The sequence below is a fragment of the cyanobacterium endosymbiont of Rhopalodia gibberula genome, from assembly GCF_003574135.1.
In the GTDB taxonomy this organism is placed as follows: Bacteria; Cyanobacteriota; Cyanobacteriia; order Cyanobacteriales; family Microcystaceae; genus Rippkaea.
Map to the genome: position 1 here is coordinate 519,045 of NZ_AP018341.1, position 57,671 is coordinate 576,715.

Annotated in this window: 35 protein-coding genes and 1 tRNA gene (2 of these 36 cut by a window edge); 18 read left to right on the forward strand and 18 right to left on the reverse strand. The window is 36.0% G+C overall.

Going from position 1 to position 57,671, the window contains the following annotated elements; translation table 11 throughout:
* Positions 1–15, reverse strand: partial view of a leucine--tRNA ligase gene (gene leuS, locus RGRSB_RS01600; RefSeq protein ID WP_119259546.1) — the start only. It extends 2,550 nt beyond the left edge of the window; 15 of the gene's 2,565 nt are visible here — the first part of the coding sequence; the start codon lies at positions 13–15; its stop codon lies off the left edge, out of view.
* Between the two features lie 1,082 nt (positions 16–1,097).
* Here leuS and rpmI point away from each other — a divergent pair.
* The 3 genes from rpmI (at position 1,098) to RGRSB_RS01615 (ending at position 3,180) form a co-directional block, all read left to right on the forward strand.
* On the forward strand, positions 1,098–1,301 hold the full coding sequence (gene rpmI / locus RGRSB_RS01605) for a 50S ribosomal protein L35 (RefSeq protein ID WP_119259547.1): 204 nt from the start codon (positions 1,098–1,100) through the stop codon (positions 1,299–1,301).
* A gap of 77 nt (positions 1,302–1,378) precedes the next feature.
* On the forward strand, positions 1,379–1,732 hold the full coding sequence (gene rplT / locus RGRSB_RS01610; RefSeq protein WP_119259548.1) for a 50S ribosomal protein L20: 354 nt from the start codon (positions 1,379–1,381) through the stop codon (positions 1,730–1,732).
* A 134-nt stretch (positions 1,733–1,866) separates the two neighbouring features.
* Positions 1,867–3,180 (forward strand): four-carbon acid sugar kinase family protein, encoded by a 1,314-nt coding sequence (locus tag RGRSB_RS01615; protein WP_119259549.1) that lies wholly within the window; start codon positions 1,867–1,869, stop codon positions 3,178–3,180.
* A gap of 466 nt (positions 3,181–3,646) precedes the next feature.
* Here the strand turns inward: RGRSB_RS01615 and RGRSB_RS01620 are convergent, their stop codons facing one another.
* The 5 genes from RGRSB_RS01620 to RGRSB_RS01640 all read right to left on the reverse strand — a co-directional run bounded on the left by RGRSB_RS01620 (position 3,647) and on the right by RGRSB_RS01640 (position 14,040).
* Positions 3,647–6,232, reverse strand: coding sequence for a TIGR03960 family B12-binding radical SAM protein (locus RGRSB_RS01620; protein WP_119259550.1), 2,586 nt, complete (start codon positions 6,230–6,232; stop codon positions 3,647–3,649).
* Between the two features lie 88 nt (positions 6,233–6,320).
* Complete coding sequence (locus RGRSB_RS01625) at positions 6,321–6,674, reverse strand: STAS domain-containing protein (protein ID WP_119260909.1); 354 nt, start codon at positions 6,672–6,674, stop codon at positions 6,321–6,323.
* A gap of 2,365 nt (positions 6,675–9,039) precedes the next feature.
* Positions 9,040–10,020, reverse strand: coding sequence for an NAD-dependent epimerase (locus tag RGRSB_RS01630; RefSeq protein WP_119259551.1), 981 nt, complete (start codon positions 10,018–10,020; stop codon positions 9,040–9,042).
* 1,725 nt (positions 10,021–11,745) lie between these two features.
* The gene (locus RGRSB_RS01635; RefSeq protein WP_119259552.1) at positions 11,746–12,663 is read right to left on the reverse strand and encodes a succinate--CoA ligase subunit alpha; all 918 of its coding nucleotides are present in this window, start codon (positions 12,661–12,663) and stop codon (positions 11,746–11,748) included.
* Between the two features lie 105 nt (positions 12,664–12,768).
* Positions 12,769–14,040, reverse strand: a complete 1,272-nt coding sequence (locus RGRSB_RS01640; RefSeq protein ID WP_119259553.1) for an ATP-grasp domain-containing protein — start codon at positions 14,038–14,040, stop codon at positions 12,769–12,771.
* Between the two features lie 869 nt (positions 14,041–14,909).
* On the opposite strand from RGRSB_RS01640, the gene RGRSB_RS01645 reads away from it, so the two are divergent.
* The 3 genes from RGRSB_RS01645 to RGRSB_RS01655 all read left to right on the forward strand — a co-directional run bounded on the left by RGRSB_RS01645 (position 14,910) and on the right by RGRSB_RS01655 (position 18,151).
* Positions 14,910–16,124 (forward strand): HhoA/HhoB/HtrA family serine endopeptidase, encoded by a 1,215-nt coding sequence (locus tag RGRSB_RS01645; protein ID WP_119259554.1) that lies wholly within the window; start codon positions 14,910–14,912, stop codon positions 16,122–16,124.
* Positions 16,125–16,499: 375 nt separating this feature from the next.
* On the forward strand, positions 16,500–17,900 hold the full coding sequence (locus RGRSB_RS01650) for a TonB family protein (protein ID WP_119259555.1): 1,401 nt from the start codon (positions 16,500–16,502) through the stop codon (positions 17,898–17,900).
* Between the two features lie 178 nt (positions 17,901–18,078).
* A tRNA-Ala gene (locus tag RGRSB_RS01655) sits at positions 18,079–18,151 on the forward strand.
* A 95-nt stretch (positions 18,152–18,246) separates the two neighbouring features.
* Here the strand turns inward: RGRSB_RS01655 and RGRSB_RS01660 are convergent.
* The gene (locus tag RGRSB_RS01660; RefSeq protein WP_119259556.1) at positions 18,247–19,359 is read right to left on the reverse strand and encodes a site-2 protease family protein; all 1,113 of its coding nucleotides are present in this window, start codon (positions 19,357–19,359) and stop codon (positions 18,247–18,249) included.
* A 250-nt stretch (positions 19,360–19,609) separates the two neighbouring features.
* Between RGRSB_RS01660 and argF the strand changes: the two genes are divergently transcribed.
* On the forward strand, positions 19,610–20,533 hold the full coding sequence (argF, locus tag RGRSB_RS01665) for an ornithine carbamoyltransferase (RefSeq protein ID WP_119259557.1): 924 nt from the start codon (positions 19,610–19,612) through the stop codon (positions 20,531–20,533).
* A gap of 25 nt (positions 20,534–20,558) precedes the next feature.
* Positions 20,559–20,723, forward strand: a complete 165-nt coding sequence (locus RGRSB_RS09955) for a nucleoside triphosphate pyrophosphohydrolase family protein (protein ID WP_172582012.1) — start codon at positions 20,559–20,561, stop codon at positions 20,721–20,723.
* A 2,442-nt stretch (positions 20,724–23,165) separates the two neighbouring features.
* Here RGRSB_RS09955 and RGRSB_RS01675 read toward each other — a convergent pair.
* The 7 genes from RGRSB_RS01675 to RGRSB_RS01705 all read right to left on the reverse strand — a co-directional run bounded on the left by RGRSB_RS01675 (position 23,166) and on the right by RGRSB_RS01705 (position 31,105).
* A complete protein-coding gene (locus RGRSB_RS01675) occupies positions 23,166–23,366 on the reverse strand; it encodes a hypothetical protein (protein ID WP_119259558.1) in 201 nt (66 codons plus the stop codon).
* 114 nt (positions 23,367–23,480) lie between these two features.
* Positions 23,481–24,131 carry a low-complexity tail membrane protein gene (locus tag RGRSB_RS01680; protein ID WP_338063336.1) on the reverse strand — a complete coding sequence of 217 codons (651 nt, stop codon included), beginning with the start codon at positions 24,129–24,131 and terminating at the stop codon, positions 23,481–23,483.
* A 39-nt stretch (positions 24,132–24,170) separates the two neighbouring features.
* Positions 24,171–27,176: a translation initiation factor IF-2 gene (gene infB / locus RGRSB_RS01685; RefSeq protein WP_119259559.1), complete on the reverse strand. Its 3,006-nt coding sequence runs from the start codon at positions 27,174–27,176 to the stop codon at positions 24,171–24,173.
* Positions 27,177–27,364: 188 nt separating this feature from the next.
* A complete protein-coding gene (locus RGRSB_RS01690) occupies positions 27,365–27,652 on the reverse strand; it encodes a YlxR family protein (RefSeq protein ID WP_119259560.1) in 288 nt (95 codons plus the stop codon).
* Between the two features lie 33 nt (positions 27,653–27,685).
* Positions 27,686–28,912: a transcription termination factor NusA gene (gene nusA, locus RGRSB_RS01695; RefSeq protein ID WP_119259561.1), complete on the reverse strand. Its 1,227-nt coding sequence runs from the start codon at positions 28,910–28,912 to the stop codon at positions 27,686–27,688.
* A 38-nt stretch (positions 28,913–28,950) separates the two neighbouring features.
* Positions 28,951–29,412, reverse strand: a complete 462-nt coding sequence (gene rimP, locus RGRSB_RS01700; protein ID WP_119259562.1) for a ribosome maturation factor RimP — start codon at positions 29,410–29,412, stop codon at positions 28,951–28,953.
* Between the two features lie 178 nt (positions 29,413–29,590).
* Positions 29,591–31,105, reverse strand: coding sequence for a hypothetical protein (locus tag RGRSB_RS01705; RefSeq protein WP_119259563.1), 1,515 nt, complete (start codon positions 31,103–31,105; stop codon positions 29,591–29,593).
* Positions 31,106–31,408: 303 nt separating this feature from the next.
* Here RGRSB_RS01705 and RGRSB_RS01710 point away from each other — a divergent pair, with 303 nt between their 5' ends.
* The 7 genes from RGRSB_RS01710 to RGRSB_RS01740 all read left to right on the forward strand — a co-directional run bounded on the left by RGRSB_RS01710 (position 31,409) and on the right by RGRSB_RS01740 (position 42,840).
* Positions 31,409–34,903, forward strand: a complete 3,495-nt coding sequence (locus RGRSB_RS01710; RefSeq protein WP_119259564.1) for a WD40 domain-containing protein — start codon at positions 31,409–31,411, stop codon at positions 34,901–34,903.
* A gap of 844 nt (positions 34,904–35,747) precedes the next feature.
* Positions 35,748–36,914 (forward strand): sulfate adenylyltransferase, encoded by a 1,167-nt coding sequence (gene sat, locus RGRSB_RS01715; RefSeq protein ID WP_119259565.1) that lies wholly within the window; start codon positions 35,748–35,750, stop codon positions 36,912–36,914.
* Positions 36,915–37,352: 438 nt separating this feature from the next.
* Positions 37,353–38,639 carry a dihydroorotase gene (locus tag RGRSB_RS01720; protein ID WP_119259566.1) on the forward strand — a complete coding sequence of 429 codons (1,287 nt, stop codon included), beginning with the start codon at positions 37,353–37,355 and terminating at the stop codon, positions 38,637–38,639.
* Positions 38,640–38,923: 284 nt separating this feature from the next.
* Positions 38,924–39,652 (forward strand): 16S rRNA (uracil(1498)-N(3))-methyltransferase, encoded by a 729-nt coding sequence (locus tag RGRSB_RS01725; RefSeq protein WP_119259567.1) that lies wholly within the window; start codon positions 38,924–38,926, stop codon positions 39,650–39,652.
* A 470-nt stretch (positions 39,653–40,122) separates the two neighbouring features.
* On the forward strand, positions 40,123–40,872 hold the full coding sequence (locus RGRSB_RS01730) for a HEAT repeat domain-containing protein (RefSeq protein WP_119259568.1): 750 nt from the start codon (positions 40,123–40,125) through the stop codon (positions 40,870–40,872).
* 132 nt (positions 40,873–41,004) lie between these two features.
* Entirely contained in the window at positions 41,005–41,613 is a 609-nt protein-coding gene (locus RGRSB_RS01735; RefSeq protein ID WP_119259569.1) for a flavin prenyltransferase UbiX, read from the forward strand.
* Between the two features lie 417 nt (positions 41,614–42,030).
* On the forward strand, positions 42,031–42,840 hold the full coding sequence (locus tag RGRSB_RS01740) for an inositol monophosphatase family protein (RefSeq protein ID WP_119259570.1): 810 nt from the start codon (positions 42,031–42,033) through the stop codon (positions 42,838–42,840).
* A gap of 58 nt (positions 42,841–42,898) precedes the next feature.
* On the opposite strand, the gene RGRSB_RS01745 is transcribed toward RGRSB_RS01740, so the two are convergent.
* The 4 genes from RGRSB_RS01745 to RGRSB_RS01760 are packed head-to-tail and all read right to left on the reverse strand — an operon-like array spanning position 42,899 to position 47,196.
* Positions 42,899–43,768 (reverse strand): carbohydrate ABC transporter permease, encoded by an 870-nt coding sequence (locus RGRSB_RS01745; RefSeq protein WP_119259571.1) that lies wholly within the window; start codon positions 43,766–43,768, stop codon positions 42,899–42,901.
* Positions 43,765–44,745, reverse strand: coding sequence for a carbohydrate ABC transporter permease (locus RGRSB_RS01750; RefSeq protein WP_119259572.1), 981 nt, complete (start codon positions 44,743–44,745; stop codon positions 43,765–43,767). The genes RGRSB_RS01745 and RGRSB_RS01750 overlap by 4 nt, the downstream gene beginning before the upstream one ends.
* A 57-nt stretch (positions 44,746–44,802) precedes the next feature.
* Positions 44,803–46,092, reverse strand: coding sequence for an ABC transporter substrate-binding protein (locus RGRSB_RS01755; RefSeq protein ID WP_119259573.1), 1,290 nt, complete (start codon positions 46,090–46,092; stop codon positions 44,803–44,805).
* A 6-nt stretch (positions 46,093–46,098) separates the two neighbouring features.
* The gene (locus RGRSB_RS01760; RefSeq protein ID WP_119259574.1) at positions 46,099–47,196 is read right to left on the reverse strand and encodes an ABC transporter ATP-binding protein; all 1,098 of its coding nucleotides are present in this window, start codon (positions 47,194–47,196) and stop codon (positions 46,099–46,101) included.
* A 1,775-nt stretch (positions 47,197–48,971) separates the two neighbouring features.
* Between RGRSB_RS01760 and gatB the strand changes: the two genes are divergently transcribed.
* The 3 genes from gatB to ispG all read left to right on the forward strand — a co-directional run.
* Positions 48,972–50,459 (forward strand): Asp-tRNA(Asn)/Glu-tRNA(Gln) amidotransferase subunit GatB, encoded by a 1,488-nt coding sequence (gene gatB / locus RGRSB_RS01765; protein WP_119259575.1) that lies wholly within the window; start codon positions 48,972–48,974, stop codon positions 50,457–50,459.
* A gap of 887 nt (positions 50,460–51,346) precedes the next feature.
* A complete protein-coding gene (gene metH, locus RGRSB_RS01770) occupies positions 51,347–54,925 on the forward strand; it encodes a methionine synthase (RefSeq protein ID WP_119259576.1) in 3,579 nt (1,192 codons plus the stop codon).
* Between the two features lie 1,748 nt (positions 54,926–56,673).
* Positions 56,674–57,671, forward strand: the 5' portion of a protein-coding gene (ispG, locus tag RGRSB_RS01780) for a (E)-4-hydroxy-3-methylbut-2-enyl-diphosphate synthase (protein WP_119259577.1). The gene runs 223 nt beyond the window's last position; only the first 998 of its 1,221 coding nucleotides appear in the window; its start codon is at positions 56,674–56,676; its stop codon lies beyond the right edge, outside the window.

Consider the following 57,671-nt stretch of genomic DNA (forward strand, 5'->3'; position numbering starts at 1 on the left):
ATATTGAGACTCCACGAATGTTTCTCCACCGTTAACATTTTCTTATAATTAATTATCCATGATTGTCGGAGGAAGTTCGAAGTCTTCAGGTCAGAAGTTCTTATCAGTTGTTGTCCTGATGGAGATAAGCAATTAAAAATTCCTGTCATTCCAGATGAATGTTCATCTATCTGGTAGAAGTGTCAATAAAAACTTGATTGTATTTCATAATAGCTAAGATGTTAAATAGGTTAATTATCTTAATAGTTTACAAAACATATTTTGTATGTTTACTATTTTTCCTTATCTTCGTACCATTCTTTTTTAAATCAATCAAAACCATCGGTTAATGATTCAACGGCGCAAACGTTATGCTTAATCATACTTTAAAATTATTATCATACATAGTTTGATTTCTAATATAAAACATTCTTATTTCATTTATTTGGATAAATTTATAGAAGGAGTAAAGGTAAGATCAATAATCGTATATTATTGTTTCAGTCTAAAATTTAAAAGCCGAAATTATGAAATCAATGAGATTAAATAATTTATTGTTTCAAGGTCTAAATACCAAAAATAAGGTCATTTTATACTTGATTTTAGTCTTTATTTATCTTTAAAATAGATATTGTTTCTCTCATATATAATTTATAATTTTTAAGTTTCGTGGATAGAATATTTATGTAATTGATTAAAACCAAACAGATATTTAAATAAGTAATTCGATAATTGTCACTGACTAAGTTATCTCTTCTTTTAAACTAAAAAGTGTCAGTAAAAACTGAGGATATTGTAGTTATCTATCTCAATCTCAAACTCATTAAGTTTAGCTCATGCTTGTCCAGATTTATGATTGCCTGAAAACGATTAAATAAATGATATTGATATGTAAATGTATCATAACATATCTACCTGTAAATTTATTTTTGTAAGTATCAACAGTTGTCAATCTATAACTCTGCTTGTTATCTTGAGCCAAATTTTCATACTCCCTTATTATTTCTCAATTTAATTCTAATTCTCTGATTTATTCAGTTTTATGACTAAATTCATCTTTGTACAATTCTGTAGGACTGTGGTACAGTGAGGAGTTGTTTCAAATTTGTCCTTAGTTCATGCCTAAACTAAAAACTCGCAAAGCTGCTGCTAAGCGTTTTCGTCCAACTGGAAGTGGTAAAAAGATTTTTCGTCGAAAAGCCTTTAAAAACCACCTGTTACAACACAAAAGTTCGGAGCGCAAGTATCGTCGCTTATCCCAACTGTCTTTGGTCAGCGAACAGGATGAGTCAAATGTACGTCTAATGCTTCCTTATATGTAAGAGAAAGATGCAAGAATCTAATCACTGAAACCTAACTTACATGACAACTGTTTAGAAAATTAAGTAGAGAGTTATTTATGACAAGGGTAAAACGGGGCAATGTTGCTCGCAAGCGCCGTACGAAAATTCTCAAATTAGCCAAAGGTTTTAGAGGATCTCACTCTAAACTATTCCGTATTGCAAATCAACAGGTAATGAAGGCGTTGCGGAATGCTTACCGTGATCGCCGGAAACGGAAACGGGACTTTCGTCGCCTGTGGATCACTCGGATTAATGCTGCGGCACGGATGTACGGGGTGAGTTATAGTCAACTCACTGGACAACTCAAAAAAGCCAACATTGAACTTAACCGTAAGATGTTAGCGCAATTAGCCATTACAGATCCCCAAGCATTTGAAAAAGTGGTCGAGATGGCCAAAACAGCTAAATGATTACAATAGAGTCAACAGCGAAGAATTCAGTTAATTGAGCAAACTTCGCTGCGATTCGTCAATCAACAAATGAGGTCAGACATTAGAAATAAAGCTTTTATGGGACAATAACAAAGGTGGTATCTAGAATAACCATGAATGCACCCCTAAAAATTATTGTCCTTGATGATGACCCCACAGGTTCTCAAACAGTGCATAGTTGTTTGCTACTGATGAATTGGGATGTCGACACCCTGCGGTTGGGTTTAACAGATGAGGTTCCCATTTTTTTTGTTCTTACCAATACGAGAGCATTAACTCCAAAAGATGCTGCTGTTCTTACGAAAGAAGTTTGTCATAATCTAAAATTAGCTATTAAGGCAGAGGGCGTTGAAGATTTCCTACTAGTCAGTCGGTCTGATTCTACACTAAGGGGACATTATCCCATCGAAACCGATGTCATTACCCAGGAATTAGGTGAATTTGATGCTCATTTTCTTATCCCTGCTTTTTTTGAAGGGGGAAGAGTAACCCGTGATAGTATTCATTATCTACACACAAATGGCGTCCCTATCCCTGTTCATGAGACAGAATTTGCCAAAGATTCCGTTTTTGGCTATCATCATAGTTATCTTCCTGACTATGTGGAAGAAAAAACTAATGGACGTATTAAATCAACAGAAGTAAAACGATTTTTACTCCGGGATATTCGTCAAGGAAGTTTAGAAAGATTAATGAGATTAAAAAGAAATCAATGTGCAGTTGTTGACGGAGAAAATCAACAAGACTTGGATCAATTTGCACAAGATTTATTGACTGCAGCAGCATCGGGTAAACGATTTTTGCTTCGTGGTGCAGCCAGTATTCTAACGTCTTTGGCACAATTGGGATTTCAACCTAGCGCCCCCGAAGAAATGAATAAGTATAAACCCACCATCAACCCTGGGGTCGTTTTAGTGGGATCTCATGTTGAAAAAACTACTCAGCAGCTCAAGCAATTACTGAAAGAAGAAGATGTAGTAGGAATTGAAATAGATGTTAAACAGTTACGAGATAATCCCAATCAACGTGAAAGCTTACTAGCACAAACTTTAGATAAGGTCAAGGTTGTTTACCAAGAAAATAAAACCCCGGCTATATATACCAGTCGGGAAGAATTAACCTTTGAAAGGACACAAAAACGCTTAGATTTTGGGTTTAAAGTGTCTGGGTTATTGACAGATGTGGTGCAGGGGTTGCCCCATAATATTGGGTTTTTAATTAGTAAAGGGGGTATTACATCTAATGATGTTCTCAGTAACGGACTAAACTTAAGATCAGTCCGTTTGTTGGGTCAGATTTTAGCAGGATGTTCGATAGTAAGAACATCAGTAGATCATCCAATCTTTCCTAATTTGCCGGTAGTTTTATTTCCTGGTAATGTGGGAGATGATCAAGGGTTAGTCGAAGTGTATCGCCGCTTAAGTTAAAATTTGGGGTTGGCTGAATAGATACATTATTGACAACCCAAATTTAAAGGCTTAAAAGGTTTGAAAGTCCTAAACTCCGAGTTTTAGTTTGCTACAAGACATATCAAAAATTTAAATTTTTTTAAAATTAACTTTATTACGTTAATTTGAATCAAAAGGTTAGAGCGAACTACTAGGAAGCAATCAGTACTTTATCCCTACCAAGTTTGTCAATATTCACATTAACAATCATAAGATTCTTGCTATTACCTACGATAACTTTCCTCCCATCACAGGAAAAAGTCGGTTAATTCACACTCGCTTCACTCTATTAGCAATATCATGACAGTGAAGACAACAAAATATTGTTCCATAAATGCTGTTTAAGTCCAAGTGAGAAAAGAAGGACTAAAAGTATTTATTGCCTCAAGTTTCTTCAATAAAGTTAATCTGATTGCTTTGAAAACTACTACAATTCATTTATGTCTTATTTGAGTTTGTTGTCTGTTAGGATCAACTGTTGACGATGAATCTGTAATAATCGTAATTTCTGTTGAGAAATCTGCTCTAACATATAAATCACTTGTTCAGGTTTTAATACTGTTCCATCATTGCGACAACTCCCCAAATATCTCAAAATAACAGAATTATCGTTATTGTAATATTTTAGAGATAAACTAAATAGGCTATCCCCCAAGTTCACTACAATTTTCTTACCAGATTTTGTGGTCTTTTCCCAATTAATCTCCGGACAATGATTTAACTGATCAATCCAATGTTGCCATTCTCCTAATGAGACCAACTCATTTGTTTTAACGGTAATTAGATAAGCGGCCTTGTCTAATAACTGAGTAGCTGCTAAGGATTTAATTGGAACTTCTTCAACTTGATAAATTGGAATATCTGACGGAAGTTGTGTCGATAAAAGTTGAAGAAAGTCTCCAAGTTTTATTCTTTCAGTCAATTCAAAATCAACAATTTCCCCGTCACTTGTAATTCCTAAACTTAAAGCATTTGCAATCGAAACTCTAGGTCCAGGGTGATATCCCCCTGTACAAGAAATTGGTAATGACCCACGATGGATTGCTCGATTAAATAATCTAACTAAATCTAAATGACTTACTAAAGCCATTTCCCCAACTTTGCCAAACCAAACGCGTATGCGTTGCGCTTTATTTTGATTGGGTTGATACTTTCCCTGAAACTCAGGAATTGGCGGAGGTTCTATTGCTATATTATGACCAAAATCTGGTCCACACACTCCACAATTAGAGCAGCTATTAAAGGTACAATCAGGAACAGTTACTGTTTCTAAGGCCCGTTTTAAGTCCTCTTTAAGCCAGGCTTTGTTAATTCCCGTATCAAGATGATCCCAAGGTAAGGCTACGTCATAATCGTCTATCGTTTCAAAAACATTCCATTCTCCATTTTTAACCTTACGGTATTTCCAGGTTAACTCCGCCTCGTCGATGGCTTGTTCCCAAGCAGAATGAGCTTTATCTGTATTTTCCCACCAAGAATCCATTCCTGCCCCCAATTCCCAAGCACGACGTACCACAGGAGCTAAACGGCGATCACTCCGTCCAACAAAATCTTCCATAGCGGAGATCCGAATATCAGTATAATTGACTTTAACTCCCTGAACTTTACGGAACGCTTCTCTCAATAATTCCTGTTTGCGACGAAATTCACTGGTAGATACCGAATGCCATTGAAAGGGAGTGTGGGGTTTAGGAGTAAAGTTAGAAATTGTTAAGGTAAGTTGGAGTGATCGCTTGCCCCTGGGACGACATTCTCGTTTTAACCAGCGCACAGTTTCTACAATACCAAGCACATCAAGATCCGTTTCCCCTGGCAAGCCAATCATAAAATAGAGTTTGATTTTATCCCATCCTTGCTCAACAGCAGTTTTGATGCCCCTAAGTAATTCTTCGTTGGTTAATCCTTTATTAATAACATCTCGCAGCCTTTGAGTTCCTGCTTCGGGGGCAAAAGTTAACCCTGATTGGCGAATTCCTCCAATGATGTTGGCGATATTTTCATCAAAACGATCAACCCGTTGACTGGGCAAGGACAAGGAAATATTTTTCCCTTTGAGTCTGTTTTTGATTTCTAATCCTACTGATGGGAGAGAAAGATAGTCGGAACAGCTTAACGAAAGTAGAGAAAATTCGTTATAACCTGTCTGACGAATTCCTTCTTCGAGGGTATTAATAATTTGCTCAGGTTCTACATCTCGTGCAGGACGGGTCAACATTCCTGGTTGACAAAAACGACAACCACGGGTGCATCCTCGACGCACTTCTAATACTAGGCGATCATGTATAGTTTCTACAAAGGGGACTAACCCAATTGAGTAAGCAGGAAGAGGGGTCGCTACTCTCCGTAAAATTCGTCTAGGGACATCGGGATGGTTAGGATGGACTGAACTATCATCAGCGACATCATAAAAACGGGGAACGTAAACTCCTGGAACTTGAGCTAAATCTAAGAGTAAGTCTCCTTTACTCAAGTTGTTAGTTTTTCCCTCTTCGAGCACTAAGCCAATCTCTGGAAGTAATTCTTCCCCATCTCCTAAAGCGATAAAATCGAAAAAGTCGGCGAAAGGTTCTGGATTAGAGGTTGCAGTTTGTCCTCCTGCAAAAACCAAAGGATAGTTTCTTTGGTTGCGTTCTTGCCACGTTAGGGGAATTTGAGCTAGACTAAGCATTTCTAGAACATTAGTTACCCCTAGCTCATAGCTAAGGTTAAAACCCAAGATATCAAACTCAGTGAGGGAACGACGAGATTCCAAGGCAAATAGGGGAGTTTTAGTATCTCGGAGTTTAGTTGCTAAATCTGGGGCGGGGAGATAAGCGCGGTCGCATAGTTGTCTAGGTTGAGCATTTAGGATATTGTAAAGGATGATATGACCTAAATTAGAGGCTCCAAGTTCGTAAATTTCTGGATAGGTAAGAACCCAATACACATCCGCTTCATTCCAAGGTTTATGCTTAGCTCCTAATTCATTGCCTAGGTAACGGGCAGGCTTGTTTATCTCAGGGGTAATTAATTTTTCTATTGCAACTTTCATAATAAAACCTCCGGCACTTAGACTTCAGGATAAAATCCTGTCGCTTTCCTAAATATATACCGGAAGTTTCGGGAGGTGAGATGCAAGTTTAGGCTGCTACAGTGTTGGGCATCAACAATTCAAACTGACGACGATTCTCAAAAATGTCTAAAGCCTTATCTAACTGGGTTAGCTCAAAGATTATACGCACCGAGGGTTCTAAAGAACACACACTGAACCGCTTACCCAAACTTTCAGCTAAAGAATAGACATACACTAATGCCATTAATCCTGCACTGTCAAGAAACCCTACACTGTGCATATCGATCAAAAAGGTAGAATGCTTGGAAGAAATTATCGCTTGAGTTAGTTCCTGTTGAAAACTAGCTGCATTAGCAGCTGTGATGTAGCCACTGGGCTCAAGGATGGCTAGTTCGTGATCAATAAAATTACTCCTCATCATTGCCATGTATCCTCTGTTTAAAGCAGTTTCCGTGATTAATGTGTACTCAAATTATAACCAGTTATCCTGGAAAAACAGTTAACCGAAATCAGTTGCGTAACTGCAACTTAATTTTAGACAGTACTTTAGACAGTTAGCTAACATCAAAGTATAGTATTATGACTTAAATTATTCTTGGTCAACGAGAAAATTAATTTCCTTGATAATAGAAATTTTGACCAAATCCTAGTTAGCTTCAGTTATTTTTCAGCAGATGTAGATTTCTCGGATTGTTTTGAATCAAACTCCAAACTTGGAATCTTAACTGTGGACCAGTTTAAGATTCCATAGACAGAAAGTTGAAAATCATACTAAAGTTAGTCAAATCTGGACTACTTAAACTAGTCGATAACCTCAGTATAAATCCGAAACAACAGTCCCACGACACCTTAATCTAAATATTTTGTAAAATTAAAATTTTTTAAAAAAATGAATAAAACGCAAATTCAGGTTGTGTAAAGTTGTCCAAACCTCTTCATTGTTGGTTTAGACTCCTATGATAGTGTAATGATGACAGTAATTAAAACCTATTAGGAAAACTGCTGATAACAGCGAATGTTACTATGGACACCATAGCCATTCGTTTTCTTAACTGAGATCGCGATCACTTTAATATCTAATTTAGACTACAATATCGAACGACTTAATAATTCCTAATATTATTCGAGGAAATAGACTTGTGTTAGTCGATATCTACTACACTAGACTCAGTCAGTTTTTCCTCAATGCGTTAATGGAGATTGATCTGTCTATTATTGATTATTCAATCATACAAAACCTTATCATAATGAGCTAGCAAGAAAAATCTTGGAGTCAGTCCTAAAGGTTACTGTTGTAAGTTCTGAAGCAGCGATTTAATACTTCAAAAAATTTGTTTATCAACCATTTATTAAGGTATACTTTGACAAAAGTGAGGAAATTATAGACTTAGGGAAAAGTCATTCTTTAACGTTAGTGACTGCACCGAGTCTACTTTAGATTGATGCCATTCAAACCTATGACCACGGAACCAAAACTCTATTTATCTGTGATGTATTTGAAATACATTATCATTCTGATAGTCTCTATATGAGTAGATTTTTTTTTAAAAAAATAGAGTAAAACTGAAGCAAATTACAAGAAAAGCCTGAAGTCCTATTAATGAAATAAACCTCATGAAATTGAATTTCAAAAATGAATAGAAAATAGTTAAATTGAGTTGATGAACATTTAGCTAAAAATGTAAGTATATCTAAAAAAAGTCTTACTAATTAAGAATAATCTTAATTTAGTGTTAAATTATATAGTAATTTTTTTGTCCTTTGAGCAAAGCAACTTTATCAATTACTAACCATTTTAACGCCTAAAGTTTTTATCTATAATTTTTGCTCTAATTCCTTGAGTATTGTTTCTATTTCTTGTTCATTCACATTATTAATTTTGTCTAAATTATTAATGTTACTATTTAATATTTCTTCAAATTTATTGATTTTTATTTGATAGAGATTGTTTTTAATACATACAGTTTTTATAGATACAGAAAATATAATAGTTAATTCATTATTTTGATAAATTTTATTAGTAATTAAGCCACAACAAATATAGATTTTTATTGGGTATATTTTTTCTATAAATTAGTATGTCTGTATATTATTTATATAATAAATTGCACAAAATAATTGTGATAAAAAATATTAATTAAAATTATATAAACTAAATACAATTTATTTTTTAAAGTATATTTATATCTGTCTACTTGAAAAATATCTGTGTAAAATAAACCTGGATAAAATAACAGCAGCATTCGTAAATAATATTTTATATTTATAAATTACATCTAGTGCATTAAAAACTTTGTAAGAGACTATCGTATTGAGATGATTGCTGATTTATTTTCTTAAAATCTCAAGTAAATCTGCCGCATTAAAAAAATTTTCTAAAGTATAGTTACAAACTATAAAGTTAGTATACTAATTTTTATATTTATTTGAATAATAATGTTAAATAAGTTGGACTAACTCAGCGCTAATATCAAACTTAATTAGACTAAATCTGATAAGTAAGGCTAACACTTTCCTTATCTTAAAAATTAATAATTATTTCTAACTATTTTTCTGAAAACAGTCCTGTTTTTTTAGATAAAATTGTATGAGTTTTGTTATTAATTAATCTAAATTTCTGCTATGTCTAAACATCTAATATATTCTCATCTTTTTATCTTAACTGTTTCTCATTCTTTATTTTATGTTTTCTTTTCCTGATTGCTAACTATCAGTTTACTAACTTGAGTTCAGTAGAACTATTTTTTCTCTTTTTTCTTTTTCAACAAACGAAAATAAAATAATCATCAGTTATTATATCGATAAAACTCTTGATACCATGCAACAAATTGTTGAAGACCTAGGGTAATTGTAGTTGTTGGTTTGAATCCGATATCGTTGATTAGTTCATCTATATCAGCATAAGTAGATACAACATCTCCAGGTTGCATCGGTAAGAAATTTTTGACGGCTTTCATATTTAAAGCTGTTTCAATTACCTCAATAAATTCTTTTAATTCTACTGGGTTATTTTTTCCAAGATTATAAATCTTATATGGTGGTTGATTAAAAGTATTTAAGGGATACTTAGGGATAATCCTTACCATAGCTTCAATGACATCATCAATATAAGTAAAATCGCGCTTCATCCTGCCATGATTATAAACGTCAATAGGTTTTTTTTCTGTGATCGCTCGAACAAATTTAAAATATGCCATATCTGGTCTTCCCCAAGGACCATACACCGTAAAAAAGCGCAATCCAGTAATAGGAATCAAATATAAATGACTGTAGGCATAAGCCATTAATTCATTTGCTTTTTTAGTAGCTGCATAAAGAGAAACCGGTCTATCTACATTATCAGTAACAGAAAAAGGAACCTTTTTATTAGAACCATAAACTGAACTAGAAGAAGCAAATACTAAATGATTAATATGGTTATGACGACATCCCTCTAAAAGATTAGCAAATCCTACTAAGTTACTATCAATATAAGCTTCAGGGTTTTCCAAGGAATAACGAACTCCAGCCTGGGCAGCGAGATGAACAACATACTCAAAAGAATATTCTTTGAAGAGATCCATAACTAAAGATCTATGGCTAATATCTAAACGGTTAAATTTAAAGTTCTTTTGGGATAACAATTGTTCTAGACGAGCTTGTTTGAGGGTAACATCATAATAGTTGTTGAGATTGTCGATGCCATATATTTGGTGTCCTTCTGCTAACAATCGTTGTGCTAAATGATATCCAATAAAGCCAGCTACGCCTGTAATTAAAATTTGCATTTTTATTTATTAAAGGTTTTGATTGAAAATTAAAGAATCAGTGAATAAGGGATTTTATTAAGTTTTTATCTAAAGACCGTATCATAAATTTTCATTAGACGACTATTGTTTTCCTTTTCTGTATATTAGTTTATAATCTTTATTATAACTGCATGATATATTCCATTATGCTCAACTGGATATTTCCATAACCACTCTATTTTAGCTGCTAAATCAATTGAATTGTTAGAATAAAAAAGAAGTCCAGGAAGACTGTAGTCAACTAATTTGGTGATCATCTCGGTATTAGAGACAATAACAAGAGTCCCTGTAGCAAAAGCTTAAATTACTAATTGACTAAAGATCTCATCTTTTTTTGAGGAATACACTAAAAACATAGCTTTTCTCATCACTTAATAAATTTTCACCATTAGTCGATAGCCTAGCCATTCTAACTTAAGAAAATTGTTGAGTAGTCTCTATTGCTTAGTTAGACCGAAGAACATCTCCGACAATTTTCAGGATAATTGAGTAATTAAACTGTTTCTAGGATTCTAAAAGAACATTGAGTTTTTTGCTTACAAAAAGTCGGCTAAAAAAAGATTATAGTCCCTTTGTACTTGTTCTATAATCTAATTTATATCAATTAGATGCACTTAACCACAATCTTTTGTAATTCCACTCTATGTTCATAAGTTTCTGTTGTGCAAACTGGCTAATATAAATATATTTACTTGTCTGGTCCAAGTCAGTATATTTAGGTTTAGGCTGGGGATAGCACTAGTTACATTAGACTAATAGTACCTTTGTCTTGTCGGTAACAAATAGAAGCAATTCCAAGCTAGAGAAACAACTTTCCTAAGCAATTTTTGCACACTTATCCATCATAAAAAAAATTATATCGGGACATGGCAAGTAATGGTTTCGTAGAGTTTAAATACAGTATAGATATTTCTAATAAAATCATAGAATCTAACAATAATACCAATTAATAAACTTAACAACTAGTAGAATATTTTTAAGTTAGTTATACTTTATTTCCGTAAAAAAATGATAATCTTGTTTATTCTTTTATTTTTCTTTAAAAGATTTTTTTAGCAAAATAAGCTTTTATTTTCTATATTTTAATCTAGTGCTCTGACAAGAGTATCTGATATTTATTGATTCATCTTTTTATCTTTGTACCTAAACTTTTTCAAAATATTTTTTTTCCACAACAAGTTACCCTAATTATTATCTATATTCATAGATATTACTTTTTAAATTTAAAGAATAATTTATTAAGCTAATTATAGTTTGTAATGTTTTTTCCTTACTTTTTACTTCAAATCCTCATCACTAAAATTCTTAACCTATTTTTCTTTTAATCTATATATTTTTTGATAAATTTTCTACTACAACTAAAATTTATTTCTACAGTAAGTAGACTATTTTTGACAGTCTATACTCGTAATACTTTTTAGAGTAAATATTATCTTTTTGATTCTACAGAAGTTTTACTGCTTAGATCCCCAAACTTAGTTTACTTAAACTAAGTTTGGGGTTTTGTTAGGTTTTACGGACATTGTTTTCACCTAGATTATTTCCTTCCTATCACAAGTAGATTATCACGACCATATTTAGTGTTGTTTTCACAATAACTTTTAAATCTATACGGCTGGGCAGAAAATACTCACGCATTGATGTAAACGTTGATTTGATTAAGGTTAATATTCATGATTGCTGTCCGAATATTGCCCTAGAAAATCATGTACCTAATTGTCTAGGCAAGGATTTCCGAGAGATGGCCATTTTAACTAGCTTAATAATCTCAGTGGGATGTTGAGCCACTTTTACCTTAGCTTTTTTAAAACCATCTATGATGGACTCTTCAGGAGGAATTTGTATCACTGACGAAGAGAGTTGGGCGGCTACAATTGTTTTAGCATCCCGAAAATTACGTTCTATGGGAGTATAAAGCCCAGCAATATAAGCAATCACGGGTTTTTCGATAGCTGAGGCAATGTATTCAACCGCACAGAGTTCAGCATGACTATTACCTCTTCCTAAAATAACAATTACTTTAGTGCTACTGTCCTCTTCAAGTATCTGTAACCAATGTTCGAAATTTGAGCCGATAATGAAATCTTTGCCTAAACTAACAACGAGAGACTGACCTAACTTAGCTCGGGTTAATTCTCTAGCTATTTCATCAACTAGGCGATCACAACGACTAACAATCCCCACAGATCCCGGACTATAAAAGGAATGCTCACATATCCCTAACCAAAACTGATTAGGAACAACTAGTCCCTGACTGCCCGAACCCAAGATAAAAGTCTGGTTAACTTGTGCTTTATGGAGAAGATCAATCATATCTAAAGGAGGAACCCCCCCGGATACAATCACCAGTTGTCTAATTCCTGAAGCCATTGCCTCTAAAGCTGCATCTAAGACTTTATAAGGAGGGGTAAAAATAACACTAATATCGATGTTTTCGAACTCACTGATAGCTTTTTCTACTAAGTTAAAGACTGGAATTCCATCTATTTTTGGACTTTCACCGCTTATACTAATTCCAGCCACGATATTCATTCCAAAAGCTTTCATCTGTTTCCCGTAGACGGTCCCTAGAGGAGTTGTAATCCCTTGAATAATAACTTTACTATTAGCTTGCCATTTCATAAATCAATATAGTCGTCGTGTGATTGAATTGCAATTTTAATCAGATTAAATTAGAAAATAACCTAATTTTTTATTAACTTTTGCCTAGACTGAGGTGAGAAAGTCCTATTTTTTTTGAGCCTTAGCTAGAGAAACCGTTGTAGTGATCGCTTGTCCCAAATCCTCAGTCGAGTTAATGTCTAATCCAGAAAGACTTTCTTTAATTGAGTCAAAATCGTCCCCGAGTAAACGAACCACTAAAGATGGTAGTTTCGTAACTTGGGACAGACGATTTTGGGGTTGACCATCCTGTTGATGATCAAGAGAGTTAGTCCTGGTGGGCCTTGGGAAAGGGTCTTCACGGAAGTCTGTCTCGCGTTTCAGATAAGGTTGAAAATAATCAGCAATCCCTTTTGCGATTACTCCGGAAGTTTCAATATTACCCAAAATGTTAATTAACAGAACCTTTATATGAGTTGATTTAATGGCTTGTTCTAACGCGGTAGTCAACTGCTCGATAAGAGAGATTAATCCTTCCTGTTCGCTGAGCATCCAACCACAGGCTGGATTACCTTGTTCATGAACTAACAGCTCCCAACTGGTAAGAGTCAATCCCCAGCCATTACTAATGATTCCGATATTACCCTCTCCTGAGGTAGCTTTAATAACACAAACTTGAGGGAGAGTTAAAGGTTTAGGGATAACAGGGTTGAATACTATTGACGAAGTTTCTAGTTTAGAGGATGTGAGTAATTCCACTAGATCTCGATGGCGAGACAAAGCTGCATCGTTAACCGCAATTTTCCCATCGAGAGCCATAACTTCTCCAGTTGGACTTACCGCTAAAGGATTGATTTCAATCAAATCTAAATCTTTCTCTCGAAAAATCTGGTACATCTTTTCAAGAATGGAACTTACTGTCTGGATAAGTTCCCCTTGGAGTCCCATTTTTACGGCTAAACGGCGGGCATAAAAGGGCGAAAAATCGCTATCAACTACTACTTTTTCCATATGCTCGAGGAGAGTTTCCACGTCAATTCCTCCTTTGGGTGAACCAAGCAAAACTGGACGCTGAAGTTTATAATCAAGCAGAACCGAAAGAAAAAATTCAGATTTGGTATCGTAGCGAGCTTCTGCCAGAATAACTTCTGGATATTCTCCTAAAATTGCCAGACTAAAAATTGCTTGGGCAGCTACAATTGCATCAATCGTATTTTCCACGAAACGAATGCCCCCGGCTTTTCCACGACCTCCAGAACGGACTTGTGACTTCAACACGACAGGATAAGGGATATGAAGGTGTTTAATTTCACTGAGATTAACGATAGGTTGGGAGGGTAAAATAGGAATACCCACCTGATGAAAAAGTTTTTTAGCTTGATATTCAAGTAAATCCATGACACTTTTAATCTCAGAGGTATAGTTTTTAGAAAGATAGGAAAATATGTCAGTTAGTATCCTAATATTCTCCTATCTGGAATTTATTATCAAATTATAAAGAAAAAAGTAAAAAACAAGACCACATGAAGTAGTCTATAAAAATTTTAGTACTCGAAGCATTACATCAGATAAATACTCTTCTAATTTAAGATAAAGAAAAGTAGAATATTTCTCATAAACATACTTGATTAACAGATTTGTTTGAGATTCTCTACTTTCTTTTTAAATAGTTCAGTCATTAGATTCATTGCTGTGCGATTCTCTCGGACTTTAATATTGATAGTAACGGACATTCCTGATTGCAAAGAAATTTAACGATAATGGGCTCTCAGAAATTGTTGATTCGATTTAATTTTAGTAGGAAAGCGATAAAAGTAATGAATTTTATCAGTTTTTAGGACATCTAAAGTAATGGAGATCACTTCACTTTTAATATTATCAAACTTACTAAAGAGAAGCGAGTCGTTCCGAACGTCTGCTTTTTGTTTAGTGTGAACGACCAAATATCTTCGTTAGTGACATTCACTTCGGCTAATAAGCTATTGTTGGGAACGATTCTTTAAGAGCAGGAGCAGTACGTATTATAGCTAATAGCTATTGTAAACCTGCTTGAATTTTGGTATACCATTATAATTCAATGAGTTTTTTTAAAAAAACTATGTATCTTGTATTTAAGTAAAAACACATTAAACAACCTATCAAAACACCCTCAAAATGTTAGGTTTGGAAATGATGTAGAAAGCCTACGCTGCAACTCGTCAAAACGGATAACAAAGCTCATCCAACTAATATAGTCGATTTAACCTGTTTGAGGTTTTACAAAAATTATGAAGTTTACAAAACTGCTACGCCAATTGGGTAGTTACCTGATATCACTTTTACTTGGTATGCTTTTGTGCTTTGGTGGCTTCCATTTTCTCTCGTCTCAAGCTGAGCCTTTTGCGGAACCATCCCTAAATAATCAGGAAAATACTTCTGCTCCCTTAGACTTAGCTAAAAATCTCGTTGCTAAAGATCGCGATAGCTTTGTCTCCGCAGCTGTAGCCCGCACTGGTTCTGCAGTGGTTCGTATTGACACAGAAACAGTTGTCACCAGAAGCATTGATCCGTTTTTTAACGACCCTTTCTTTCGAGAATTTTTTGGAGAACAATTTCGCTCTCATCTTCCTCAAGAACGAAGAATTGCGGGACAGGGTTCAGGGTTTATTATCGACGGAAATGGGATAATTTTAACCAATGCTCATGTAGTCAACAAGGCTGATAAAGTCACCGTTACCCTTAAAGATGGACGTACTTTTAATGGACAAGTCCGAGGAACCGATGAAGTCACTGACTTGGCAGTGGTGAAAATATCTCCCCAAGAGGATAAATTGCCAGTTGCTCCTCTAGGAGACTCAGCTAATCTTAAAGTAGGAGATTGGGCTATTGCCGTAGGGAATCCGGTAGGATTGGATAATACTGTCACCTTGGGGATTATCAGTACCATCGGCCGTTCAGCCGCTAAAGCTGGAATTCCTGATAAGCGTCTCGATTTCATTCAAACTGATGCGGCAATTAACCCGGGGAATTCTGGAGGCCCTCTCTTAAATTCTCAAGGGGAAGTGATTGGCATTAATACAGCTATTCGTGCCGACGCGATGGGAATCGGTTTTGCTATTCCTATCAATAAAGCCAAAACTTTGCAAAATATTTTAGTCAGTGGACAAAAAGTTCCTCACCCCTATATTGGGGTCCAGATGGTTAATCTCACTCCTGAACTGGCTCGGGAAAATAACAAAAATTCTAACTCACCCATTCTCATCCCTGAAGTTGAAGGAATTTTGGTAGTACAAGTTGTCCCTAATACTCCTGCTGCTAAAGCTGGAATCCGTCGAGGAGACGTCATTGTAGGAGTTAATGGAAAATTGGTGACTGACGGTAGTGAATTACAATCCATTGTAGAAAATTCAGGTCTCAATGCTCCTTTAAAGCTCCAACTTTATCGTGGTGATCACGTTACTTATTTAACGGTAAGAACTGCTCAATTAGAAGGAACACCCTAAACAAACACGGACTGGTGTGGTAGTTGATTTGCCACACCTCGACAATTTATTTAGAAGACTATGAATCGCCTGTGGATCAAAAACTATTTCGAAATTCGACGAAGAAAGATTACAATCTTAAACTTATTAAGATGTATAAATCAAAAAATTGTGGTTTGAAGGTATAAACTAGAATTTTCGGAGCGACGACATAAACAAGTACCAATCGATAATAGATCAGTAACGTTATTGTTAGTATCTACGTCATTGTTAAAATCCTAAGCGGTCTTCTGCATCCAAAAGATGAATGTGGTGTTCACAGGGACTCAACTTCTTCTATAGTTTATCATAGACAATGAACTTAGGCATAATTGCAGAACGGATTAAATAACGATTATGACTTCCACTTTTTTTATTAAACCCATGTCCATTAGAGTGTTTAACTCTAATAGTTTGTCCATGATAACATCGGTTGGGATTCATGCGTTGTTGTTGGGTCTGCTGCTTCCTAACTTAACTTACTTAAATCCTTTACAAAAGTCGGACTCTAATCGACGTGACGTTGAAATAATCGAGTTAACCTCTGCTGAAATAGCACGTTTACCAGATCAGTTGCCATTGTCGGATATACATAACTCTCTTGAGAGTTTACCCGCCGATATACCTGTCCTAGACTCCTTTTCCTCAAACTATTCCGCGCCCAATACTTTTAATACTTTACCAGTTCCTCCTGCTTTACCTGCGTTACCTGCCCTTCCGTCCCTAAGTTATACTCGTCCTTCTTTTCCTAGATCACTTCCTAAACCACAGCGATCACTACCAACTGCTCCCCCTCTAAATCTGCCTTCAAGACTGCCCGTCCCCCCTCAATCTACTTTTAGGCTGGACAAACCCCAATCTCCAACTCCCCGATTTCCACCTATCTCTGAAAGACCCGATTTCGGTCTGTCGAAAGCTCCAGTTCCCATTGATCAATTAATCAATCAAGGTAGAAATGATCGTCCATATGCACCTACTTCGCAAAACCCCATTACCCGCGATGTTACGCCTCCTCAAGTAGCCCTTAATGCAGAGCAAGCCCGAAAAGATAAACTGATTAGTAATTTAGTACGTGAGACAATTGAAGGAGCGGACAATCTTCGTTACAACAGGAATAATACAACTAATGAAGATGCAAGGCGCAATGATGCTCAGTGGATGGCAAAAATAGGCAGTCCTGTTACTAAAAAAGAGAATTGGCAAGCTTTAAGAGGAGATTATCCCAAAACGGCTTGTTTAAGACATTTAGAGGGGACAGCTATCTATGGTATCACTGTTAACCCTGGGGGTGATGTGGCTAAAAATCCTTATCTTATTAAAAGTTCAGGTTATGGCGTTTTGAACCAACAAGCTTTTAATCAAATTAAGTCCACTAATTTTAGTACAGACGGTCAACTTCAACACTACCGAGTAAAGATATCTTTTAATTTTGATCCAAAAATTTGTCCTGATGTTACCCAACGTTCACAAAGCCAACAAGACAAATCCACAACACTAGAGACTCCAGCTGAATCAGCTCAACCAACTTCTGAGGGGAACCCAGAACCAACAATTCGGGAAGGGTCAATACCAGAGACTCCGGCTGAATCAGCTCAACCAACTTCTGAGGGGAACCCAGAACCAACAATTCGGGAAGGGTCAACACCAGAGACTCCGGCTGAATCAACTCAACCAACTTCTGAGGGAAACCCAGAACCAACTACTACTCCAACCTTTAGCAAGAATGCTCCCCCTCTCCCTCCTAGTACTAAAAAATGAGTAACTCCAGTTACTTTAGAGAACTTTTAGCAAAACCTGTTCAATGGTCAATAATGTTTTGATAACCTAATTAAGGACTTTGAAAGTTATTTAGCAATTGTCGTCCAAAACTTCTAGACTAGAAAAACTTGACAAGGATGTTAAATTCCAAGTAGTATGGTAAGTCGACGGTGCATCAGGGGCTATAACTCAGTTGGTAGAGTGTCACAATGGCATTGTGAAAGTCAGCGGTTCGAGTCCGCTTAGCTCCATCAGGGAATGGAAGAGAAAGTAAATTAGTCGTTCATTTTTACGATTTGTTCTTATTGATTCTCAAAAGCGTCTAGGTCTAGTAAATAACACGGCTTCAGCTTGTTTTTTTTTGGAGAAACTTGATAATTGACGCTTTTTCTAAAAACCCTAATACAATGCCATTTTTTTGAATCACGGTTAGTTGCTGACGAGGATCATCCTCTAAAATTTTTACTACTTCTAACAAAGATTTATCTGCTTCAATTGTGATTATACCATCATTAATGGGCTGCATTATTTCTGAAATTTTTAACTCAGTCCATTGGGAAGTAGAAATTTTATTCAAAGCATCTGGTTCGAGAATTCCCGATAGTTTTCCTTCTTCATTAATTATTAAAAACTTCTTCCACTTCCTCTTACCAATTACATAATCATTAACAAATTTTCTCAGGTTAAAACTATCAGGAACTACAGGACTATAAGGAATTACTGCATCTTGGGCTGTATAACCACTTAAAGTTTCTTGAAACCTAGCAGACTGACCAGAAAATACTGCATTTTGTAATAGGAAGAAACCAATTAATAATGTCCAAAAATTTCCAATAGGACTAATTCCTAAAATTGCTAACCCACTGATAGTAACAGTCAACCAACCGAAAATTTGTCCAACGCGACTAGCAAAAATAATTCCTTTATTTGGATTTCCAGTGATTTTCCAAACTAATGCTTTAAGAATATTGCCACCATCTAAAGGTAGACCAGGAATTAAATTAAATAATCCTAGAATTAAGTTAATTGAAGCAAGTAGTGAAACAATTGCTTCAACCGGTGCACTAAAGGAGAAATTAACTTGAATTAGGTTCAATACAGCAAAGATCACTAAACTAACAGCGGGGCCCGCAATCGCTACCCAAAATGCTTCTAAGGGTGTTTCAGATTCTTTTTCTAAACTAGCTAATCCTCCAAACAAAAATAGAGTAATGGACTTAACATTAATTCCTTGGGAAAGTGCAACAAAACTGTGCCCCAATTCATGAACGACCACAGAAGAAAATAGTAACAATGCAGCAAAAAGACCTAAAACCCAAGGGACAATCCCTACTAATTGCGGAAATAATGCCAACTGTCTCCCATAACTGACAGCAACTAACCCCAGAACTAGGAACCAAGAAGGATTCACATAAAAAGGAATCCCGAACAAATTGCCAACCCTTATATTATTATTCATGGGTGGAACCTCCTATTTAATTTATAAAATCTGTTTCAACGACTCCACTCTTACCTAATCTCATTGTAACGAGATGTAAAATTAATGAGACTTAAAAATAACAGTAAAATCCGTCTTACTAAGTTCGGTTATCTACAGCAATTATGAATTATGCCTTATGAATCCACGGTTAACCATAGTTCGGTCGATACAATGACGGTCTGTTCTTTACAGACAAAAAGACACTATTTATACATAGATTGAAATAACTATGACAACTCTAACTCGACGAGATATTCTAGGAATTGCTGATCTTAATGCTACCGAACTTAAGAATGTTCTAGAATTGGCAGCACATCTTAAAAATGGGGGACAGTCGCCTATCTCTCAAAAGGTCCTAGGACTTTTATTTTATAAAGCTTCCACTCGCACCCGTGTTTCCTTTAGCGTGGCGATGTATCAGTTAGGAGGACACGTAATAGATCTTAATCCTAGTGTTACTCAAGTGGGGAGAGGGGAACCTATTGCCGACACTGCTAGAGTTTTAGATCGCTATTTAGATATTTTAGCTGTTCGCACATATAAACAAGAAGACTTAGAAACCTTTGCCAAGTATGCGGAAATTCCCATTATTAATGCTTTAACTGACTTGGAACATCCCTGTCAAACTTTAGCCGATTTGTTGACAATTCAAGAGAATCTAAACACCCTATCCGGCATTACGGTTACTTATCTTGGGGATGGAAATAATGTTGCCCATTCTCTAATTTTAGGAGGAGCGTTAATGGGGATGAAAGTTAATATTGCCACTCCTGATGGCTATCAACCAAATAGTCAGATTGTTGACAAGGCTAAAGAATTAGCAGTAGACGGATTTGAGGTTATGATAACTAATGACCCTATTAAAGCTGCTAAAGATTCTCAAGTACTTTACACTGATGTTTGGACAAGCATGGGACAAGAAGATTTAGCAGCTTCAAGAATTCCCTTATTTGAACCCTATCAAGTTAATGAAGCCCTACTGAATTATGCTGATAAGGAAGCCATTGTTTTACATTGTTTACCTGCTCACCGCGGAGAAGAAATTACTGATTCAGTTATTGAAGGGAAACATTCCCGAGTATGGGAACAGGCAGAGAACAGAATGCATGCCCAAAAAGCATTGATAGTAAGTTTATTAGGAATAAATAGTTGATGGGTGGTGAACCTTCCGTCAATTTTTGAATACATTAGTCAGAAGCAAAATTCCAGAAATCATTGAACAACCTGGAAATAGGCTTGAAGTGAGAACTCTGTCTGCAGTGGAATACTTACAGAGCTTAAAAAATAAATTGATCAAGGAATCCCAAGAACCTGCCCAGGCTAATTCTAACAATATTTCGTAGGAGTTAGGAGATTTATTTGAAGTTATCGATAATATTCTAATTGCTTACGATATTCCTCGTGAGAAGGTAATTAATAAACAGTAAAGAAAAAGGATGAGGCAGCTTCAATCAATGTCTTCAGTTGATTTGGACTGAAACTTAACCCTAGGAATAGTAAAATACAAACAGATATTTTTCCAAAAATTATCACGGAAGAAAACTTATTAAAATATGTAATGACATACATATTTACTCAAAATGATACCGAAATATTCAAACAAACTTTTAAAGCAACGAGTAGTTACGGGTTATTCAGGTTGAATGTTCCTCAACAATGGGATACAAAAAGGGTATCTTAACTTAACCTATCGTCATTTTCAAATTTTAGTAGTTCAGCGTTCTGATGTTAGCTTTCTTGCAAACCTAACATCAGAATGCTGTCTCAAAGTTTATATTGAATCCTAACGTTCTCTTCATACAAATCTATCTACCCTTGATGGCTATTGGAAAAACTTTAGTAGAAATAGAATTCTCACGATTGTATCGCTAAGGAAAACCCTTGATGTAAGCTGTCCCACTGAAAAGAGAATATTGCTTAACGGAAAAAGTTTTTTGTATCATGGGGCAGAATATCTTTAAAGAGTTTATCGTCGGCACAATTTTATCCACATCAGAAAATCTTTATGGGATAATCTCTTTTCATACAGAAACGGGATAAAGTGTTAATCTTCCTATGGAATTAGCCGTGATGGGAGTCGTCGGTAGGTACAACCTTAACAGATTGGTTTTTACCTAGTGCTCGTCTAGTCTCTTTGTATCTTCTGTAAACTATTCAAAAAAATAGACAAGAATGTCCTTCAAGATAGATTTTTTGTCTTAGAAAAGGCTAAAGCAGGTTTAAATATTCTTGAACAAGTCTATCAAAGAAAAAATTTTCTTTTTTTTCCCAAGTCTTAGATTTTCTGAGAGAAGACGTTACTCATTGTACGAAGATAATCTTAGAATATTTGTTGTCTGATCGAGTTTTCCATAAAAAATGGTTACGGTTGCGGAGATAAGTTATTAATTTGGACCAAAAATACACTCAGACCACGGTCACGGCTTCTGGGGGAAAAGTCCATTTCTTATACCATCCAGCCTAGCTTGTCTATTGAGAAGTGTTAATGTTTACAGTATCAAGATAAATCATTCAAATTATGGAAAAATTAAGTCAGTTGCGTTCCCGATCATTTTGAAAATACAACTGAGAATTGTAGCACTGCAGATATAGTTTGGTGGTAGGATATCGCCTTCCCAATCTCAATTTCATGGGGTCGAGTTTCACCATCTGCTTTTTTGGAATAATGAAATGATGCTACTGCTTATTGATTCTGAAAATGTATTCAAGACAACATGAATATCAGCAGGTATTTTAGAGCAGATTAAATACACTATCAAAGCTTACTTCCAAGAAGCGGTAATCTTAAACTTTTAAAAAAACAAAACGGTTCTAATAGATTCTAATTATGACTAAAATTTTACTTTTGCCCGTTGCCCGATTCTAAGTCTCTTCTTCTGAGGGAGGGGAGAGAATAAGTAGGCAACTCTAAATAAACCTTAAAAAAGCAAATAACTTTATAATTTTGTATTTAGGCAATTAGACTGTAATTCATACTATTTTCATTGATATTTTTTATAGTGTTTAGTTTAGAGTATTATTTTGGCAATTTTATAATTCTTTATTGAATGCTATTTCTCTTTTATTTTATTCAGTGATAATTCTTTTTGAAGAAATAGACATGATATTTTCTTAAAAATTCCAGTTTAGTTTAAATTTAATTAATTGTGTTAATTAGTTCTTTATAAAAAAATATTTATCGTATTTATTCTTTTGTTCTTTCCGTATTGTTTGATTTTTTTTGACCATTTTGATTGAAATATCTTTACTATTTAAGAGTCTTTTTATTCAGAAATAATATCAAGTCTGATCATCTTTTTTTAGAAAAAGTAAAGTAATTGTTGGTTCCTAATTAAGTTTTTAAATACTTCTCTGAGAGCTATTCAAAATACTTTATATTTTTTCTTTCCAAGTTTTTTCTTTCCCTTCTACTTTTAGGACAATTCTACAATTACTATTTTCCTTGAGTAATAAATTCATAAATCGTTTTTGTAATCATAATTTCTGAGATGTTTACAAATCTGTATTTTTTTTCACTTTATCTTACCTTGTATCTGAACACAACGCCTCTACCTCTTATTTCAGAGGTGATTTTCAAGTCAAAAGCAAACTTTCACAGCTCCCGATTTTTGTAATTATGTTAGCCGAATTGCTGGGCAGGTTGTCAGTCAGCTATCGTTTTTTATTTAAAAATTTTTCCATTTTGGATTTATTGCAACTTACAGTATTTACTATTTAATTTGAGTCAAACTAAACTTCTTATAACAAGAATAATAAAAAGAGGGCAAAAGCCCCCGCTCAAAATGTTAGTAAGCTAAGGTTTCTAGAGTTTCTCGGAGATAACAGCGCACCTGTTGGTCGAGAAGAGAAGAATCATGATCTGTGGTCTGGCGGCGAGACTGCCACTGTTTAAAACCAGAACAATCAGCAATTGCCTGTTTTAAATGCTCCCAAATTTCATGATCTTGATCATACTTACGATTACGGGAGAGAGTTGAACTCAACATAAGAAATTCATCACATGACTAACATTATATTTCTTTAAGAATAACTCAGATAATTCGGAAGATTCTGATAACTTTGAGACAAATTTTTAAAAAATATGAAGTTTTTGGATAAGTTTATTCAGAAGAGGACGAAAATTCAACTTTGATCGGGAGAATTTTTTGTACACGAAGTCCACAAACGGTAAAGTCTTGGAAAATTTTTTCGGTTGTATAAGGTTCAATGGTTAGCCATTGTTGTTGAGGAGTCAAGAGAATACCAATAATTGCGATGGGGATTTGAACAAACAGATTACTCAACAAAAAACCGATCGCCGCAATAAACAATCCTAGTATTCGCCATTGAGGTAGTGTAGCGACCGTCATTGCCCCTAGGGGAGCGAATAGATAAAGTTCCCATAGAACACCTAACATAGCAAACGCCGCGACCACCGTCAAAATTCGGATGTTTCGAGTTTTTAATGATCTTAAAATTTTACGTTGTTCAACGGTCAAACTATCAGGATGAAGGGAGAGCAATAATACACTAAAAATATCGAAGGGTCGAGTCAACTGCATCAAGAGAATTGGAACCACTCCAAACACTCCAACAATGAAAAGTTCTAGCCAAAACAGAGGTAAGGGTTCTCCTACAGCTAGTCCTAATAAAACTAATTGTAAGCTTAAAGGAGCAACAGCGATTCCGGCTAGATGAATCCATAAAAACGGTTCCGAACGAAAGTTATTCATAATACCAAAAGAACATAATTCAGAATAAATAAAGCCCATAATTGCTGATAAACTAGCTATTATGGACTTTTTGTTGTCTTACCTCCCCGCTAAGGTACGACGTTTCATCACCATTTCGTAAGCTTCAATGATATCCCCCTCTTGCCAATCACTGAATTTGTCGATTCCGACACCACATTCATAACCGGCGTTAACCTCACGGGTAAGTTCTTTAACCCGTTTAAGAGAATCGAGATTTCCTTGATAAACTATATTGTCGCCGCGCCGAACTCTAACAAAGCGGTTTCGTACCACCTTGCCAGACTGGACATAACAACCAGCCACTGCTCCCCGTCCGAGGGGAAAGACAGCCCGAACCTGGGCTTGTCCAAGGGGAGATTCCACTTCTTCAGGTTCGAGTAACCCTTCCATAGCTCCTTGAATATCATCGAGGAGTTTGTAGATAATGTCGTATTCTCGAATATCTACTCCTTCGTGGTCAGCCGTTGCCCTAGAGCCACTAGCAAGGGTAGTATTAAAGCCGATTACCACCGCACCACTGGCGGCCGCTAAGTCTACATCAGTTTCAGTAATTTCCCCAGGAGCAGCCAGGAGAATTCGGATTTGAACTTCATCTTGAGGTAACTGTTCTAGGGAGCCAAGAATTGCCTCTACAGACCCTTGAACATCAGCTTTAACAATAAGATTGAGTTCTTTAAGTTCTCCTTCTTGAGCTTGAGCCGAAATGGTACTGAGAGTAACGCGACGAGAAGACGTTGCTTGTTGCAGACGGGTTTGACGTTGGTCAGCTGCTCCTTGTTCAGCTACGACGCGGGCTTCTTTTTCACTGGCATAGACATCAAATTCATCTCCCGCAGAGGGAACGTTATTAAGTCCGAGAACCTCAACAGCAAATGAGGGAGAAGCGGCCTCAACTTTTTCTCCGCGATCATCAATCATGGCACGGATTTTACCGAAGACTGAGCCAGCAACAATGGCATCTCCTACCCGTAAAGTTCCATTCTGGATAAGGAGGGTGGCTACTGGTCCCCTAGTACGATCAAGGTTAGCTTCGATGACTGTTCCTTTAGCGAGACGATGTGGGTTAGCTACCAATTCTTCTATTTCCGACACCAGGATAATCATCTCTAGGAGAGTATCAAGGTTTTCCCCTTTGAGGGCACTAACGGGAACCATAATGGTATCTCCTCCCCATTCTTCAGAAAGTAAACCCAATTCTGCTAATTCTTGTTTGATGCGATCAGGGTTAGCTTCAGGTTTATCGACTTTATTGATAGCTACTAATAAGGGAACCTTTGCTGCTTGAGCGTGACTAATCGCTTCTCGTGTTTGAGGTTGAACTCCATCATCAGCAGCTACTACCAGGATCGCAATGTCTGTTACCTTAGCTCCGCGCGCTCGCATAGCGGTAAAGGCTTCGTGACCAGGGGTATCCAAAAAAACAATCTGTTCTGATTGTCCATTATGTTTAATATCCACATGGTACGCCCCGATGTGTTGAGTAATTCCTCCAGCTTCTCCTTGAGCGACCTTGGTTTGACGGATGGAGTCGAGCAAGGTAGTTTTTCCGTGATCGACGTGACCCATAATAGTGACTACTGGAGGACGACGCTGAAGATTATCTAAGTCGTGTTCATCGAGCATTTCCGTATCTTTAGTCGCTGCAGCTTTGACTTCGGGGACTTCCACTTCCACCCCTAATTCTTTTGTGACTAACTGAGCCGTTTCGAGATCTAGCGTCTGGGTAATATTAACTGCAATTCCCTTAGAAAAAAGATTTTTAATAATTTCAGTTTCAGGAATTTGCAGCCTATTAGCGAGTTCTCTAACTGTCAGATTACTGTCGAGAATAATAATTTCAGGACGTTGAACAACTTCTTGACGTTCGCGACGTTCTGTTTTCTGACGCGTTGTTGATCCCCCACCGGTATCTGGTTTGGGCATTGGCTTTTTAGGCTTGCTGACAGCAGCTGGTTTCGTCTGAGATTGAGGTTTAGGGGGACGAGCTGTAGAGAGACTTGCAGTTAAAGGAATAGGATTGAGACCAGTTGTTGACTCAAAATCTTCATCTTCTTCGTCAAGACGTTTAGTCCGACGTTTCGCTTTTGCAGCTCCTTTGTTTTTCGCCTTAGACTCACGTTCTTCCTCTTCTTCTTCCCATTTTTTCTGTTTTGAAGGACGCGCTGATGTGGGACGTTTTAAGGTTGGTTTCGGTTTTAAAGCCGTTTCAAGAACATCATCATCGACTTCTGAATCATCAATTTCGTCTGATGGGGGTTTTACCGAAGGAGCAATTAATTCAAGGGTTTCCTCTTTTTGCAGCCTCGCAACTTGCGGTCGCTGGAGATCCAGTTTAGCTTTGATTTTAGTTATTTTTTTATTAGGAGCCGGAGTTTCAGCGGAAACTGTTTTTGGAGTCTGGATAGTCTCTAACGAGAGTTTATTCTGTGGCTCAACTCTGTCTGTCGGTTCAGGTTTAGAGATAAGCTTCAAATCTGACTTCCCGGAAGAAGATTTCTTAGAAGATTGAACTAGAGGTTTAGATAGTTGGGGGGGATTAAGAAGGGTCGGAGTAGGTTCAAGTTCTTGGCTATCTTCAACTAGAGGAGTTATAAGTTTTTCGGAGGGCTTAGTTTTATCAGGAAGTTTTGGCTTCTCACTAGGATTAACGACCGTTTCCTCTTCGTTTGATGCTTTTTGAGGCGATTCTTGGGAGTATGCAGGGGGTTGAGGGAGTTGTGGTTTAGCAGGTGGACGAGGGGGAGCTACTAAGGTTGGAGAAGAACCCTGAGGTTCTCTTGGGGCTTGAGTAGAGGAACTCTTATGAATTTGCTTATGATGAATAGCTAAAATTTGTTGTTTGTTTTTTCCCTTAGGAGATGCTTGTTCTTTTTGGTTTGTTGTTTGGCTTGCAACGTATTTAATTGCCATGGCCTTGATCCGTTCAGCCTGGGATTCACTAATCGTGCTACTGTGGCTCTTAACAGGAATGTTAAGCTGGGTGCAAATTTCTAGGATATCTTTATTTTCTAGGTTCAACTCTTTCGATAAATCGTAAATTCTAACTTTTTGTGCGTTGTTCATCCACTATCCCCTTGACTAGGTTTGTGTTGGTTTAAAGACTTAGCCCCTTGGCTTTTGAGCAACGGGCAAGTTCTGGGTTTGGTCAGTTCCATCCGACTACAATCATGATGATCTTATAAAATGACCTTACTCTTATGCTAACGACCAAAGACATCAAGACGCATCCGTAATCCGTAATAACCTAAATGTTAGGAATTGGGAAGTTTAGCTGATACAGACTCGGCACTTAGTATCTGCCAACGACTCCATAGGATTTGATAAATACTGTCAGGGACATTAGTCCTAAGCATTTTACCCAAACGGTCCTTTTTGCTGGCGTTGTACAAGCAACTCTCCTGAGGACAGATATAAGCAGATCTCCCCATCCCCTTATCTAATTGTACCTGTCGAGATGAATGAACTCGAACAATACGCCAAAATGTCTGTTTTGGTGCTATCTTACGACAACTAATACAACGTCGATAATTAGGCTGCATAACTAATGAAATGATTATTCACTCTCCTGAGATTCAATGTTTAAATACAAGGTCAGTTTCGTCATTGTCTTTTTCATTACTCAAAAGCTCTGATTTATCAGAGAGTTGTTGTTCTTTGTTGATTTCTAGCTGATAGGTAGCCGTATCTTTGATGTCAATTTTCCACCCAGTTAAACGGGCAGCTAAGCGGACATTTTGACCCTCTTTGCCAATGGCTAAGCTCAATTGGTCTTCGGCGACCAAGACTAGAGCATGGCGTTCATCAGGGTTAATTAAAACCACTTGATCTACTCGGGACGGACTGAGGGCATTGGCAATATAGGTAGCAGGATCGGGAGACCAACGGATCACATCAATTTTTTCTCCCCGCAGTTCGTTAACTACTGCTTGAATTCGAGAGCCTCTAGCTCCAATACAGGCTCCTACAGGATCTACATCTCGCTCTAGGGTATCTACCGCAATTTTAGTTCTCGGACCGACATAGCGAGAAGGGGGATTAGCTTCACGGGAAACAGCCACGATCCGCACGATTTCTTCGTCTATTTCAGGGACTTCTACAGTAAATAGATCGACAACTAAACCAGCTGCTGAGCGCGAAACGATCAGTTGAGGTCCACGATGGGAGCCTTCTCGAACTTTTTTAAGGATAACTTTGAAACTAGAATTGGCACGATAATTGTCATTAGGTAGCTGTTCTCGTTTGGGTAGGATTGCTTCAACCTCGGGTTGGCTAAAAGAACTTTGGACGGCGACGATCGCATCTTGGCGCTCAAAGCGTAAGGATCTTGCATTCAGAACTGTCCCTTCAAGATCATTAAATTCTTCTTGAATAATTTTACGCTGTTGATCTCGTAATTTTTGCAAAAGAACTTGTTTGGTTTGAATGGCCGCCATGCGCCCAAAATCCTTTTGATTTGGGGTTACATCTAAAACTACTTCGTCTCCTAGTTGAGCTTCTGAAGCAACTTCTTGGACTTCTTTTAGAGAGATGTGATGGTCGGTGTTATCGACTAATTCCACAATTCTTTTAGTAGAGAGGATGCGAAACCCTTCTTCTTCAATGTCTAGTTCTACTTCAAAATTATTAAAGTATTCATCATGAAATTGCTGACGATCTAAGCTTTGGGAACGACGATAACGCTCATATCCTTTGAGTAACGCTTCTCGCAAGGCTTCTTGGACGGCAGATTTCGGCAAATTGTGCTGTTGGCTAATTTCATCAATCATTTTAGCCAGACCAGGTAAGCTGATAAGGGACATGGTTATGGACCTCCTTGACTTAAAGATATAGAGTTTGGTTAGGAATGGTCATCAAGTGTGATTGTGGTAATTAGGTCCCGAGGAATTGTAATTGCCCGTCCTTTTTGGTTCAAATAAACGCTCTCCGTATCTCGTTCCTGAAGTCTGCCTCGCCATTCTTTTTGATTTAAATACGGGGTATAGGTTGTAACAATGACGGCAAATCCCTTGAATGACATAAAATCACGATCGCTATTTAGTTCTCGAGAAACTCCTGGGCTAGAAATTTCTAAAACATAGGAACCTGAAATGACTTGGGACTCATCAAGACTAGTTTCTAAGGAGCGACTTACCCCTTCACAATCATTTAAGCTTATATCCCCTTGTGGGTTACAAATATTTATACGTAACACAGGGGGTCTTTTGTTGGTCTGAAAAACAACATCAACGACTTCCAGTCCGAGGTTTTCGGCGATCGGGGTAGCTATTTTAATAATTTGTGAGATTATAGGGTTATTCATTGCGGCTTAGGCACTAAAAAAAGCGGGTTTCAGCCCACTTCCTTTGAACGTCAATAATTTGGAAGGGTTGCAAAAGATACCATGATTACCTGTCCTGGTTTACTAGTCTAGCAAACTTTTAGTCCCTTTTTTCTAGTTTGGAATTAGGGACACTTTGGTGTATTTAAAGAATTTATATTCAACTACTAGTGATCTTAGCTTCTTGGCGTAAGGTACGAGTCCGTTCTAAAATTTGTTCAAAATCTTCGGTAGAAAGTCGTCTAACATAATTGATTTTAAATTTTTCTAGCAAATCATAGAGAAATATTTCTATCTGTTCAATACTTTGTTGGTCTTGTAATTCTATGATCATAGTGTGTGTTAATTTATCGACTAATTTCTCAAAAAATTTATTAAAACTAGGATCTTGAATTAACACTTGTTTGAGTCCTTTAGATAATCCTTGATAAAGTTGAGAAGCAAGTTTTTGGGTTAATTGGTCTTTCATAAATTCAAACCCAGGTAAATTTACTAAGTTAGAATAAGCTGATATCTCAATTAAAGCTTTCTTAAGATTGTACTCAATAAATACCTCTGCTTCTGGACGAATTTCCGGAATAACTTTTTCCACTAATAAATAACCAATTATTTTAATAATTTCTCCAATTTCATTAGTATCTTCAGCATTGATATATAGATTAGTATTAGTCTTTTTTAAGATATTACGGATTGTTCCTTTTTGAACATAAAATTGAACTTGATTAATAACGTTAATGATCACTATTTCGGTAATTTCTTGGGCAATTCCGGAAACAAATCCTTGACTTGTTTGTTTTTTAATCGCTTTTACATTAATTAAATTAGATTTATCTAAGCGAATAATTAAGGGAATAATCCTCAACCAACGAAATATAGGAATCAACAAAAGAATATCATACCAACGCCACAACATGGCATCAAACCAATTTATTCCGGTATGACGACGACTAATATACCAACTTCGTGCCATAAGTTCTATAAAAAAGATAAGGGAAAAAGGAAAATCAATTAAGCCAAAATTATTAATAGGTTCTCCATTTTCCCCCACTGGACGAAAATAATTAGTTTCTAATAATGGTCTAATTTGATTGTTAAAAAAAATTAACTCATTTTTTAATCTATTTTTTTGCCAATTTTCTTGACTCCAAAATAGCTTAAAAGATTCTTTAGATGAAATATTTTTACTTCCAAATACATGCTTTCTTATTTTATTTTTTATTCTTTCTAAGGTTCCTATTTTATCAGCAACCAGAAATGGATTTTGTTCAATCATTTCTATACTTTGTTTACGGAGATAAAATAAAAGATAACTAATTTTTTGATCTTGGACTAAGTCACCTGTTTTGTTTATAAAAAAATTAAGTTTATTTACCGTTTTTAAATAATTTTCTGTTTCTCGATTAGGTTCAATTCCTTTCACCCAATCATAATATTTTGTTAATCTAAAAGGTAGAACTATTATAGGTTCTTTCGGTATTTCTTTCTCAAAAGCTCCAATCTTCAAATATAATTGAACTCTTCCTTGTAACCAAAAATCTCGTAAAGAAATATAGGTTAAATCAAAAATAACAAATCCGTAATTAACTAAAACTATTAAAGCTATTAATTTTTCAGAGAATGATTGTAAATGTAGATATTTTTTTCGAAAGTTTAAAAACAAATTTGTTAATGTCATATTTTAAACAGTTAGAGGTTAGAAGTATTTAGAAAAAATGATTTGAACTAGTTTAGTTTACCTTGTCTTCTGGAATAATGCTCATCTATTGAGTCTTTTCTTAATTAAGTCATTTGATTAATTTTGTTAGTTCTTGATGAAGTGATTACGTATAAATTCTAGTATCATATCTTTTTATTTTAAGCAGTACTCAAGAGAGTATATCAATAAAAGTTGTGAAGATTTTGCCTAGATTAGAGCGTAAGTTGTCTTTAGATATTTATAATAAAAATGTTATTTTAATTTTTAATTGTTATTGTTTTTATGATAGATAAAAATAATTATATCCAAAAAAAATACACCTACAAAATAGGTGGAAGTCTTTCTTTTGATCATCCAACCTATGGAGAACGTGTAGCGGATAAGGACTTATTAGAAGCTTTAAAAGCAGGAAAATTTTGTTATATATTTAACTGTCGTCAGATGGGAAAATCTAGTCTTAGAGTTCGTATGATGCATCAACTTAAAGAAGAGGGAATGACCTGTGCTTCAGTAGATATCACCAGTTTGGGAAGTAATATTAGTCAGCAACAATGGTATAGTGGAATTATCACCCAATTGTTTTTAGGATTTAATTTAACTGAAAAAGTCAATTTAAAAACTTGGCTAAAGGAAAAAAAAGATTTATCGGGGGTTCAAAAATTTCTTCTCTTCTTAGAAGAAGTTCTTTTAATTTATTCTCAAGGAGAAAAGAAATATATTTTTATTGATGAAATTGATAAGGTCATTAGTCTTGATTTCTCCCTTGATGATTTTTTTACCTTAATTCGATTTTGTTACAATCAACGAGCAGAAAAGCCTCAATTTAATAAGATTGTTTTTGCATTATTTGGAGTTGCTACTCCTTCGGATTTAATCCGTGATAAAACTCAAACACCGTTTAATATTGGGCAACCTATTGAATTAACAGGATTTACTCTGGAAGAGGTTAACCCATTAATTCCTGGATTAACTACTATTACAAATTCTCCAAAAAAAGTTTTAAAAGTAGTTTTAGATTGGACAGGAGGACAGCCTTTCTTGACACAAAAACTCTGTCAATTACTTCTGAACAAAGTAGATATTATTTATCCAGGAAAAGAATATGAAATTATTACTAGTATTGTACAAGAATTTATTATAAAAAATTGGGAATCTCAAGATGAGCCTGTTCACCTAAAGACGATTCGTGATCGTCTTCTTCTCAATGAGAAAAGAACTGGAAAATTACTAGGATTGTATCAAAAAATTTTAAAAAATGGCTTAGTTGAGGCTGATAATAGCCCAGAACAAACGGAACTGCGTCTATCTGGATTAGTGGTTAAGTGTAATAGTAAACTCATTGTTTATAACAAAATTTATCGAGAAGTTTTCAACTCCAAATGGGTCAGCAAAGAACTTGAAAAAATTCGTCCTTATTCGGAAGCAATTACTGCTTGGATTAACTCAAATCATCAAGATACCTCTCGTTTATTGCGTGGAAAAGCTCTTGAAGATGCCTTGAACTGGGCAATAGATAAAAACCTTAGCAATATTGATTATCAATTTTTAACGGCGAGTCAGAATTTAGATAAACAGCAAGCAGAAATTAACTTAGTAGCCGAGAAAAAAGCTAATGAAATTTTAACCCAAGCAAATCAAAAAGCTCAAAAAATGATCCGTTTTGGAATTGCTATTTTAGTCTTTTCTTTAGTAGGAGCAATTATTTTCTTTACTCAGGCAAGGTTAGCAATTAAAAAACAACAAGAAGCACAAAAAGGAACTCAATTAGAACAAGCTGGTAATAGTGCATGGAGACGATTTAGATTTGAACAAATTGAGGGATTGTTATCAGCAATGGAAGGAGTACAGCAATTACAAACTATCGTCAAAGACAAACGAATACTACAAGACTATCCCGCTACTAGTCCCATTTTAGCCTTAGAACAAATTCTAAATAAAATTCACGAAAAAAACAAATTAACTAGTCATCAAGATGCCGTTAATAGTGTTAGTTTTAGCCCGAATGGACAATTAATAGCTACCTCATCAAGTGATGGAACTATCCGTTTATGGGATTGGCAGGGCCGAGAGCAATTGATCATAACCGATCATCAGGGAAGTATATATCGTGTAGCTTTTAGCCCTGATGGTAAAAGTATCGCCACCGCCTCCCAAGATGACACCGCCAAAATCTGGACTTTACAAGGAAAAAAATTAGCAACTCTGAAAGGACATAAGTCATCAGTCTATAGTGTTAGTTTTAGTCCTAATGGAAAACGCTTAATTACGACTTCTAGGGACTATACAGCCAGAATTTGGGATCTCCAAGGACGACAACTGGCTATTTTAAAAGGTCATCAAAAATCCATTGATCATGGAATATTTAACCCAGATGGACAACGTATCGCCACTGCGTCACGAGATGGAACCGTTAAAGTATGGAATAGTAAAGGTAATCTTCTAACAACTCTGAAAGACGATGTAAACTCCTTCTATAGTGTCAGTTTCAGCCCTGATGGGCAACAATTAGCCGCCTCAGCCAAGGATGGGACTGTCAGAATTTGGGATAATCAAGGAAAATTAACTTTAACCTTGAAGGGACATCAGGAGTTGGTCAAAAATGTGACTTATAGCAAGGATGGTAAATGGATAGTGACAGGATCAAGTGATGGGACTGCCAGAATATGGAATAGCCAAGGGGAAGAAGTAACGGTTTTTCATGGACATCAAGAGCCCATTTATGATGTCGCCATTAGCAATAATGGTCAAAAGTTAGCTACTGCATCAAGTGACGGGACAGTGAAGCTTTGGGACATGACTTCTCCTATAACCAATGGGTTTAAAACCATTGATAATTATGTCACGGCGGTTAGTTTTTCTTCTGACAGTCAGTTATTAGCGATTGCTGCTGAAAATGGGAACGTTTATCTTTGGGATTTACACGGTAAACAGGTAAGACAATTCCAAGCCCATAATAGTGGCATTAATGATGTAAAATTTAGTCAAGATAATCAGAAACTAGTGACGACTGATAACAATGGTCGTGTCAGATTATGGAACTTACAAGGCAAATTACTCAGCGAATTATTTGATAATTTAGTCAGGGTTTATAGTGTTACTCTGAGTCCTGACAGTCAATTATTGGCGACAGCGACTCGTTCAGGAGAAGTTTGGCTATGGGATATTAAAAGTGCGTTTCCAAAGTTAATTAATAAATTTGCTGCTCATAATGAAACCATCCATCATATTAGTTTTGGTACAAGTGCCCAAACATTAGCCACTGCATCTGGAGATAGAACAGCTAAATTATGGGATTTAAAGGGAAATTTACAACAGTCATTTCTTGGTCATAAAGATCGGATTGATTGGCTAGATTTTAGTCCAGATAGTCAATATTTATTGACTGCTTCTAAAGACAGAACTGCAAGATTGTGGAAAATGAATGGCAATCTTTTAGAAGTATTTAAAAGTGATCTTTTCCCCATTTCTCATGTCAGTATTAGTCCTGATACTAACTATTTGGCAACTGCTTCAAGCGATGGAACTATTCGGTTATGGGATTTTCAAGGAAATCTTCATGCCAAAATAAAGGGCTATCAGCAGCCTATTGTAGGACTTAAATTTAGTCAAGATAGTCAACAGATTATAACGGTTGCTAGGAATGGCATTGTAAAAATATGGCCAGTACAAGAAGAATTTACTCGTTTAGAAAATCTTTTAACTCAAGGATGTCAATGGCTAGAAGACTATTTTATTGCTCGCCCCCAGGAAAAAGCTAGACTGAAAGTCTGTAAATAACTTATAGTCCATTCCCTAAATTCTATATCAAAAGTTATTGTTTATATAAATAAAAACAATAACTTAAACTAGATTTATCCTGTATGAATTTTTATCATATCCTTTGGTTTACAAAAAATATGAATACTTTGGCGGGAAACCTGTTCAAAAAACGATGACCATCTCGAAGCTTGGAATTAAAGTGAAGGCAGGGTTAAAGTAAATTGGTGTGTTCGTTTAGAACGAAGAGGAAAAAATTGGTGTTATGTTCCTGATTTATTTAGATATTTCTTATGAAAGACTGAAAATTATTGTATCAGAAAATAATGTTTATCTAACTGTCTATAAAATGGTCATTGAAATGATCAATGCTCAAAATTAAAAGCTTAGTTAAATATAGAAATTTATTTATTTTAGTTGATTAATGCTTAAGTAAATTATATCTTTCCAAGACTTTTTTTCAAAAGAAAACAATTTAATGATATATTAAAGAATAATTTATTAGCACAACTAATCCGATCATTCAGCAAATTTTAAATAAATTCAATCTAATTATAAGTATATTCAAATAATATAGAACTCTAAAAAATTAAATGTTCTAATTTTTTAGAGTTAAGCCAAATTATAAAGTAAGAAAAACAAGCTTTATAATTTAGCTATGTAAATAGTTGTTATTCTCAACAAGTTAGAGAATAAAATTGTAGATTACATATAATTATTGATCTTCCTGGACGCAGCTGAAAACAATTACATAAGAAATTACAGATAAAATAGTTGAAAACTATAACATACTTATATTCTGTTTTGATGTATAAAATTGTGGGATACTGAACCTTTTAAGGAGCCAATTTTAGGAGTAATAACCATGATGAATATAATCACCCCCCATGGTGGTCAATTGATTGATCGTATCTTGAGCGGCGCTAATAGACAAATTGCCCTTGAAAACGCCCATACTTTACCTCGATTAACACTTTCTAAGCGTAATCTTGCAGATCTTGAGTGTATTGCGACTGGTGTTTATAGTCCTCTCAATGGCTTTATCACTGAAGAAGAGTATCAAACAATCATTAACGATATGCGCTTAAAGGATGGTCTGGCGTGGTCTATTCCTGTTACTTTACAGGTTCCCAAAGCTGGTTCTGAAAAATATCGCCTAGATAATGATATTGCTTTAGTTCATCCTAATGGTGATATCTTGGCTGTCATAACCATTACCAGCAAATTTAAGCCAGATCAAAACCACGAAGCTCAAAAGGTCTATCGCACTACCGACGAAAATCATCCAGGGGTGAAGGCAATGCGAGCTGAGGGAGAAATTTACTTAGGTGGTCCTATCAACCTTGTCAACACTATTCCTCAAAGCAGTTTTCCTGAACACAGCTTTACTCCAAAAATGACTCGAGAAGAGTTTGCAAAGCGTGAATGGAAGACTGTAGTTGCTTTCCAAACCCGTAATCCCATCCACCGTGCCCACGAGTATATTACTAAAATTGCTCTCGAACTAGTTGATGGATTATTCATCAATCCCTTAGTTGGGATGACTAAATCTGATGATATCCCAGCCGATGTACGGATGCAATGTTATCTAACTTTAATTGATAAATACTATCCCAAAAACCGTACTTTTTTAGGCGTTTTTCCTGCTGCTATGCGTTACGCAGGTCCAAGAGAAGCCATTATGCACGCGATTGCTCGCCAGAATTATGGCTGTAGCCATTTTATAGTGGGACGAGATCATGCAGGAGTTGGAGATTATTATGGTACCTACGATGCTCAACACATTTTTGAAGAATTTCAAGAAGATGAACTAAAGATTCAGCCTATGAAATTTGAACATGCGTTTTATTGTACTCGCACTCAAACTATGGCGACTGCCAAAACTAGTCCTAGCACTCCTGAAGAAAGAATAAATTTGTCTGGGACTAAAGTCCGCAAGATGCTCAAAGATGGTAAGACTCCTCCTCCTGAGTTTAGCCGTCCGGAAATTGCCCAAATTTTGGTGGCATCAATGCAACAAAAATTAAGCTAGTCCAGTATCGTAAATCTCAACCTTTCGAGGATTTTAATAAAATTGGCCCTTCCAAACTGAGTGTTATAAATTAGTGGCTAATAATTTTTAAAATTTTTATTTTGACCGTATTCTCCTAAGTTATAACCTTATAAGGTTATAACTTTTAACTTTTGCTTGTTGTGATTTTGTCACAACTAGTCCAGAAAAATTATAATAATCTTCTTCTAAGCCTTTCTCATTCCCAGTCTAATTCTTTTCGTCCAAATAAACTATTTAAGTTTCATTAAACGACTAATTAATAGTTTGTAGTGAGAATCAAAAACTATTAGGCCATACTTTAATACTTGGAGTAGTTCATAAACTTGATATGATTAGCAACGGTTGGCTGTTTCAATCACAAAAAAGTCCGAACTCTGCCAACTTGCAACTTTCAACCTCTGACTTGAAGAATCTATTTTGACTACCTCTACTCTATTCCGAAAAGTCCGATTATTAGATCCTTTCTCCAATACCGACACCATTGCTGATGTTTGGTTAACTGAAGGAAAAATTCAATCCATTAACTCTCATATTGACTTTTTAAACCCAGATACCACTGTCATTGAAGGACAAGGATTGATTCTAGGTCCAGGTTTAGTCGAGCTTTATAGTTATAGTGGCGAACCTGGATTTGAATACCGAGAAACTTTAGCTTCTCTTGCTGCTTCAGCGATTGCTGGAGGGTTTACCCGTGTAGCTATCTTACCCGATACAATTCCAGCCATTGATACATTAGCGGCTCTATCTTTCTTACAGCAAAAATCCCAAACTTTGCAAATATCCCCTAAGCTTTATTTTTGGGGAAACTTAACTGTGGGAGGAAAAGGAAGAGAAATGACGGAACTAATAGAATTGGCAACAGGAGGAATTTTAGGATTTACCGATAGTCAAGGAATAGAGGATTTAGGGTTGTTACGACGAATATTAGAATATATTAAACCAATAGGGAAACCAGTAGCCTTGGTTCCTGAATGTCGCTCTCTTAAAGGAAATGGAGTGATGCGTGAAGGACCTCTATCGATTCGGTACGGACTTGTAGGAAACCCTCATATCAGTGAAACAACGGCTATTGCCACTATTTTAGAGATGGTAACTGTCATCAACACTCCTGTACATCTTAGGGGAATCTCGACCCATCGGGGAGTGGAATTAGTTGCCTTGGGGAAAGCGAAAGGAATACCCATAACTGCTAGTACATCTTGGCTGAACTTACTATTAGATACCCAAGATATTGCTAATTATGATCCCAATTTACGCTTAGAACCACCACTAGGGTATGTAAAAGACCGTCAAGCTCTCAAAGATGGAGTAAAACAAGGAATTATTGACGCAATTACCGTTAATCATCGCTCTTATAATTATGAAGAGAAAACAGTCCCTTTTGCTCAAGCCCCTCCAGGAGCGATTGGGCTAGAATTAGCCTTACCACTATTATGGGAGAATTTAGTCGTTAGCGGAGAATTAACTCCTCTACAATTATGGAGAGCTTTAAGCAATAACCCTCGAAGGTGTTTAGGACAAGAGTTAACTCCTTTGAAGGTGGGACAACCGGCAGAATTAATTCTTTTTGATCCCCAAAAACTCTGGACAGTGGACTCATCTAATCTTCACTGTTTAGGGATAAATACTTCCTGGTGGGGTCGTCAAGTTAAAGGACGGGTTGTCATGTCAATGAGGTCGCCAACTCAAAAGTCTAATGACTAATAGATAACTTTGGCATGCCACTGAGGTTATCTAAGAGGACTTATGTAACAATAAATACTGGGAACGCATAATTATAGCTGGCAAATAAGACACGGTTTAATGCTTAGCACTATGTAAGCAGGTGTTGTCAATATTAAAAAGCGTAAAGATAAATTGACAAATTATTCTGATAATAAGTACAGTGCAGATTCGTGTTGTGAAACCTGCTATTTTGTTTTTTATATTATCTGAATCTATAACAGAGTGGTTGGTCTAAGCTAATATTATCGGAAATTTTCACGAAGGTGTATCGATTAGTTATCGAATCTATCCAAACCATAAATCAGAGTATCAGTCTAAATCCTGAACAACGGCATTATTTAAAGCGAGTTTTGAGATTAAATGACGGTGATCACTTTGTGGCAATGAACGGACAAGGTCAATCCTACCTAGCACAATTGGTAGAAAATTCGGCTCAAATTTTAGAGATTTTTAAAGAGTTAACAGAACTCCCTATTGCGGTTACTTTAATAATTGCTCTTCCTAAAGGCAATGGCTTTAACGAAATTGTTCGTTGTTGTACTGAATTAGGAGTAACGACCCTAATTCCAACCATTAGTCGGCGCACTTTGCTTAAACCCAGTTCTTACAAACTTGAAAGATGGCGTAAAATTGCTACTGAAGCGGCCGAACAGTCGGAACGTCAAATTGTTCCTACAATCATCGAACCTATACCGTTTGAAAAACTTTTAACAAATGTAAACGGAACCGCTGTTGATCATTATATTTGTGTCCCCCGTAAGGAAGCAAAACATTTATTAACTTACTTGCCTAATTCTTCTCGAAGGTCCATAGTGATTGCCACAGGATGTGAAGGAGGTTGGACACATGAAGAAGTAGAAAAAGCTGTCACCTCTGGATTTCAACCCGTTACTCTAGGTCGTCGTATTCTCCGCGCTATAACCGCTCCCATTGTCGCTTTATCCTTAGTAACTTCTGTTATTGAACGAGAGCTTATGACAATTGAAATGTAGTTTAGAAAATCCTTAAAATTTATTAAAAGACTAATTTAACCTGAAATTTATTGTCAAGAGTTTTAATGTTAATCACTCTCTTCATACTTATCCCGCTCTGTTTTTTCTGCTACATATCCTATGTTTCTATGCTCGAGCTGATCACTGAAGCTATTTTAAGGTAATGTCCTGAGAATAAATTACTCGATTCAATGCTATGATAGGTTGAATTGTGACAGTGACTTAAAATTATTTCCTGGTCTTAACACAACTGGCAAAAAACAACTTTGAAACTTGTTAGTGGAAAAACTAGAAATTCTTCGTCATTGCTCTGGAAAGACAGCGAAAAGTAGCTGAAAGATACCGATGGCTTATCGGCACATGCCCGTGGACTAGTAAGGAGCCACTTCCTAGGATGAGACGGGAGTTGAACGGTTTTTTGTCTAGTATTGCGTAGGTTTCATGAAGCACAATGGCCTATCCTAACAACTATGCACGACGACGACCTTAGCGTAATTGAAACGGCAGATCAATTTGGTGAACCATTAGATCTCTTGGACTGTGCTCGTTCTGAACTGCCGCCTCCTAACCCAGAGTTAATATTACCCCTGCTAACCGATCCAGAACCATCACAACGGATGTTAGCAGCACGTGTGTTCTGTGAACTGCAAGACCAACGGGCGATTGCTCCTTTAATTGATCTGTTGAACGACATTTGTCCTCTGGTAAGGGTTAGTGCGGCCTACGCCTTGGGAAAAAATACTAGCCCTGATGCAGTAGAAGCATTGATTGAATTATTAAAACAGGATTGGAATGGGTATGTCCGTAAAGGTATTGTTTGGGCTTTAGGTAATGGAGGCGATCGCCGTGCATTAAATCCTCTAATTCATGCTGTTAAAACGGATATTTCAGCAGTACGTCTTTGGGCTGCTAGTAGTTTAGCTCAAATCGCTAAGCTAGAATACGAAGATGTCATAGCGACTATTGCCCCTTTGATTGAAGGGTTAAGACAGGACTGCGTAGCTGCGGTCCGTGGTAATTGCGCCTGGGCAATTGGTCAATTGTGTCGAGAGATACCCTCTAATATGGTTTATGCAACGGCAATAGATGCCTTGATTGAGGCATTAGCCGAAGATGAAGATCTAGGCGTTAAAGATGATGCTAGAAATGCACTACTTAAGGTTGGCGATCCTAGGGGACTGCAAATGATTGAAAAACTTGAACTTGAAGGACTGATTTAATTAATTTAAGCCGTAAAACGTAATCAAACAGTAGTGAGGCTCTCAGATTTATTAATATTTGTTAACATAGAGTTATTGATTATTTATTTATCCCAAAGTGTAGCAGTAGAGTTTATACTCAGACATTTTGCAATGACAAAACCTTTGATTTTAGGCATTAGTGGCGCATCAGGGTTAATTTATGCTGTTCGTGCCTTGAAGTTTCTGCTCGAAGCAGATGCTGTGGTTGAAGTAATAGCCTCAAAAGCTACCTATATGGTATGGAAGGCTGAACAAGGAACGACAATACCTCCTGAACCTAAAAAACAGGCAAAATTCTGGCGAAATCAAGCAGAAGTACCAGAAAAAGGTAGACTTAACTGTCATCGTTGGGGAGACTTAGGAGCAACCATTGCTAGTGGTTCTTTCCGGACGTTTGGAATGGTGATTCTACCATGTAGCATGAGTACAGTAGCTAAGTTAGCGATGGGGTTAAGTTCAGAGCTGCTTGAACGAGCAGCTGATGTTCAAATCAAAGAGGGTCGTCCTTTAGTTATTGTTCCCCGCGAAACCCCTTTAAGTTTGATTCACCTTCGAAATTTGACTCACTTAGCCGAAGTTGGGGTTAAGGTGGTTCCTGCTATTCCTGCTTGGTATCATAATCCTCAAACTATTGAAGACTTAGTAGATTTTGTGGTAGCTCGAACCTTAGATCAACTAGATATTGATTGTGTTCCTCTTAACCGTTGGCAAGGTCATTAACGAGTTAATGTCTTTATAGACGGAAGTATAGCTAAAAAGCATATTTAAAAAGTTTCTATTGAAATACTCAATATTGCCTAAAAAACACATTACAGTTCAGCTTTAAGCTTATTTGTTAGAACTTTCGAAGTTTTTATTTGAGCGGCTAGCAAGTTCTAGCAGACCTTTGCACGATATTGCTTTTAGGCTTTTATAGTAAATATTTCTATTATTATGTAAGTTCGTATGTCTAGATTTAATATTTCTGGGTTAAGACCATCCTTGCTCCACTATGAGCCGTTAAAACCGACTGGTTATCCCTCATTCACGGTTTGGTCAAATGTCCTAATTTTTGTAACGAATTTTTTTTATTTACAATGAAGTGTCTCTGTCACTACTTGATTTTGAGATTGACAATAACAATATCGGAAGCTATTTATGACTGATCTAGTCCAACAACTCAACATTATTAATGAACTTGCTGATGTTTCAGGAAAAGTCATTTATCAATATTTTAGACAACCTAATATTGAGACTGAAACAAAAAACTTTGAGATCTCTTCTATTGTAACTATTGCTGATCGCGCTGCTGAAGAAGCAATGGTCGAAGTTTTACGGCAAAAAGCCTCAAGTGATGGGATAATCCGAGAGGAAGGGGATAATATTCTGTCCAGGAATGGTCGTTATTGGGTACTCGATCCCATTGATGGAACCTCATCTTTTGTCAAAGGGTTACCTATTTTTGGGACATTAATAGGGTTAATAGATGAGGCTTATAACGTTCCTCTACTTGGTTGTATGAATCAACCTATTTTACAAACAAGATGGTTGGGAATACATGGACAAACACCTACTTTGAATGGAAGACTAGTCGAAAATTTGTATAAAAAACTAACTGATAGTCACTTAGAAGACGCCTGTCTAGCCTCAACGACTCCCATGATGTTCATCACTAAAAGACAACAAATGATTGCGGCTAAATTACAAAATGTTTGTAAACGAATAGCTTTTGGAGGAGACTGTTATAATTATGTATCGTTAGCTAGCGGTTGGAGTTCTATGCCAATGGTTATTTTAGAATCTGATCTTAAATACTACGATTTCTGTGCCTTAATTCCCATCATTCAAGGAGCTGGATGTATTATAACTGACTGGTCGGGGAATCCACTTAATCGTCAATCTACAGAGGTTTTGGCAACTTCTAACCAAACGTTACATCAACAAGCTTTAGCAGTCATAAATAGTTAATAGTAGGGTCTTTAATTAAATTAAAGACCCTACTATCTTTCAGATAAAGGCATAATGACTAAGATTTGATAGAACCAGCGAGAATTCCTCGCACAAAATAGTGTTGCAGGGCGAAAAATACTATTAACGGCACAATCATGCTGATAAATGCTCCTGCTGTGAGTAAATACCAATCCTGACCACGAGAACCTACTATATTAGTCAGTTGAATGGTAACAGGGGCAACATCAGGAGTTCCACCAAGATAGACTAAAGCGACTAGTAAATCATTCCAAACCCAAAGGAATTGAAACACGGCAAAAGAGGCTACTGCCGGCATAGAAAGGGGAACAACAAGTTTAGTGAAAATTTTGAGATGAGATGCCCCATCAACCTTGGCTGCTTCTATAAGATCCTTAGGTAATGCCCCAATATAGTCGCGTAACAAATAAATACCGAGGGGTAAACCATAACCAGTATGTGCTAACCAAACCCCTAAAAAAGTATTAGATAACCCGAAGTTTCGATACATTTGCAAAATGGGAATGAGAGTCGTTTGCAGAGGAATCACTAATAAACAGACCACAATAATAAATAAAAATTGTCGTCCAGGGAATTCCATCCAGGCAAAGGCATAAGCAGCAAAAGTGCTGATCGTAATGGGAATTATTGTTGCAGGAATTGAAATGGTTAAACTATTAAAAAATGCCTGTCCCATCCCATGAGACTGAATTACATCTATATAATTTCCTAAGTGATATTGGGTTAATTCAAAGGGATGTTCAAAAACTGACCACCACCCTGTGGCTAACATGGCATCTGGCTGTCGCAAAGAACTAATTAAGAGTCCTGCGGTTGGCAATGTCCATATAAAAGCGATTATTAAAATGAAGATATGAATAGGTATTTTCTTCCAGAATTCTGAGTTCTTTACGAATTTTTTTCTCATTCTCTTATTTTTTCCTGTGCTCTAAATTGGCGAATATTACTAATCATGATGGGGACTATTAACAATAGTAAAATTACTGCGATCGCATTTCCTCGTCCAAAATTACGAAAATTAAATATCTCTTTAATCATGCGACTAGCAATGACTTCCGTTCCCTGATTTCCCCCTGTCATTACGAAGACAATATCAAATACTTTTAATACTAAAATTATCATCATTGTACTAACAACTAAAATAGTCGAACGAATCATAGGGATAGTAATTCGCCAAAGAATTTGCCAACTGTTAGCACCATCAATTTTAGCTGCCTCGATCACATCTTCGGGAATGCCTTTAACGGCGGACGATAAAATTATCGTGCAAAAACCCGTATAAAGCCAAATCATAATAGCAATCAGGGCAAAATTATTCACTGATCGTTCTACTAACCAACCAATAGGTTCAAAACCTAAATTAACCACAATAGCATTGAGTAAACCAATTTGATCGTCTTCTACAGGTTTGTAAGCATAGATAAATTTCCAAATAACACTCGCTCCAACAGAAGAGATAGCCATTGGTAAAAAAATCAGGGATTTTACTATCGATTCATAAGAAACTTTATCTACTAGAACAGCAATAATTAATCCTAAACTTACGCTAATTCCGGTTACCAAAATTAACCATAATAAATTATTACGAAAAGCAACTAACATTGCTTGATTAGTAAAAGCAAAGATATAGTTATTTAAGCCGACAAAATTTTCTGATCGCTCATCAAAAAAGCTCAGATAAATAGTCTGAATTGTAGGGACAATCAAATAGGTAGATAAAATTACCATCGCCGGGGCAATATATGCCCATGGCAAGAAGTGACGGTCCCATGGTTTGGGAAGGGCATTAATACCATAGTTGGCTAAATAAAATAACCCGATCACCCCGCCACAACCAAAGAGAATTGCCAAAGTTACATTTAAAATTCTATAAATAACTTCCATTTCTTTGATAAATTACCTCTAAAGATAAACTTATGCCTTAGAGACTTCTACACTCATCTAATCTGGCCAACTATTATCAATATTTTGTAGGACTTTCTCTACATCAGTTCCCCCAATATAGTCAACAATTCCTGACCAGAATGTACCTGTTCCCACCGCACCGGGCATCATATCAGACCCATCAAAACGGATTACCTCAGCATCGGCAAGAATTTTGGCTTGTTTTTGCACTAATTGGTTGGAATAGAGCTCGACAGCGATATTATTTCGAGGAGAAATATGCCCCCCTAAACTTACAGCAATTTCATGGGGAACTCTACTAGCAATATATTCCATAAGCTTACGGGCTTCTGGTGTGTCGTTAAACATAGCAAATACATCTCCTGCCACCAATACTGAGGAACTATGGTCATAATTTATGGGAGGCAATGGGAAAATTGCGACATCTTCAGTTGTGTTCACTTCTTGAGAAAGAAAAGAACTGATAAAAGTAGCCTGACGATGAAGATAACAATTGGGGTCATCTCCAAATAACCCTTGGATTGAATCCCCAAAGGGAGTACTAAGAACTCCAACTATGCCTCCATGGACATATTTTTCATTACGGACAATTTTGCCAAAGGTTTCAAAGGCATTTTTAACGGAATTGTCGGTAAAGGGGATTCGATGGGTAATCCACTGATCATAGATCTCCTCACCTACAGTTCGTAGCATTATCTCCTCAACCCAGTCTGTTCCTACCCATCCGGTAGCATCTCCACTTTCTATCCCGATACACCAGGGGGTTTTACCTTCACTTATCAGACTATCGCTTAAAGCCATCATCTCATCCCAAGTTTTCGGAATTTTGTAACCGTTTTTCTCAAAGACTTTTGGATTGTACCAGACTAAACTTTTTACGGAAGCGCGATACCAAACCCCATAACGAATATTGTCAACGCTACCCAGATCTAACCATGTCTCAGAATAAGCGTCTTGTAGTTGTTCAGGGGTCATGAAGTTTGTCAGGGGAATCAATTTTCCTTCTCTGGCAAAATCCGACATCAACCCTGGTTGTGGGAACATAGCTAGGTCTGGAGGATTTCCCGAATCAACACGAATGGGTAAGATGGTTGCAAAAGCATCTGTCCCTTCATACACCACTTCAATACCTGTTTCTTCGGTGAAAGGGGCTAGCGCTTGTTTAAGTTTTTCTTGTTGTTCCCCAATCATTACACCAAGGATGGTAACTTGCTTTCTGTCATTTTTATTCGATTGATTAAAAGGTTGACAACCTACCAAAAAAGAAAAACTAATTAATAAGGAAGAAAGTGTACCTATCTTAAAAGATTGTTTAAAATTTTTCATTAAAAATTAAATAGTTTGCTGATTTTGATCAAACAAATAAATACGTTGCGTATCAAATAATAAATCAAGAGATTCCCCTGGACTAACCTTAATACGGGAATCGAGACGGGCTACCAATTCTAAATTATCTTGGGTTTTGAAATAAACGATTAGTTCACTTCCCATCATTTCAATCATACTAACTACTAATCTTATTTTGAATCCTTGAATATCTGGAGGGAGGTATCGAGGATGGTAAATATTTTCAGGGCGAATACCTAGAGTAAAGGAACGATTGCCTGTATCTTGGAGAAATTGAGGAAGATATTGGTTTAGGTTAATTAACTTCTGACCTAATCGTAAATAGGCTTTTTCTCCCTGTTCGATCCTTTGTACCGCAAAGAAATTCATAGCCGGACTTCCGATAAATCCTGCGACAAACATATTGGTCGGGTGATTATAAATATTGCTTGGGCTATCCACCTGTTGCAAAATACCATTCTTCATTACTGCAATGCGATCACCCATGGTCATTGCCTCTACTTGATCATGAGTAACATAAATAAAGGTGGTTTTTAGGGTGGAATGGAGTTTACTAATCTCTTTTCTTGCTTTTACCCGCAATTTGGCATCCAAATTGGACAGAGGTTCATCCATCAAAAATACAGCTGGTTCTCGCACAATTGCCCGACCCACTGCCACCCGTTGCCGCTGACCCCCAGATAATTCTTTAGGTTTGCGATGGAGTAATTTTCCAATTCCTAAGTGTTGGGTAACATTATGGACACGTTGCTTAATTTCAGCATGAGATTTTCCCTGCAATTCTAAACTAAATGCCATATTTTTAAAAACGCTCATGTGAGGATAAAGCGCGTAAGATTGGAAAACCATGGCAATATCTCGATCCTTTGGGGGTAATTCGTTGACTCGGCGACCGCCAATACAAATTTGTCCTCGAGTAATCGATTCCAACCCAGCCAATAGTCTTAAAGATGTGGTTTTTCCGCACCCTGATGGACCGACAAGGACTAGAAATTCACCATCTTTAATGTCAAGAGTCAAATTATTAACAGCGACATGATCTCTAAATCGCTTTGTTACTTGTTCAAAGGTTACATCAGCCATAGATAATCACTTAATAGAAAGGACTGTTAACCACTGATTGAGAACTTTGTGAGCGTTTGAGCATCATATCATAATCGCCTTATTATTGAGTTTATAGAAAAACCTATTGACTTCAACTTTAGCCTTAAGATACACACATTTATACCAATCTATCTAGTCTGTTCAAGACTCTATAAATAGAAGAATAGATGTAATAAAACTTTACGGAGCTGGTTATAAAGTGCATTATGGAGATGACTGGGTTTGAATCTTTCAACCCAAATTTATATCCTCAAGCGGCACAATTAACAACTTCTCGTCGTTAGGAATTAGCTATAAAAATTTTTAGCGATCACTCTTCGAACACTGAAGCTAAAGTTATTGAAAATACTCTGAAAATGCTGATATTTTTTTGCAGTTTAATCTTTGATTAAGATCAAGTAATCTGGTTACAGGAACAAGCGAAAAATATTCCTATTCGTCTAGTATTTTAGTTAACTTTAAAGTTAATGATTTTGACTCGATTAGGTGAGTTTATTGTTGATAGTAAATCAAAAAAAGAACGAAATCTATTAAACTCATAATAAGTAAGTTTTCTGGTATTAAAAAAGAAGATAAGCTTACAGCAATATATTTTAGTTTCCTGAAAACTTAACTCAAAATACTTAGATTTATTCCGACTAAAGAAGTTTAAAATATACGTAATTAACTTATTATTTATGGGTATCAGAATACCGATAATAATAAAAATTTTGCTGCTATGTATTGGATAATCACTCAAAAATACTTAACTTAAGGTTAGAAGTTTGGACAATTTAAGATCATATTCATACACTAGATATAAGTCTACTTAACCTTGAGTATGATAGTTATTTTACATCGCCTTAGAATTATTTATATAAGTCGTTAATTTCGTTAAAACTAAACTTTCTTAAAAAAAGTTATGGCAGATATTTTTATATAAAAAATATAGCAAACAACTAAATACGATAAAAGTAAACCTATTTAAAATAAAAACCTATAAAATTTCTTGAATTGAATTTTAAAAGAGATATAATTTTATTCGGTAATGTTGAATAAAAACTTGGTTAGAGTATTTTTAATAAAAATTAAGCTAGAATTTAATTTTTAATATTTATACAGTCCTATATCTTCTTTTAAAGAGATATTTAGGACTATACATTTACCTTCCTGCTTTTAACTAAGTTTTTTCTAGTATTAGAGAATAGAACCTTGAATTCTATTTTTAACTGTCTAAAAATAATTAAAGTTTTACCTCCTAGTTAAATCTTATTTAAATAAAAAATCTATAAATTTTAATACTTTTTTATATTAAAATTTATAGATTCAATTTAACATAAAAATTACTTTTATTATATGAGTCACTCCTTGAGGAGTGTAAATCTTAGTATTTTAATTACTAATTAATAGCTATCAAATTTGTAAAGTTTCCTTTTGATCTAATAAATATAGATATTATGATGGATATGTCCGTTGCAAATTCTCCTGAAGAAGAATCATGAAAGCTCTCCACGTCAACAAATTATACATTGTATTTTACCGTCATGATCATATAATGTAACCATGATAAACATGATATAAAGCGTAATTCTCTATAGATTTGTAGATTCTACAATTTTATAAAAAAATGTTAAGGTACCTAGTGAACTTCTTTTAAGATTCGATTTTAATATTCAGTTAAAATCAATAGGTTGTTCTCAAGTTCTGACTTTGATTCAACCATCCGACAGAAACCGCTACTATTGGTTTATGAACTCAAGTATTATTAACAGGATATGACTACTGCAACCCCTTTTCAAACTAAATACGAAGCCGTTATTGGGTTAGAAACCCATTGTCAACTTAACACTAGTAGTAAAATTTTCTGCGCCTGTTCAACTAAGTTTGACAGTCCTCCCAACACTAATATATGTCCAATTTGTTTGGGCTATCCGGGGGTTTTACCTGTCCTCAACAAAGAAGTTTTAGCCTCTGCAGGTAGGTTAGGACTGGCAATCGATGGAAAAATCGCTTTATATAGTAAGTTTGACCGCAAACAATATTTCTATGCTGATCTTCCTAAGAATTACCAGATTTCTCAATACGATTTCCCCATCGTCGAACACGGTTTCCTCGAAATTGAATTGGTGGATAAAAAAAACAAGGAAGTTACCCGTAAAATCATTGGTATAACTCGTTTACACATGGAAGAAGATGCCGGAAAATTAGTTCATGCAGGAAGTGATTCCCTATCAGGATCAACTCACTCCCTAGTAGATTTTAATCGGACAGGCGTTCCTCTACTCGAAATTGTTTCAGAACCTGACTTGCGCTCAGGACGAGAGGCAGCAGAATACGCCCAAGAGTTACGTCGTTTAGTCCGTTATTTAGGTATTAGTGATGGTAATATGCAAGAGGGATCATTGCGCTGTGATGTTAATATTTCTGTCCGTCCTGTGGGACAAAAAGAGTTTGGAACCAAGATAGAAATTAAAAATATGAACTCTTTTAATGCCATCCAAAAAGCTATTGAATACGAAATTAAACGGCAAATTGAGACCTTAGAAAGGGGTGAATCTCTATTCCAAGAAACTCGTCTTTGGGAAGAGAAAAGTCAGTGCACCGTTAGTATGAGGAAAAAGGAAGGAGCTAGTGACTATCGTTACTTTCCTGAACCTGATATTCCTCCTTTAGAGATATCTCCCGACCAATTAGAAAATTGGCGGAAAACTATTCCAGAACTTCCTGCAAAAAAGCGGAAACGTTATGAGAAAGAATTAGGAATTTCTGCTTATGATGCCCGCGTTTTAACCGATGATCGAGATATAGCTAATTTTTATGAAAAAGCTGTAGAGACTGGGGCTGATGCTAAGTTAGTAGCTAATTGGGTCACTCAAGATATTGCTGCCTATTTAAATAATAGTAAGTTAGACATAACCAAAATTTCTTTGGACCCAGTTAATTTAGGGGAGTTAGTCCAACTCATTGAGAAGGGAACCATTAGTGGCAAAATTGCCAAAGAAATCCTTCCAGAACTATTAGAAAAAGGTGGATCACCAGAAAAGTTGGTTGAAGCTAAAGGAATGACCCAAATTTCGGATACAAAAGAAATTGAAAAAATAGTTGATGAAGTATTGCTTTCTAACCCTAACGAACTTGAAAAATTCCGCAATGGAAAAACTAAGCTAAAAGGTTTTTTTGTCGGTCAAGTAATAAAGAAGACAGGTGGACGAGCCGATCCTAAACTGACAAATCAGTTAGTAGAGAAAAAACTGAAAGGCTAAGTATTTCAATCTTTACCCGTTTAGGAAATGAGAGGATTATAAAATTACCTTCTTCACTAATTTTACCTATGTTCAGTTCAAATGTATACTAGTTTAGTGGTTAGCTGGACACGTATCTACGCGAATGACAAACCCATCAGGGTTTACTTTTTCAATCACTGCTAGATGTTGTTACCAAAACAAGCACTCAAACTTTGATTGGGAAAGTATCAAAGATAGCTTATATAGTACAGTTAAGATTCTTGCTCTGTTTTTTTATCTCCCTCAAGAATTTATACGGAAGGCCTTTGATTTAAATGAAATGTCTCAGATTGACGGTTGAGCTATGTTGGTGTAGTCATGCATGCTACATTGACATAGCTCTTTAGTTAATAAACACAAGTTAAAAGGAAAATAGCTAGACTATATTAATTTATCTTAGATAGGAAAAAAGATTAGTATTTTAAGTTAGTCCATTATCCGTACGATGGGTTTAGGATGATATTAGTAAGGGTTATAAACTTTGTTATTTGGCAAAGAGGTGTGTTGTTAACACATAGTGCTGATAATAATCTTGGACTGGTTTTCTAAAATCTTATAATGAGTCTGTCTCCGTCTCTATTTGCCTTGCTAAGGTAAATAGAAACGGAGCTTCCAAAATTTATCCCAACTGTAGTTTACATACATTGAGAGAAAACTCTGTATATTAGAGTTTATCACTGTAACGAGTGTAAATACTTGACCTCACTAAATTTATCAGCCAGTCAAGATATTAAAAATAGAGAAATATCTGCACTAGGGCATAGTGTGCTTAAAAGTGTCTGTTCACTCAAAGCTCTCGGCTCTGCTGACAGGAGATATGTCAAAATAAAATTTAAGTTCTAACCTGCTATTTTGAGTATAGTTCTATGAATAATTCCTTCCTTAACCATCTTCAAAGTCCCAAACGCCCTGTTCTTGTCTTTGACGGTGCAACAGGGACTTCATTACAGACTCAAAATTTGACCGCCGAGGATTTTGGAGGACCTGAATATGAAGGGTGCAACGAGTACCTAGTCCAAACCAAACCAGAAGCAGTTGGGAAGGTACACAGAGAGTTTTTGGAAGTTGGTGCAGATGTTATTGAAACTAATTCTTTCGGAGGGACGTCCATTGTTCTTGCTGAGTATAATTTAGCAGACAAAGCATATTATCTCAACAAAAAAGCCGCTGAACTAGCAAAGAATATTGCAGCTGAATATTCTACTCCTGAAAAACCCCGTTTTGTAGCAGGTTCAATCGGACCAGGAACCAAACTACCCACTTTAGGACATGTTGAGTTTGATACCCTCAAAAAATCGTATATCGAACAAGTAGAAGGATTATATGATGGTGGGGCAGATTTATTAATTATTGAAACCTGCCAGGATGTACTACAAATTAAAGCAGCTTTAAACGCTGTCGAAGAAGTTTTTCGCCAAAAATGTGACCGTTTACCAATTATGGTTTCGCTCACAATGGAAGTAATGGGGACGATGTTAGTGGGAACAGAAATAGGCGCCGCATTAGCTATTCTAGAACCCTATAAAATTGATATTTTGGGACTCAATTGCGCTACGGGACCTGAACAGATGAAAGAACATATTAGATACTTATCTGAACATTCCCCTTTTATAATTTCTTGTATTCCCAATGCTGGGTTACCCGAAAACATTGGTGGACAAGCACATTATCGTCTAACTCCAATGGAATTAAAAATGGCGTTAATGCACTTTATTGAAGATTTAGGGGTACAAATTATCGGAGGATGTTGTGGAACTCGTCCAGATCATATCAAAGCGTTAGCAGAACTTTCCCATAGTTTAAGACCTAAAGAACGCCACCCCAATTATGAAGCTTCTGCTGCTTCAATTTATAGTGCACAACCTTATATTCAAGATAATTCATTTCTAATTATAGGAGAAAGATTAAACGCTAGTGGCTCTAAGAAATGTCGTACCTTACTTAATAAAGAAGACTGGGATAGCCTCGTATCTCTAGCAAAATCTCAAGTGAAAGAAGGAGCACATATACTTGATGTTAACGTAGATTATGTTGGAAGGGATGGGGTACGAGATATGCGCACATTAGTCTCCTGTCTTATTAAGAATATAACCTTACCTTTAATGCTTGATTCGACAGAATGGCAAAAAATGGAGGCAGGGCTAAAGGTGGCAGGAGGTAAATGTATCCTCAATTCTACTAACTATGAGGATGGGGAGGGACGCTTTCTAAAAGTATTAGAATTAGCGAAGAATTATGGTGCAGGAGTTGTGATAGGAACTATTGACGAAGACGGAATGGGGCGCACCAAAGATAGAAAATTTGAGATTGCAAAACGAGCTTATAATGCAGCAATAGAGTATGGAATACCTGCCCATGAACTTTTTTTTGATACGTTAGCATTACCTATCTCTACAGGTATAGAAGAAGATAGAAAAAACGGAAAAGCAACTATTGAATCTATTAAGCTTATTCGAGAAGAATTGCCAGGGTGTCATATTTTACTGGGGATTTCTAATATTTCCTTTGGCTTAAATCCTGCAGCGCGACAGGTATTAAACTCCATATTTTTATATGAAGCAATGCAAGTAGGATTGGATGGGGCGATCGTTAGCGCAAACAAAATATTACCCCTCACTAAAATTGAGCCAAAACATCAAAAAATATGTCGAGATCTAATTTACGATCTACGAGAATTTAATGAAGATATCTGTACCTATGATCCTCTAACAAAATTGACGGAATTATTTACAGGTAAGACTACGAAAAAAGATCCCACAAAAATAGCTAATGTATCTATAGAAGAACGACTTAAACAGCATATTATTGATGGAGAAAAACTAGGTTTAGAAGAAGCGTTAAAACTAGCACTAAAACAATATCATCCCCTCGATATTATTAATATATTTCTTCTTAATGGAATGAAAGTAGTAGGTGAGTTATTTGGTTCAGGACAAATGCAGTTGCCTTTTGTGTTACAGTCTGCTCAAACTATGAAAGCTGCGGTAGCTTACCTAGAACCTTTTATGGATAAAGAAGAAAATGGTAATGATAATGGAAAAGGCAAGTTTATTATTGCAACTGTCAAAGGAGATGTTCATGATATTGGCAAAAACTTGGTTGACATTATCCTTTCCAATAATGGCTACAAAGTAATTAATCTAGGTATTAAACAATCGGTTGAGAATATCATTCAAGCTTACGAAGAGCATAAACCTGATTGTATTGCAATGAGTGGTCTATTAGTCAAATCAACAGCATTTATGAAAGATAATTTAGAAGTCTTTAATGAGCGTGGAATTAATGTTCCTGTAATTTTAGGAGGAGCTGCTTTAACCCCAAAATTTGTCTACGAAGACTGTCAAAATACCTATAGAGGTAAAGTCATTTATGGGAAAGATGCCTTCTCCGATTTAGCATTTATGGATACATTAATGCCAGCGAAATCAGTTGGAAGCTGGAATAATTCACAAGGATTTTTGGGAGAATTTAAAGAAAAAAATAGCCTATTTCAGAAAGAAAGAGGAGAAAAGACAGCAAAAAAATTTGCTGAGAAAGATGGTAAATCTACTTCCCTGAAAAACTTACAAATCATTGATACAAAAAGATCAGAGGCTGTAAAAATAATAGACCCTGTTTCCCCTCCTTTCTGGGGAACTAAGATTTTAAATCCAGAAGACCTAAATCTAAGTGAAATATTCTGGTATTTAGATTTACAGGCGTTAATTGCAGGTCAGTGGCAATTTCGCAAGCCTAAAGAACAATCACGGGAAAAACACCATCAATTTTTAGTCAAGAAAGTTTATCCGATTTTAGAAGACTGGAAACAGAAAATTATTACAGAAGATTTATTGCATCCTACAGTGGTTTATGGTTACTTTCCCTGTCAATCTGAAGGAAATAAATTGTTAGTTTATGATCCCGAAATTATCCAAAACTTAGACGATAAAATCCCTGAAAATATAGAACCTATTTGGATAATTGAATTTCCTCGCCAAAAATCCGGTCGTCGCTTATGTTTTGCAGACTTCTTCAATTCTAAGGAATTAGGGCTAATTGACGTATTCCCGATGCAAGCAGTGACCGTCGGGCAAATTGCAACAGAATACGCACATAAACTCTTTGCTGATAATGATTATACAAATTATCTTTATTTTCATGGTATGGCTGTTCAAACTACCGAGGGGTTAGCTGAATGGACACACGCTAAAATTCGTCGAGAATTAGGCTTTGGAAAGAAAGATCCTGATAATATTAGAGAAATATTACAACAGCACTATCAAGGTTCTCGTTATAGCTTTGGGTATCCTGCTTGTCCCAATATTCAAGATCAATATAAACAATTAGAGGTATTAGGATGCAATCGCATCGACATGTACATGGATGAGAGTGAACAAATCTATCCTGAACAGTCTACAACAGCAATTATTACCTATCATCCTGTTGCTAAATACTTCAGTGCATAAGTTAACTATTTGCCCATGATCTATTCAAACCCGCATTCTGCTACAAAAAGTCTAAGGATTTTTAGGCATATTGCCCCAGTTTACGATAGATATAAACAACGTTTTAAGTTTAGAACAACATCTTATATGGAAGCTAATAGCTATTAAATAGAGTCAACCTCAATTGGGAGATAAAGGATCAGATGTCCGCTGTAGGAGTTGAGATTTAGCCCAATTATTAGCTCGTCAAAAAGTCGGATAAACGGAACAAGTGGTGTGATTAGATTTTTTTCGGGAACAACTGAAGATCGCCTGTAAACAATCTATTTGTAAATCATTCTTACTATCAATTGAGTGAACTGAAGAAAATATCCTCAATTTATCGTTTAAGGATTAGAAGTTCAACTGTGTTACTATGATCTATAGTTTATGAAACATAATCGATATTTTCTGTTGTTTACAGAAGTTACATCGTATCCTAAAACTATACTCGAAAGTATCTTTAATTGACTTTCATCGTTCTCAACAATCTTTAATGCGTTATTTTCAATAATAATGTTACTTGCGAACCCTAGTTGTCTCAACAGCTCAAAACTTTGGCTTAACCTAAGAATATACTTACATTAACCCCAGTTAAGAGAAATTGCCCATCGAAACTCAACAGGTTAAATTAACCTATGACATAGTATTTATCCATAAATTCCATTATTCTAATGTCATAGGAATGATGAGGGTATTAGTTCCTATAAAGTAAAATGATATATAAAAGATAAAAGAAAAAAATTTAATACTTATTTTTTATCTCCTCCTTTATTTTTCAAAAAACTGAATCATCTTGTTAAATGTTTTAAACAATTAATTTATACTGAATCTAGTGAACTGTTGTTGAATAACCTATTCTAGGCTTAGAACTGATACACTATTAGTTAAATTCTGTATCAAAGTGTTAACCTTGTAGGAAAAAGTCAATATCAACTTGTGTAAGAAGTCATTTGGGGACTCAGTAAATTTACGATGATTTGGACTAAACAAGATATGTACGAGCAACTAAGGTAACTTAAAGGAGTAGCGAAAGAAATTCATTGATTATAAGACACTTAACTTTAAAGGTATGGTATTCCGAAAGTTTATTTTGAGAATAAATAACTTTTACTCTCCATTTTATCTCTGAATAATAATAAGTAAAGGTAACAAATAACTACTGTAACAAACTTAAATCTGAAGACTTATTTGGGATTCTAGGAATCCTCTGATCTTCTAAATAAGATTGAAATTACCGCCAAGTGGAACGTTAAAAAGTACATTATACTGTTTTGTATCTCTATATTTAGACAATCATAATTAAATTTATATTGCTTTAATTGATATTTTTAACGGTAACGAATCCGAACATATTTTTGTTAAAATTAAATTGTCTTGGCTCAATTATTTTCAAATATTTTTCTACAATTTTATTAGCTTTTTTATTAGCTCGCATAAGATATAACTCTCCTTCTATTATGTTTAGTTCTGAATTATATATCTCTGCATATTCGTATAAAACTTTTCTGTTTTCTGTTTTTAAACAAAAAATATGAAGTAATTTTTTATTATTACTCTTTTTCAGTTTCTAGCTCCTTTTGATGACTCTAAAGATTTTTTGGAAGTTTATTTTGCTTTTATCTCTTTTTTAGAACCTTAAATATTAAACACTAAAGAATGGAAAATAGGCCCTTAATCCATTAAAATAAATGTGTAGAATAGTCCCTAACCACTTATCTAGACAGACCATGCAAACCATGGAAACTACCCAGCTTCTAACATCCTCTGCTCCTGAATTTGATACTGCCATTCATCGTCGTAAAACCTGTCCTGTCCCAGTAGGAGATGTCATCATTGGGGGAGATTATCCTGTGGTGGTGCAATCAATGATTAATGAGGATACCCTAGATATTGAGAGGTCAGTCACCGCTATTCGGCGTCTACATGAAATTGGCTGTGAAATTGTACGAGTTACTGTTCCTAGTATGTCCCATGCCAAAGCCCTAGCAGGTATTAATAAAAAACTTACTCAAGTTTATCAAAAGGTTCCCCTAGTAGCCGATGTACACCATAATGGCATGAGGATTGCTCTAGAAGTCGCTAGGCACGTGGATAAGGTTCGTATTAACCCTGGATTATATGTCTTCGAGAAACCTAATCCCATCCGTGGTGAATACACCCAAGCTGAATTTAATGAAATTGGCGAAAAAATCGCAAACAAATTGAAGCCCTTGGTTATTTCTTTAAAAAATCAGGGAAAAGCTATGCGAATTGGAGTTAATCACGGTTCCTTAGCTGAAAGAATGTTATTTACCTATGGGGACACTCCCGAAGGAATGGTAGAATCGGCTCTAGAATTCATCCGTATTTGTGAATCTCTAGATTTTCATAGAATAGTCGTCTCACTAAAATCATCCCGTGTTCCCGTGATGTTATCCGCCTATCGCTTGATGGTTAAACGGATGGATGACCTAGGAATGGACTATCCCCTACATTTGGGGGTCACAGAAGCGGGAGATAGTGAATATGGACGAATTAAATCTACTGCCGGAATTGGAACTCTCTTAGCTGAAGGAATTGGGGATACTATCCGCGTTTCCTTAACTGAAGCCCCTGAGAAAGAAATTCCTGTTTGTTATAACATCCTCCAAGCCTTGGGATTACGTAAGACCATGGTGGAGTACATCGCTTGTCCTTCGTGTGGCCGAACTCTATTTAATTTGGAAAAAGTCCTTAACGAAGTACG

Excerpts from the sequence above, each read along its gene's own strand:
- RGRSB_RS01620 (WP_119259550.1), bottom strand. The coding sequence starts at position 6,232 with ATGAAAGTTGCAATAGAAAAATTAATTACCCCTGAGATAAACAAGCCT.
- rimP (WP_119259562.1), bottom strand. The coding sequence starts at position 29,412 with ATGAATAACCCTATAATCTCACAAATTATTAAAATAGCTACCCCGATC.
- RGRSB_RS01640 (WP_119259553.1), bottom strand. The coding sequence starts at position 14,040 with ATGGATTTACTTGAATATCAAGCTAAAAAACTTTTTCATCAGGTGGGT.
- RGRSB_RS01615 (WP_119259549.1), top strand. The coding sequence starts at position 1,867 with ATGAATGCACCCCTAAAAATTATTGTCCTTGATGATGACCCCACAGGT.
- argF (WP_119259557.1), top strand. The coding sequence starts at position 19,610 with ATGACAACTCTAACTCGACGAGATATTCTAGGAATTGCTGATCTTAAT.
- RGRSB_RS01755 (WP_119259573.1), bottom strand. The coding sequence starts at position 46,092 with ATGAAAAATTTTAAACAATCTTTTAAGATAGGTACACTTTCTTCCTTA.
- RGRSB_RS01650 (WP_119259555.1), top strand. The coding sequence starts at position 16,500 with ATGACTTCCACTTTTTTTATTAAACCCATGTCCATTAGAGTGTTTAAC.
- RGRSB_RS01630 (WP_119259551.1), bottom strand. The coding sequence starts at position 10,020 with ATGCAAATTTTAATTACAGGCGTAGCTGGCTTTATTGGATATCATTTA.
- RGRSB_RS01730 (WP_119259568.1), top strand. The coding sequence starts at position 40,123 with ATGCACGACGACGACCTTAGCGTAATTGAAACGGCAGATCAATTTGGT.
- gatB (WP_119259575.1), top strand. The coding sequence starts at position 48,972 with ATGACTACTGCAACCCCTTTTCAAACTAAATACGAAGCCGTTATTGGG.
- RGRSB_RS01740 (WP_119259570.1), top strand. The coding sequence starts at position 42,031 with ATGACTGATCTAGTCCAACAACTCAACATTATTAATGAACTTGCTGAT.
- rplT (WP_119259548.1), top strand. The coding sequence starts at position 1,379 with ATGACAAGGGTAAAACGGGGCAATGTTGCTCGCAAGCGCCGTACGAAA.
- metH (WP_119259576.1), top strand. The coding sequence starts at position 51,347 with ATGAATAATTCCTTCCTTAACCATCTTCAAAGTCCCAAACGCCCTGTT.
- RGRSB_RS01745 (WP_119259571.1), bottom strand. The coding sequence starts at position 43,768 with ATGAGAAAAAAATTCGTAAAGAACTCAGAATTCTGGAAGAAAATACCT.
- rpmI (WP_119259547.1), top strand. The coding sequence starts at position 1,098 with ATGCCTAAACTAAAAACTCGCAAAGCTGCTGCTAAGCGTTTTCGTCCA.
- RGRSB_RS01760 (WP_119259574.1), bottom strand. The coding sequence starts at position 47,196 with ATGGCTGATGTAACCTTTGAACAAGTAACAAAGCGATTTAGAGATCAT.
- RGRSB_RS01635 (WP_119259552.1), bottom strand. The coding sequence starts at position 12,663 with ATGAAATGGCAAGCTAATAGTAAAGTTATTATTCAAGGGATTACAACT.
- RGRSB_RS01705 (WP_119259563.1), bottom strand. The coding sequence starts at position 31,105 with ATGACATTAACAAATTTGTTTTTAAACTTTCGAAAAAAATATCTACAT.
- RGRSB_RS01680 (WP_338063336.1), bottom strand. The coding sequence starts at position 24,131 with ATGGGCTTTATTTATTCTGAATTATGTTCTTTTGGTATTATGAATAAC.
- sat (WP_119259565.1), top strand. The coding sequence starts at position 35,748 with ATGATGAATATAATCACCCCCCATGGTGGTCAATTGATTGATCGTATC.
- RGRSB_RS01710 (WP_119259564.1), top strand. The coding sequence starts at position 31,409 with ATGATAGATAAAAATAATTATATCCAAAAAAAATACACCTACAAAATA.
- RGRSB_RS01690 (WP_119259560.1), bottom strand. The coding sequence starts at position 27,652 with ATGCAGCCTAATTATCGACGTTGTATTAGTTGTCGTAAGATAGCACCA.
- RGRSB_RS01675 (WP_119259558.1), bottom strand. The coding sequence starts at position 23,366 with ATGTTGAGTTCAACTCTCTCCCGTAATCGTAAGTATGATCAAGATCAT.
- nusA (WP_119259561.1), bottom strand. The coding sequence starts at position 28,912 with ATGTCCCTTATCAGCTTACCTGGTCTGGCTAAAATGATTGATGAAATT.
- RGRSB_RS01735 (WP_119259569.1), top strand. The coding sequence starts at position 41,005 with ATGACAAAACCTTTGATTTTAGGCATTAGTGGCGCATCAGGGTTAATT.
- RGRSB_RS01625 (WP_119260909.1), bottom strand. The coding sequence starts at position 6,674 with ATGATGAGGAGTAATTTTATTGATCACGAACTAGCCATCCTTGAGCCC.
- RGRSB_RS01750 (WP_119259572.1), bottom strand. The coding sequence starts at position 44,745 with ATGGAAGTTATTTATAGAATTTTAAATGTAACTTTGGCAATTCTCTTT.
- RGRSB_RS01660 (WP_119259556.1), bottom strand. The coding sequence starts at position 19,359 with ATGAATAATAATATAAGGGTTGGCAATTTGTTCGGGATTCCTTTTTAT.
- RGRSB_RS01645 (WP_119259554.1), top strand. The coding sequence starts at position 14,910 with ATGAAGTTTACAAAACTGCTACGCCAATTGGGTAGTTACCTGATATCA.
- infB (WP_119259559.1), bottom strand. The coding sequence starts at position 27,176 with ATGAACAACGCACAAAAAGTTAGAATTTACGATTTATCGAAAGAGTTG.